The 55,096-nt window shown below is 72.4% G+C and carries 62 protein-coding genes and 1 tRNA gene (1 of these 63 cut by a window edge); 50 read left to right on the plus strand and 13 right to left on the minus strand.

Features of this window, described 5'->3' with window-relative positions:
• The 4 genes from HGCM_RS17510 to HGCM_RS07880 all read right to left on the minus strand — a co-directional run.
• Positions 1–1,141: sensor histidine kinase (locus HGCM_RS17510; protein WP_019136304.1), on the minus strand; the 1,141-nt coding region annotated here is incomplete at its 3' end.
• A gap of 50 nt (positions 1,142–1,191) precedes the next feature.
• Entirely contained in the window at positions 1,192–2,037 is an 846-nt protein-coding gene (locus HGCM_RS07870) for an ABC transporter permease (RefSeq protein WP_019136305.1), read from the minus strand.
• A complete protein-coding gene (locus tag HGCM_RS07875; RefSeq protein ID WP_019136306.1) occupies positions 2,034–2,933 on the minus strand; it encodes an ABC transporter ATP-binding protein in 900 nt (299 codons plus the stop codon). Before HGCM_RS07875 ends, HGCM_RS07870 begins: the two co-directional genes overlap by 4 nt.
• Positions 2,934–3,075: 142 nt before the next feature.
• Entirely contained in the window at positions 3,076–4,305 is a 1,230-nt protein-coding gene (locus tag HGCM_RS07880) for a pyridoxal phosphate-dependent aminotransferase (RefSeq protein WP_040399006.1), read from the minus strand.
• 224 nt (positions 4,306–4,529) lie between these two features.
• On the opposite strand from HGCM_RS07880, the gene HGCM_RS07885 reads away from it, so the two are divergent.
• From HGCM_RS07885 to rplA, 5 genes are all read left to right on the plus strand, one after another.
• A tRNA-Trp gene (locus tag HGCM_RS07885) sits at positions 4,530–4,602 on the plus strand.
• A gap of 119 nt (positions 4,603–4,721) precedes the next feature.
• Positions 4,722–5,000, plus strand: a complete 279-nt coding sequence (gene secE, locus HGCM_RS07890; protein ID WP_019136308.1) for a preprotein translocase subunit SecE — start codon at positions 4,722–4,724, stop codon at positions 4,998–5,000.
• 80 nt (positions 5,001–5,080) lie between these two features.
• A complete protein-coding gene (gene nusG / locus HGCM_RS07895; RefSeq protein ID WP_026075341.1) occupies positions 5,081–5,974 on the plus strand; it encodes a transcription termination/antitermination protein NusG in 894 nt (297 codons plus the stop codon).
• Between the two features lie 97 nt (positions 5,975–6,071).
• Complete coding sequence (rplK, locus tag HGCM_RS07900; RefSeq protein ID WP_019136310.1) at positions 6,072–6,503, plus strand: 50S ribosomal protein L11; 432 nt, start codon at positions 6,072–6,074, stop codon at positions 6,501–6,503.
• Between the two features lie 106 nt (positions 6,504–6,609).
• A complete protein-coding gene (rplA, locus tag HGCM_RS07905) occupies positions 6,610–7,329 on the plus strand; it encodes a 50S ribosomal protein L1 (protein WP_019136311.1) in 720 nt (239 codons plus the stop codon).
• 186 nt (positions 7,330–7,515) lie between these two features.
• Here rplA and HGCM_RS07910 read toward each other — a convergent pair whose 3' ends face one another.
• The 4 genes from HGCM_RS07910 to HGCM_RS18795 form a co-directional block, all read right to left on the minus strand.
• The gene (locus HGCM_RS07910; protein WP_019136312.1) at positions 7,516–8,352 is read right to left on the minus strand and encodes a hypothetical protein; all 837 of its coding nucleotides are present in this window, start codon (positions 8,350–8,352) and stop codon (positions 7,516–7,518) included.
• 248 nt (positions 8,353–8,600) lie between these two features.
• The gene (locus tag HGCM_RS07915) at positions 8,601–9,116 is read right to left on the minus strand and encodes a hypothetical protein (protein ID WP_019136313.1); all 516 of its coding nucleotides are present in this window, start codon (positions 9,114–9,116) and stop codon (positions 8,601–8,603) included.
• Positions 9,097–9,714, minus strand: a complete 618-nt coding sequence (locus tag HGCM_RS07920) for an RNA polymerase sigma factor (RefSeq protein ID WP_019136314.1) — start codon at positions 9,712–9,714, stop codon at positions 9,097–9,099. Before HGCM_RS07920 ends, HGCM_RS07915 begins: the two co-directional genes overlap by 20 nt.
• 99 nt (positions 9,715–9,813) lie before the next feature.
• Positions 9,814–11,220, minus strand: a complete 1,407-nt coding sequence (locus tag HGCM_RS18795) for a S8 family peptidase (RefSeq protein WP_051016054.1) — start codon at positions 11,218–11,220, stop codon at positions 9,814–9,816.
• Between the two features lie 64 nt (positions 11,221–11,284).
• Between HGCM_RS18795 and HGCM_RS17520 the strand changes: the two genes are divergently transcribed.
• The 40 genes from HGCM_RS17520 to rplQ all read left to right on the plus strand — a co-directional run bounded on the left by HGCM_RS17520 (position 11,285) and on the right by rplQ (position 45,248).
• The gene (locus HGCM_RS17520; RefSeq protein ID WP_147572755.1) at positions 11,285–13,915 is read left to right on the plus strand and encodes a CHAT domain-containing protein; all 2,631 of its coding nucleotides are present in this window, start codon (positions 11,285–11,287) and stop codon (positions 13,913–13,915) included.
• A gap of 252 nt (positions 13,916–14,167) precedes the next feature.
• Complete coding sequence (gene rplJ / locus HGCM_RS07935) at positions 14,168–14,695, plus strand: 50S ribosomal protein L10 (protein WP_019136316.1); 528 nt, start codon at positions 14,168–14,170, stop codon at positions 14,693–14,695.
• 75 nt (positions 14,696–14,770) lie between these two features.
• On the plus strand, positions 14,771–15,166 hold the full coding sequence (gene rplL / locus HGCM_RS07940) for a 50S ribosomal protein L7/L12 (protein ID WP_020424281.1): 396 nt from the start codon (positions 14,771–14,773) through the stop codon (positions 15,164–15,166).
• Between the two features lie 470 nt (positions 15,167–15,636).
• Positions 15,637–19,143, plus strand: coding sequence for a DNA-directed RNA polymerase subunit beta (gene rpoB / locus HGCM_RS07945; protein WP_019136319.1), 3,507 nt, complete (start codon positions 15,637–15,639; stop codon positions 19,141–19,143).
• 112 nt (positions 19,144–19,255) lie between these two features.
• A complete protein-coding gene (locus HGCM_RS07950; RefSeq protein ID WP_019136320.1) occupies positions 19,256–23,125 on the plus strand; it encodes a DNA-directed RNA polymerase subunit beta' in 3,870 nt (1,289 codons plus the stop codon).
• A 492-nt stretch (positions 23,126–23,617) separates the two neighbouring features.
• Positions 23,618–23,986, plus strand: coding sequence for a 30S ribosomal protein S12 (rpsL, locus tag HGCM_RS07955; protein WP_013117883.1), 369 nt, complete (start codon positions 23,618–23,620; stop codon positions 23,984–23,986).
• A 5-nt stretch (positions 23,987–23,991) separates the two neighbouring features.
• The gene (gene rpsG, locus HGCM_RS07960; RefSeq protein WP_019136321.1) at positions 23,992–24,462 is read left to right on the plus strand and encodes a 30S ribosomal protein S7; all 471 of its coding nucleotides are present in this window, start codon (positions 23,992–23,994) and stop codon (positions 24,460–24,462) included.
• 82 nt (positions 24,463–24,544) lie between these two features.
• The gene (gene fusA / locus HGCM_RS07965; protein WP_019136322.1) at positions 24,545–26,647 is read left to right on the plus strand and encodes an elongation factor G; all 2,103 of its coding nucleotides are present in this window, start codon (positions 24,545–24,547) and stop codon (positions 26,645–26,647) included.
• A 121-nt stretch (positions 26,648–26,768) separates the two neighbouring features.
• On the plus strand, positions 26,769–27,962 hold the full coding sequence (tuf, locus tag HGCM_RS07970) for an elongation factor Tu (RefSeq protein ID WP_019136323.1): 1,194 nt from the start codon (positions 26,769–26,771) through the stop codon (positions 27,960–27,962).
• A gap of 105 nt (positions 27,963–28,067) precedes the next feature.
• Entirely contained in the window at positions 28,068–28,565 is a 498-nt protein-coding gene (locus tag HGCM_RS07975) for a hypothetical protein (RefSeq protein ID WP_019136324.1), read from the plus strand.
• Positions 28,566–28,898: 333 nt separating this feature from the next.
• Positions 28,899–29,207, plus strand: coding sequence for a 30S ribosomal protein S10 (gene rpsJ, locus HGCM_RS07980; RefSeq protein ID WP_019136325.1), 309 nt, complete (start codon positions 28,899–28,901; stop codon positions 29,205–29,207).
• A 22-nt stretch (positions 29,208–29,229) separates the two neighbouring features.
• Entirely contained in the window at positions 29,230–29,886 is a 657-nt protein-coding gene (rplC, locus tag HGCM_RS07985; protein WP_019136326.1) for a 50S ribosomal protein L3, read from the plus strand.
• A gap of 5 nt (positions 29,887–29,891) precedes the next feature.
• Positions 29,892–30,584, plus strand: coding sequence for a 50S ribosomal protein L4 (gene rplD, locus HGCM_RS07990; RefSeq protein ID WP_026075342.1), 693 nt, complete (start codon positions 29,892–29,894; stop codon positions 30,582–30,584).
• Positions 30,581–30,883 (plus strand): 50S ribosomal protein L23, encoded by a 303-nt coding sequence (gene rplW, locus HGCM_RS07995; RefSeq protein ID WP_019136328.1) that lies wholly within the window; start codon positions 30,581–30,583, stop codon positions 30,881–30,883. The genes rplD and rplW overlap by 4 nt, the downstream gene beginning before the upstream one ends.
• 28 nt (positions 30,884–30,911) lie before the next feature.
• Positions 30,912–31,748: a 50S ribosomal protein L2 gene (rplB, locus tag HGCM_RS08000; protein WP_019136329.1), complete on the plus strand. Its 837-nt coding sequence runs from the start codon at positions 30,912–30,914 to the stop codon at positions 31,746–31,748.
• A gap of 12 nt (positions 31,749–31,760) precedes the next feature.
• A complete protein-coding gene (gene rpsS / locus HGCM_RS08005) occupies positions 31,761–32,042 on the plus strand; it encodes a 30S ribosomal protein S19 (protein ID WP_019136330.1) in 282 nt (93 codons plus the stop codon).
• 50 nt (positions 32,043–32,092) lie between these two features.
• Positions 32,093–32,473: a 50S ribosomal protein L22 gene (gene rplV / locus HGCM_RS08010; RefSeq protein WP_019136331.1), complete on the plus strand. Its 381-nt coding sequence runs from the start codon at positions 32,093–32,095 to the stop codon at positions 32,471–32,473.
• The gene (rpsC, locus tag HGCM_RS08015) at positions 32,473–33,303 is read left to right on the plus strand and encodes a 30S ribosomal protein S3 (protein ID WP_019136332.1); all 831 of its coding nucleotides are present in this window, start codon (positions 32,473–32,475) and stop codon (positions 33,301–33,303) included. Before rplV ends, rpsC begins: the two co-directional genes overlap by 1 nt.
• A 3-nt stretch (positions 33,304–33,306) precedes the next feature.
• Positions 33,307–33,723, plus strand: a complete 417-nt coding sequence (gene rplP / locus HGCM_RS08020; protein ID WP_019136333.1) for a 50S ribosomal protein L16 — start codon at positions 33,307–33,309, stop codon at positions 33,721–33,723.
• Complete coding sequence (gene rpmC / locus HGCM_RS08025) at positions 33,723–33,962, plus strand: 50S ribosomal protein L29 (protein WP_019136334.1); 240 nt, start codon at positions 33,723–33,725, stop codon at positions 33,960–33,962. The genes rplP and rpmC overlap by 1 nt, the downstream gene beginning before the upstream one ends.
• A gap of 7 nt (positions 33,963–33,969) precedes the next feature.
• Entirely contained in the window at positions 33,970–34,257 is a 288-nt protein-coding gene (rpsQ, locus tag HGCM_RS08030; RefSeq protein ID WP_019136335.1) for a 30S ribosomal protein S17, read from the plus strand.
• A 146-nt stretch (positions 34,258–34,403) separates the two neighbouring features.
• The gene (gene rplN, locus HGCM_RS08035; RefSeq protein WP_019136336.1) at positions 34,404–34,772 is read left to right on the plus strand and encodes a 50S ribosomal protein L14; all 369 of its coding nucleotides are present in this window, start codon (positions 34,404–34,406) and stop codon (positions 34,770–34,772) included.
• A gap of 2 nt (positions 34,773–34,774) precedes the next feature.
• Positions 34,775–35,116 carry a 50S ribosomal protein L24 gene (gene rplX, locus HGCM_RS08040; RefSeq protein WP_019136337.1) on the plus strand — a complete coding sequence of 114 codons (342 nt, stop codon included), beginning with the start codon at positions 34,775–34,777 and terminating at the stop codon, positions 35,114–35,116.
• Positions 35,116–35,685: a 50S ribosomal protein L5 gene (rplE, locus tag HGCM_RS08045; protein ID WP_019136338.1), complete on the plus strand. Its 570-nt coding sequence runs from the start codon at positions 35,116–35,118 to the stop codon at positions 35,683–35,685. The genes rplX and rplE overlap by 1 nt, the downstream gene beginning before the upstream one ends.
• A gap of 2 nt (positions 35,686–35,687) precedes the next feature.
• Positions 35,688–35,873, plus strand: a complete 186-nt coding sequence (locus HGCM_RS08050) for a type Z 30S ribosomal protein S14 (protein ID WP_019136339.1) — start codon at positions 35,688–35,690, stop codon at positions 35,871–35,873.
• 84 nt (positions 35,874–35,957) lie between these two features.
• Positions 35,958–36,356, plus strand: a complete 399-nt coding sequence (gene rpsH, locus HGCM_RS08055) for a 30S ribosomal protein S8 (protein WP_019136340.1) — start codon at positions 35,958–35,960, stop codon at positions 36,354–36,356.
• A gap of 25 nt (positions 36,357–36,381) precedes the next feature.
• On the plus strand, positions 36,382–36,921 hold the full coding sequence (rplF, locus tag HGCM_RS08060) for a 50S ribosomal protein L6 (protein ID WP_019136341.1): 540 nt from the start codon (positions 36,382–36,384) through the stop codon (positions 36,919–36,921).
• 3 nt (positions 36,922–36,924) lie between these two features.
• A complete protein-coding gene (rplR, locus tag HGCM_RS08065; protein ID WP_019136342.1) occupies positions 36,925–37,296 on the plus strand; it encodes a 50S ribosomal protein L18 in 372 nt (123 codons plus the stop codon).
• A gap of 34 nt (positions 37,297–37,330) precedes the next feature.
• Positions 37,331–37,975 (plus strand): 30S ribosomal protein S5, encoded by a 645-nt coding sequence (gene rpsE, locus HGCM_RS08070; protein WP_019136343.1) that lies wholly within the window; start codon positions 37,331–37,333, stop codon positions 37,973–37,975.
• Entirely contained in the window at positions 37,975–38,157 is a 183-nt protein-coding gene (gene rpmD, locus HGCM_RS08075; RefSeq protein ID WP_019136344.1) for a 50S ribosomal protein L30, read from the plus strand. Before rpsE ends, rpmD begins: the two co-directional genes overlap by 1 nt.
• Positions 38,158–38,159: 2 nt before the next feature.
• Positions 38,160–38,873 carry a 50S ribosomal protein L15 gene (gene rplO, locus HGCM_RS17525; protein ID WP_040399008.1) on the plus strand — a complete coding sequence of 238 codons (714 nt, stop codon included), beginning with the start codon at positions 38,160–38,162 and terminating at the stop codon, positions 38,871–38,873.
• Positions 38,874–39,032: 159 nt separating this feature from the next.
• Entirely contained in the window at positions 39,033–40,328 is a 1,296-nt protein-coding gene (gene secY / locus HGCM_RS08085; RefSeq protein WP_026075344.1) for a preprotein translocase subunit SecY, read from the plus strand.
• Positions 40,325–40,897, plus strand: a complete 573-nt coding sequence (locus HGCM_RS08090; RefSeq protein WP_019136347.1) for an adenylate kinase — start codon at positions 40,325–40,327, stop codon at positions 40,895–40,897. Before secY ends, HGCM_RS08090 begins: the two co-directional genes overlap by 4 nt.
• A gap of 52 nt (positions 40,898–40,949) precedes the next feature.
• A complete protein-coding gene (gene map, locus HGCM_RS08095) occupies positions 40,950–41,801 on the plus strand; it encodes a type I methionyl aminopeptidase (RefSeq protein WP_019136348.1) in 852 nt (283 codons plus the stop codon).
• A 242-nt stretch (positions 41,802–42,043) separates the two neighbouring features.
• Positions 42,044–42,265: a translation initiation factor IF-1 gene (gene infA, locus HGCM_RS08100; protein ID WP_013770189.1), complete on the plus strand. Its 222-nt coding sequence runs from the start codon at positions 42,044–42,046 to the stop codon at positions 42,263–42,265.
• A gap of 51 nt (positions 42,266–42,316) precedes the next feature.
• Positions 42,317–42,430, plus strand: coding sequence for a 50S ribosomal protein L36 (gene rpmJ / locus HGCM_RS08105; protein WP_013117849.1), 114 nt, complete (start codon positions 42,317–42,319; stop codon positions 42,428–42,430).
• Positions 42,431–42,623: 193 nt separating this feature from the next.
• Positions 42,624–43,004, plus strand: a complete 381-nt coding sequence (rpsM, locus tag HGCM_RS08110; RefSeq protein ID WP_019136349.1) for a 30S ribosomal protein S13 — start codon at positions 42,624–42,626, stop codon at positions 43,002–43,004.
• Positions 43,005–43,085: 81 nt separating this feature from the next.
• Positions 43,086–43,487 (plus strand): 30S ribosomal protein S11, encoded by a 402-nt coding sequence (gene rpsK, locus HGCM_RS08115; protein ID WP_019136350.1) that lies wholly within the window; start codon positions 43,086–43,088, stop codon positions 43,485–43,487.
• Positions 43,488–43,626: 139 nt separating this feature from the next.
• On the plus strand, positions 43,627–44,634 hold the full coding sequence (locus HGCM_RS08120) for a DNA-directed RNA polymerase subunit alpha (RefSeq protein WP_019136351.1): 1,008 nt from the start codon (positions 43,627–43,629) through the stop codon (positions 44,632–44,634).
• 62 nt (positions 44,635–44,696) lie between these two features.
• Positions 44,697–45,248, plus strand: coding sequence for a 50S ribosomal protein L17 (rplQ, locus tag HGCM_RS08125; RefSeq protein WP_019136352.1), 552 nt, complete (start codon positions 44,697–44,699; stop codon positions 45,246–45,248).
• A 95-nt stretch (positions 45,249–45,343) separates the two neighbouring features.
• Here rplQ and HGCM_RS08130 read toward each other — a convergent pair whose 3' ends face one another.
• Positions 45,344–45,565: a hypothetical protein gene (locus HGCM_RS08130; RefSeq protein ID WP_019136353.1), complete on the minus strand. Its 222-nt coding sequence runs from the start codon at positions 45,563–45,565 to the stop codon at positions 45,344–45,346.
• Between the two features lie 190 nt (positions 45,566–45,755).
• Between HGCM_RS08130 and HGCM_RS08135 the strand changes: the two genes are divergently transcribed.
• The gene (locus HGCM_RS08135) at positions 45,756–46,496 is read left to right on the plus strand and encodes an alpha/beta fold hydrolase (RefSeq protein ID WP_019136354.1); all 741 of its coding nucleotides are present in this window, start codon (positions 45,756–45,758) and stop codon (positions 46,494–46,496) included.
• Between the two features lie 100 nt (positions 46,497–46,596).
• Positions 46,597–49,287: a cation-translocating P-type ATPase gene (locus HGCM_RS08140; protein ID WP_019136355.1), complete on the plus strand. Its 2,691-nt coding sequence runs from the start codon at positions 46,597–46,599 to the stop codon at positions 49,285–49,287.
• A gap of 16 nt (positions 49,288–49,303) precedes the next feature.
• Here the strand turns inward: HGCM_RS08140 and HGCM_RS08145 are convergent, their stop codons facing one another.
• Positions 49,304–50,077: an ROK family protein gene (locus HGCM_RS08145; protein ID WP_019136356.1), complete on the minus strand. Its 774-nt coding sequence runs from the start codon at positions 50,075–50,077 to the stop codon at positions 49,304–49,306.
• 65 nt (positions 50,078–50,142) lie between these two features.
• Here HGCM_RS08145 and truA point away from each other — a divergent pair, with 65 nt between their 5' ends.
• Positions 50,143–51,087, plus strand: coding sequence for a tRNA pseudouridine(38-40) synthase TruA (truA, locus tag HGCM_RS08150; protein WP_019136357.1), 945 nt, complete (start codon positions 50,143–50,145; stop codon positions 51,085–51,087).
• Between the two features lie 42 nt (positions 51,088–51,129).
• Here the strand turns inward: truA and HGCM_RS08155 are convergent, their stop codons facing one another.
• Together HGCM_RS08155 and HGCM_RS08160 are read right to left on the minus strand one after the other, a co-directional pair.
• A complete protein-coding gene (locus HGCM_RS08155) occupies positions 51,130–51,570 on the minus strand; it encodes a DUF5709 domain-containing protein (protein WP_019136358.1) in 441 nt (146 codons plus the stop codon).
• Between the two features lie 61 nt (positions 51,571–51,631).
• Positions 51,632–51,949 (minus strand): excalibur calcium-binding domain-containing protein, encoded by a 318-nt coding sequence (locus HGCM_RS08160; RefSeq protein WP_019136359.1) that lies wholly within the window; start codon positions 51,947–51,949, stop codon positions 51,632–51,634.
• A 142-nt stretch (positions 51,950–52,091) separates the two neighbouring features.
• On the opposite strand from HGCM_RS08160, the gene HGCM_RS08165 reads away from it, so the two are divergent.
• Positions 52,092–53,768 (plus strand): ABC-F family ATP-binding cassette domain-containing protein, encoded by a 1,677-nt coding sequence (locus HGCM_RS08165; protein ID WP_019136360.1) that lies wholly within the window; start codon positions 52,092–52,094, stop codon positions 53,766–53,768.
• A 21-nt stretch (positions 53,769–53,789) separates the two neighbouring features.
• Here the strand turns inward: HGCM_RS08165 and HGCM_RS08170 are convergent, their stop codons facing one another.
• Positions 53,790–54,473 (minus strand): LysE/ArgO family amino acid transporter, encoded by a 684-nt coding sequence (locus HGCM_RS08170; protein WP_081596382.1) that lies wholly within the window; start codon positions 54,471–54,473, stop codon positions 53,790–53,792.
• 42 nt (positions 54,474–54,515) lie between these two features.
• Between HGCM_RS08170 and HGCM_RS08175 the strand changes: the two genes are divergently transcribed.
• Positions 54,516–55,096, plus strand: the 5' portion of a protein-coding gene (locus HGCM_RS08175; RefSeq protein ID WP_019136362.1) for a LysR family transcriptional regulator ArgP. It continues 310 nt past the right edge of the window; only the first 581 of its 891 coding nucleotides appear in the window; it begins with the start codon at positions 54,516–54,518; its stop codon lies off the right edge, out of view.

Consider the following 55,096-nt stretch of genomic DNA (forward strand, 5'->3'; position numbering starts at 1 on the left):
CCGGCGCGGCCGCGGCCACGAGGAGCGTGCCGCCGGCGGTGTCCGCCCGCTCGCGCATCCCGCGCAGCCCGAAGCCCTCCGGCGTGCCGTCGGGGATCCCGGTGCCGTCGTCGTCGACCGCGAGCTCGACCGCGCCGTCCCGTCGCGTCAGCGCCAGCACGACCCGGCTCGCGTGCGCGTGCCGGCGCACGTTGGCGAGCGCCTCCTGCGCCGCGCGCAGCACGACGACGGACGTCTCGGCCGGCAGCGCGAGGCCCTCGTCGAGGCGCACGTCGATCGCGAGCCCGGTCTCGCGGGCGAACCCCTGGGCGAGGCGGTCGAGGGCCTGGCGCACGTCCGCGTCCGCGAGCGGCGGGGGAGCGAACGCGGCGACGAGCGCGCGCGCCTCCGCGAGGTTGTCGCGCGCGACCTGCTCGATCGTCCCGAGCCGGGCGGCGGCCTCGGCGGCGCGGCCGCGCTCGAGCTCGGCGGACGCCGCCTGGCTGAGCATGACGACGCTGGTGAAGCCCTGGGCGAGCGTGTCGTGGATCTCCTGCGCCAGCCGGGCCCGCTCGGCGAGCACGCCGGCGTCGTGGTGGCTGCGCGCGAGCTCGTCCTGGGCCGCCCGCAGCCGGTCGAGCAGCTGGGCGCGCTCCTCGCTGCGCTCCGCGACCGACGTCACCCACAGCCCGAGCCCGACCGAGAAGACCAGGCCGGCGGCCAGCTGGACGGCCGCGTCGACGGGGTCCCCGCCGCGCTGCTCGAGCGTCGCGTAGGTGGCGAGGGCCATGCCGGCGGTCAGCAGCGCGGTCCACAGCACGCCCTCGGTCCGCGACCGCGTGAAGAACCAGATGTGCGAGTACGACACGAACAGCAGGTAGGCGCCCGAGGGCACGGCGAGCGTCGCGGCGGTCGTGGCGACGACGAGCACGACGAGGTACGCCGTCGTCAGGGTGCGCGTGCCGCTCTGCGCGCCGGGTCGGCCGAGCGTCACGTACCCGACGGCGATCGCGGCCACCGAGCCCAGGCTCACGAGTGCGGGGCCGGGCCACGGCGCGGTCGTCGCGAACGTCAGCGCGACGATGCCCGCGATGACGCCGAAGCCGATGTCCCAGCCGCGGATCGACCGCCGCCAGAAGTCCACCCGGTCCTGCGCCTCCATGGCCCCGAGCCTGCCACCTGCGGACGCCCCCGAGGAGGCGGCGCCACGCGTCACCCGTCGTCCCGGCGCCGCCACCGGAAGGTGCGCACCCCGACGACGAGCCCCACGACGAGCCAGGCCAGCAGGACGGCGGCCGTCGCACCGTGCTGCCACGACCCGGACACCTCGATCTGCAGCGCCTCGTCGGGCAGGAAGACCGAGCGCATGCCCTGGGCCATCCACTTGAGCGGGAACAGGCTCGCGACCGACTGCATCCACGAGGGCAGCTGGTCGAACCGGAAGAACACCCCCGAGATGAACTGGAGCACCAGCACCACGGGCGTCACCACCGCGCTCGCGGACCGCCCGGAGCGGGGCACGGACGAGAACGCGACGCCGCACACGGCGCCGGCGGCGGCCCCGAGGCCGAACACCCACGCGAACGTCGTCCACGCCTGCGCCGTCGTGGGCATCGGGACGTCGAACACCAGCGCGGCGACCGCGAGGAGCAGCGCGACCTGCAGCAGGCAGCCCACGAGCACCTGCCCGACCTTCCCGAGGAAGTACGCCGACGGGGGCAGCGGCGTCGCGCGCAGCCGCTTGAGCGCACCCTCGTCCCGCTCGACCGCGATGGAGATCGCCAGGCTCTGGAAGCTCGAGAGCATGACCCCGGTGGCCACCATGCCGGGCAGGAAGTACTGGGCGAACCCGATGGCGTCGGGCCCCTCGCCGATCTGGTCGCCGTCCCGGCCGAAGACGGTCGCGAAGATCGCCAGCATGATGACGGGGTAGGCGAAGATGAAGACGACGGCGTCGCGCTCGCGGAAGTACGAGCGCAGCTCGTAGCGCGTGCGGGCGACGCCGAGGCGCAGGGCGCCCGGGAGCGCGGCCGGGCGGGCGGCGGTCACGGCGGTCATCGCAGGGCCTCCTCGGGCTGCGGGTCGGTGCCGGCGGGCGCGGTGGCCGCGCCGGGCGAGGCCTCGGAGACGAGGGCGAGGTAGACATCCTCCAGCGTCGGCCGCAGCACCTGCAGCCCCGGGACCTCGCCCAGGCGCTGGGCGAGCCCGGCGACGACGGCGGTCGGGGTGTCGGTGCGCAGCTCGCGCGGCGCGCCGTCCTCCGTCCACCGCACCACGGCGCGGCGCGCCGTGCGGCCGCCGAGCTCGCCGGGCGTCCCCTCGGCGACGACCCGCCCGTCCGCGACGACGACCACCCGGTCGGCCAGGGCCTCGGCCTCGTCGAGGTAGTGCGTCGTCAGCAGGATCGTCGTGCCCTCGGCCCGGAGGCCGGAGACGAGGTCCCAGAACGACCGTCGCGCCTGCGGGTCGAAGCCCGTGGTGGGCTCGTCGAGGAAGACGAGCTCGGGTCGCCCGACGATGCCGAGGGCCACGTCCAGGCGGCGCCGCTGCCCGCCGGACAGCTGCCGGGCCCGGGTGCGCTCCTTCTCCCGCAGCCCGACCGCGTCGATGACCTGCTCCGGGTCGCGGGGCGAGGGGTAGAACAGCGCGAAGTGCCGCACCAGCTCGCCGACCGTCGCCTCGGCGAGGTCCTGACCGCTCTGGAGCACGACGCCGAAGCGCGAGCGCCACAGCCGCCCGCCCGAGCCGGGGTCCTCGCCCAGCACGCGGACCTCACCGGCGTCCCGCTCGCGGAACCCCTCAAGGATCTCCACCGTGGTGGTCTTCCCGGCGCCGTTCGGCCCGAGGACCGCGACGATCTCCCCCTGCGAGACCGTCAGGTCCAGGCCGTCGACGGCCTGCTTGTCGCCGTAGCGCTTGCGCAGGCCCCGGACGTGGACGGGTGTCGTCTCCATGCGGACCAGCCTGCCGCCGGCCCGGCCCGCCCCGCGACGGACCCCCGGTGGTCTCCCGTGTCCACCGATCGGTGGACACGGGCCGGTCCGCACGGACCGGTGGACCGGGCCGCCCGGCGCCCCGGCGCCGTGCCCGCTGGGCTCAGCGCGCCTCGGCGAGCAGCGCCTGCACCCGGCCCACGCCCTCGACGAGGTCGTCGTCGCCCAGCGCGTACGACAGGCGCAGGAAGCCGCTCGGGCCGAAGGCCTCGCCCGGCACGACCGCCACCTCGACCGCGTCGAGGATCAGGGCCGCGAGCTCCGCCGACGTCGTGGGCGTGACCCCGCGGATCGTCCGCCCAAGGACGCCCTCGACGGACGGGTACGCGTAGAACGCCCCCTGCGGCACCGGGATCCGCACGCCGTCGATCGCCGCGAGCATGTCGACCATCGTGCGGCGGCGGCGGTCGAACGCCGCGCGCATCTCCGCGACCGCGGACAGGTCACCGGTGAGCGCGGCGATCGCGGCGCGCTGCGAGACGTTCGCGACGTTGGAGGTCAGGTGGCTCTGGAAGTTCGTCGCCGCCTTGATGACGTCGGACGGGCCGATCATCCAGCCGACCCGCCAGCCCGTCATCGCGTAGGTCTTCGCCACGCCGTTGAGCACGACCGTCGTGTCCGCGAGCTCGGGCACCGCGCGAACGATCGGCGTGAACACCGCGTCGTCGTAGGTCAGGTGCTCGTAGATCTCGTCGGTGACCACCCAGATGCCGTGCTCCGCCGCCCAGCGCCCGATCGCCGCGGTCTGCTCGGGCGAGTACACGGCGCCGGTCGGGTTCGACGGCGAGCAGAACAGCAGCACCTTCGTGCGCGGCGTGCGCGCGGCCTCGAGCTGCTCGACCGTGACGAGGTAGCCCTGGTCCGCGCCGGCGAACACCTCGACCGGCACGCCGCCCGCCAGCCGGATCGCCTCGGGGTAGGTCGTCCAGTAGGGCGCCGGCAGCAGGGCCTCGTCGCCCGGGTCGAGCAGCGCCGCGAAGGCCTGGAACACCGCCTGCTTGCCGCCGTTGGTGACGAGCACCTGGCCCGGGGACACCTCGTACCCCGAGTCGCGCAGGGTCTTCGCGGCGATCGCCTCGCGCAGCGCGGGCAGGCCCGCGGCCGGCGTGTACCGGTGGTTGGCGGGCTCCCGGGCGGCGGCCACGGCCGCGTCGACGATGTAGCCCGGCGTGGGGAAGTCCGGCTCGCCGGCGCCGAACCCGATGACCGGCCGGCCCGCGGCCTTGAGGGCCTTGGCCTTCGCGTCGACCGCGAGCGTCGCCGACTCGGCGATCGCGGCCAGGCGGGCGGACACTCGGGCGGGGGAGGACGGCTGCGCGCTCACGGCGTCCATACTGGCAGAGCGCGCCCCGGCGGGCCGTGGGCTTTCGGGCCGCTTCTCACGCACCGGACCGGGCGGTTCGACCCACCGCGTGGCGTCGCGTACAGTGGTCCACCGGCGGTTGACCTCCGCCATGATGCGGCGTGCCCGGGTGGGTCACCCGGCGACCGCGGCCCCCAGTCTCTGGACGGCTCGCGGACGGGCGCGCGGTGTCGTGGCAGCGGACCGGCCGCCGTAGGGCAGTGGCGCAATTGGTAGCGCAGCGGTCTCCAAAACCGCAGGTTGCAGGTTCGAGTCCTGTCTGCCCTGCGCACGTGGTCCGGCTCCGGCCGGTCACGAGCAGGACCGCCGGACGGTCCGGCGCGACGCGTCGGGGCGTCCGTCCGTCGGGATCGACCCGGCGGCACGACGAGACGTAGGGGCCAGACGTGAGCGAAACCGCACCGGCCGCGGCGTCGGGCGCCGAGTCGGCTCCCCGGCCGCACGCGAGCAAGCAGGACGCCGGCAAGCGCCGTGGGCTGTTCGCACGCATCGCGCTGTTCGTCCGCCAGGTCGTCGCCGAGCTCAAGAAGGTCGTGTACCCCACGCGGCCGGACCTGATCACGTACACGACGGTCGTCCTGGTCTTCGTCGCCGTCGTCATGGCGTTCGTCACGGTGCTCGACCTGGGCATCGGCCGGCTGACGTTCTGGATCTTCGGCGGCTGACCCGCCGCCCGGCCCCCGGCCGGGCCCCGTCGACCGACGCCGGTCGTGATCGTCCCCCTCGCAGGAAGAAGGTTGTGCCCGTGTCGCAGGAGTCGCAGGAGCCCGTCGAGGCCGACCTCGCCGACGCTCTCGCCTCGGTCGAGGCCGTCGAGTCCGACGCCGTCGCCGACGAGCCCGCCGCCGACGCCGTCGAGCCGTCCGACGAGGCCGACGCGCCCGCGGACGACGAGGCCGCCGTGCCCACGGACGACGAGGCCGTCGTGCCCGGCGACGACGAGGTGGACCCCCTGACGGACGAGCAGGCCTTCGTCCCCGGCGACGACGAGGCGGACGCGCTCCCGCAGGACGAGGCCGCGGCCGAGCCCGACCCCGACGAGGACCCGGTCGAGGCGTTCAAGGCCCAGCTGCGCACGCAGCTCGGCGACTGGTACGTCATCCACTCCTACGCCGGCTACGAGAACCGCGTGAAGGCGAACCTCGAGAGCCGCACGCAGAGCCTCAACATGGAGGACTTCATCTACCAGGTGGAGGTCCCCATGGAGGAGGTCGTCGAGATCAAGAACGCGCAGCGCAAGGTCGTCAAGCGCGTCCGGATCCCCGGCTACGTCCTCGTCCGCATGGACCTCACCGACGAGTCGTGGGGCGCCGTGCGCCACACCCCGGGCGTCACCGGGTTCGTCGGCCACACGCACCAGCCCGTGCCGCTGACGCTCGACGAGGTCTTCTCGATGCTCGCGCCGTCGCTGCAGCCGAAGGCCCCGACCGCCGCGGCGGCGACCTCCAAGGCCGCCCCGCAGATCAAGGTCGACTTCTCGGTCGGCGAGTCGGTCACGGTCACCGACGGCCCGTTCGAGCGCCTGCCCGCGACGATCTCCGAGATCAACGCCGAGGCCCAGAAGCTCAAGGTGCTCGTCTCGATCTTCGGCCGGGAGACCCCGGTCGAGCTCTCGTTCAGCCAGGTCGCCAAGATCTGACGGCTCACCCGGCCGGACGAGGTCAGCCCCGCGCTGCGGGGACCTGCAACCGGGTCATCGCCCACGGCGTCGGCCCACGAACAGAACGGAAGGCGTCATGCCCCCGAAGAAGAAGGTCACCGGCCTGATCAAGCTCCAGATCAAGGCCGGCGCCGCCACCCCCGCGCCGCCGATCGGTCCGGCGCTGGGTCAGCACGGCGTCAACATCATGGAGTTCTGCAAGGCGTACAACGCGGCGACCGAGTCGCAGCGCGGCAACGTCATCCCCGTCGAGATCACGGTGTACGAGGACCGCTCGTTCACCTTCATCACGAAGACGCCGCCGGCCGCCGAGCTCATCAAGAAGGCCGCCGGTGTGGAGAAGGGCTCCCCGACCCCGCACACGGTGAAGGTCGCGACGCTGACCCGCGAGCAGGTGCGCGAGATCGCCACCACCAAGCTCCAGGACCTCAACGCGAACGACCTCGAGGCCGCCGAGAAGATCATCGCGGGCACCGCCCGCTCCATGGGGATCAAGGTCGCCGAGTAAGCACTCGGCGCCGCCGCCGGGCCCAGCGTCCGGCGGCGCCCCGCACCCCCAGTGGCAGGGCCATGTGCGGCCCGTCGACCACGACTGCTGACAGGAGAACAGGCAGATGCCGAAGCACAGCAAGGCGTACCGCGCCGCCATCGAGAAGCTCGAGCCGGGCAAGGTCTACAGCCCGCTCGAGGCCGTCCGGCTGGCGCAGGCCACGTCGACGACCAAGTACGACGCGACCGTCGAGGTGGCCTTCCGCCTCGGGGTCGACCCGCGCAAGGCGGACCAGATGGTCCGCGGCACGGTCAACCTGCCGAACGGCACGGGCAAGACCGCCCGCGTCATCGTCTTCGCCAACGGCGAGCGCGCCGAGCAGGCCCGCGCCGCGGGTGCCGACGAGGTCGGCGGCGACGAGCTGATCGACAAGGTCGCGAAGGGCTACACGGACTTCGACGCCGCCGTCGCGACGCCGGACCTCATGGGCAAGGTCGGCCGCCTGGGCAAGGTCCTCGGCCCGCGCGGTCTCATGCCGAACCCGAAGACCGGCACCGTCACGATGGACGTCGCCAAGGCCGTCGCCGACATCAAGGGCGGCAAGATCGAGTTCCGGGTCGACCGCCACGCGAACCTGCACTTCATCATCGGCAAGACGTCGTTCTCCGACGTGCAGCTGGTGGAGAACTACGCGGCCGCGCTGGAGGAGATCCTGCGTCTGAAGCCGTCGTCCTCGAAGGGCCGCTACATCACCAAGGCGACCGTCTCGACGACCAACGGCCCCGGCATCCCGCTGGACCAGAACAAGACGCGCAACCTCACGCAGGAGGACGACGCCGCCTGACGGCTCGTCGCTGCCGACGGCAGGCCCGGTCCCCTCGGGGGCCGGGCCTGCGGCGTCCCCGCGTGACGCGGCCCGGGCACGCCACGGGCCCGGTCCCCCCTGCGGACCGGGCCCGTGCGTCCGCCGGCGCCTCCCCTCCCAGGCGCCGGCGGACGGTCGTGGTCGTGCGGCGCGCGCACGACGGCTCTAGCGGCGGCGGCGCCGCGTCGCGAGACGGCCGTCGAGCAGCTCCAGCGGGCGCGTCCACAGCCCCGCGAGCCACGCGAGCGTCTCGTCGTCGGGCGGCTCCTGCCCCAGCCCGAGCTGGGCGGTCCACTCCACCGCGGTCGTGACGGTGCGCACCACGGCCCACGACCGGTCGGGCTCCGCCTGGCCGCCGAGGCGCCGGTAGTGCGTCAGGAGCTCGGCGACCGGGTCGAGCTGCCACTGCGGGTCGAGCACGGGGCCGAGCGCGACGGCCAGCCAGTCCAGCGCCGTCGCGACGTCCCACCGGGGGTCGCCGAGGCCGCCGGGGGAGGTGAGGAACGACGCGCTGACCACGCCGCGCTCGCGGTGGACGACGAGGTCGTCGCCCGCCGGCTCCCCGTGGACGAGGTGGTCGGCGGTCCACGCGTGGCGCACGTCCGTGAGCGCCGCGCGCGTCCCCGGGTGCGCGAGGACGGCCCACGCCGGGCCGGTCCGCGGCGAGAGCTCGGGGATCCAGGACGGCAGCCCCGCGACGAGCACCCAGGGCGCCGGCGCCTCGGGCGCGCCCGGCGCGACGCGGCTGCGGTGCACGCGCAGCAGCGCGGCGGCCCACGCCTCGAGCAGCGCGGACAGCTCGGCCCGCAGCGTCGCGGCCGGGCCCCGCAGCTCGAGCCGCGACGTGAGGTCCTCCAGCTCGCGGACGACCGACCGCGCGGCCGTGTGCTCGCCGACGACGCCGACGGGCCCCGACAGCGGGCCGCGCGGCACCGGAGGTGTGACGGCGCCCGGGCCGTCGGGCCGCACGACGCGCAGGTGCCCCGTCGTGGGCCCGCTCATCGCGTCGCTCCCGGGGTGCCGGCGCGGAGCGGCCGCGGGCCGCCGGGGCGGGGGCGCGGGGCCGGAGCGAGCGGTGCGTGCGGCATCGTGGCTCTCCTGTGGTGTCCGCGGTGGTGCGTGGCCGGTGGTCGGTGGCCGCGAGGGGCGGCCGTCGTGCGGGTCGGTCGTCGTGCTGCGGGCCGGGGCCCGTGGTGCCGGTGTCGCTGGTCAGGAGCGGTGCGCCGCCCCCGTGATACGCCGTGGGAGCCTCAGAAGGGCAGCCACTGGGTGACGCAGGTGCCGTCCGCGCTCGTGCACTCGAGGCGGAGCGTCCCGCCCGGGCGGACGTCGAAGCGGAAGTACCCCACCTCGTCCGTCTCGACCGTCGACACCACCTCGTCGGGCGTGCGCAGCGTCACCGAGCCGCGCCGCGGCGGGATCAGCTGCCCCTCGATCGACCCGTCGCCCACCTCGATCTCCACCCCGAGGCCCTCGCCCTCGAAGACGAGGGTCCGCGACGACCCGCCGGAGCGGTCGCGGACGCCGGCGAGCTCGCCCGCCTCGCGGGAGTCGTACACGAGCTCGAGCAGCAGCAGGTCGAGCTCCAGGCCGGCGCGGGCGTCGAGCATCGCCCGGTGCGCCGCGAACGCGCGGGTGCCCGCCGCGACGACGCGGTCGTGCAGCGGCCCGCCCGCGACGGCCGCGGCGAGGTCCGCGGCCAGCGCGTCGTCGTCGGCCCAGGAAGGAGCGTGCTCGGTCGGTCGGTCATCCGAGTGCCAGGACATCGTGGCCTCCCCCTGCGGCCGTGGCCGCGACGTAGTTCTTGATGGCGGCGGTCTGCCGCAGCTTCGCCAGCCCGCGGCCTCGGGTGGGGCCGATCGAGCCGACCGGGATGCCGAGCCGCTCGGAGATCTCCGTGTAGCTCAGCGGTGGGTCTACTGACAGGAGCAGCAGCAGGTCGCGTTGATGCGCCGGCAGCTCCGCGAGGCCGTCACGCAGCGCCTGCTCCCGCTCGGCGCGCAGCAGGTCCTGGTCGAGCTCGCCGTCCGTCGCGCCGTCCAGCCGCCCGCCCTGCGGGTCGACGGGGGTCGTGCGGCGGCCGGCGTTCGTGACGCGGATGCACTCGTGGCGCGCCGTGGTGGCGACCCAGCCGGGCAGCGCCTGCGGCTCGCGCAGGCGGTCCAGGTGCTCGACGAGGTTCAGCCAGACGGTCTGCGCCACGTCCTCGGCCTGGTCGGGGGAGAGGCGGAACTGGCGGACGCGTGCCAGGACGGCGGGCGTGTGGCGGCGCACGATCTCCGCCCAGGCGAGCGCGTCGCCGCCCAGCGCCCCGGCGACCAGGGCGGTCACGTCCTGGTCGCGGTAGGCGTCCTGGTTGTCCACGTCTGCATCCTTTCGTCCGGTGACGTGGATGCCATCATCCCGCGCGCGGCGGAGGATGCCCAGCACGTTCAGGCTCCCCGCCGGGCCGACGCCGCCACGTCACACCCCCGGCAGGATCTCGAGCGCGCGTCCGAAGCCCGGGACCTGCCGGCCGCCGGCGACGAGCTGCGCGTAGGCCTGCCGCGGCGGCAGCGACCGCTCGCGCGCGAGGCGTGCGACGGCGCCCGCGACCTGCGGCGCGGCGAACGAGGTCCCGCTCCAGTGGGCGAACGCGTCCGGCCCGAAGGTGTCGGGCTCGGCGGTGAACTCGTACGACTCGGTGCCCTCGACGAAGGTCGACAGCACGCCCTCGCCGACCGTCGAGCAGTCGACCCAGAAGCCGCGGCTGGACCAGGTGGTGGGCCGCAGGTCCGCGGTCAGGGCGCCGACGGCGACGACCCGCCGGAACGCGGCGGGCCACGTGGGGACCGAGTCGCCGTAGTTGCCGGCCGCCGCCACGACGAGCACCTCCTCGCCGCCCTGCTTCTCCAGCACGCCGATCTCGTCGAGCGCCGCCTCGAGCGCCAGCGAGGGCTGGTCGAACCGGGTCTGCCCGCCGAGCGACAGGTTCACGATCTGGGCGCCGTTCTTCACGGCGCGCACCAGCGCGCACGCCACCTCGAGCTCGCTGCCCGCCCCGCCGCCGCGCAGCGCGCGGTAGACCGCGACGTCCGCGGTCGGCGCCACCTGCGCCACGACGCCGGCGACGAACGTGCCGTGCCCGGCCGCGAAGTCGAGCAGCCCGTCGCGGGGCTGGATGTCGAGCAGGTCGACGTTCGCGTCGTTGCCGTGCGTGCTCGGGTCGTCGACGGGGACCCGGGCGACCGAGCCGAGCCAGCCGTCGCCGCGCTCGTGGCCGTCGATGCCCGTGTCGATCACGGCGACCCGGACCGGGTCGCCGTCGCCGTCGCCGAAGCGCGGGTAGTCGGCGAACGGCCCGAGGCTCTCGCCGAGCGCGGGGCCGCCGAGGTTCTTGATGACGGGGGACATGGGGGTCACGTGCGTGAGCGACGCGGCGAAGCCCCGGGCGCGCAGCTCGCCGACCGTGTCGTCGAGCGTCTGCACGTCCTGGTCGGAGGTGGTGACGAGGCGCGTGAGGCGGTGCTCGAGGTCGTCGCAGCCGAGCGGCGCCTCCGTCAGCCCGCGGCGCTGCAGGTACTGGCGCGCGCCGCGGTCGGCCCACGTGCGGTCGGTGACGAGGATCTCGCCGCCGACGAGCAGGACGTCACGCCCGCCGCGGCCCCGCAGGGTCGTGAGGGTGCGGCTGCGGCGCTCCTGGTACCGGCTGCTCACCGCGCGCACGAGCTGACGCTGCACGGCCGGGTCCGTGAGGTTGTTGCGCAGCTCGTCGACCTGCCGGCGCACCGAGTGCCGCAGCCGCTCGCCGACCCGGTCGTCGGGCCGCAGGGCCCGGTAGTCGTCGCCGAACGGCGCCTCGGGGCGCCCGCCCTCGTCGGTGGTGCTCACTCTCGCTCCTCGTCCCCAGCCCTAGAATCCGCAGGTGGTCGTGCACAGCCGTCCAGACCGCCCCGTGCAGGACCGGTCTGACTCTCAGGAGCAGCGGCACGCGGCTCTGATACGTGCGCGTTCGCTGTTCGACGTCGTCGCCGCCGATCCTCGCGCAGGAGCGCCCCGCGCGGCAGCCCTCGTCGAGGCGGCGAGGGCCGACGCCGACGCCGAGCTGGAGGCCTGGGCGCTGCGCGCGCTCGCCTGGTCGTACCGGGCGCGCTGGGACCACGCCGAGGCCGAGAGGCTGCTGTCGCGCGCGCTGCGCCTGGGCCGGCGCAACGGGTGGGGCGGGCTCGTCGCCCAGGTGCTCGTGGCGCGGCAGGCGGTGCGGCAGGAGACGGGCCGGGTCGCCGCCGCGCGGCGCGACCTGGACGCGGCGCTGGAGGCCGTCCTGCACGCGCAGGACGTGGCGGCGCCGGAGCGGCTCGCGGTCGAGATCCACATCCGCCTGCAGCGCGCGACCGCGGACGCGAACGCCGGGCGGCGGGACCGCGCCGAGGCCCGCTACCGGCAGCTGCTGCCGTACCGGGACCGGCTGACGGAGACGGACCGCTACAAGCTGCTCAACAACCTGGGCCTCATGGTGGCGCAGCGCGGCGCCTACGCGGCCGGGCTGCGACTGGTGAGCGAGGCCGCCGAGATCGCCGAGCGGCTGGGCCCGGCCGCCTGGGCGCCGGTGCTGCAGACGCGCGCGTGGATCCTCGTGCAGGCCGGCCGCCTCGTGCCCGGCATGCGGGAGTTCGAGCGCGCGGAGCGTGCCTACGAGGCGGGCGACGTGCCGCTCGCCGAGTACTACGCCGAGTACGCCGACACGCTCGCGGACCTGCGGCTGCTGCCCGAGGCCAGCCGGGCGGCCGACCGGGCGGTGGACGAGTGCGAGCGCGCGGGCGTGCCCTTCATCGGCGCGGAGGCCCGGCTGCGCGCGGCGCAGGTCCGGGTGCTCGACGGGGACCAGGCCGGCGCGCTGGCGCACGCGGAGGCGGCCGCGCGCGCGTTCGAGGCGCAGCGGCGCACGGGATGGCGGGACCGGGCGCTGCTCGTGGCGGCCGAGGCGCGCGCGCTCGACGCGTTCGCGGACGCGGACGAGGTCGAGGCGGCCCGCCGGGCGGCGGCGCGCCTGCAGCGGTCGGGGAACGTGCCGAGCGCGGTCCAGGCGCACCTCGTCGCCGGCCGGGTGGCCCTGCAGGCGGGGCTGCTCCCGGTCGCGGCGCGCGAGCTCGGTGCCGCCCGGCGGCTGTCGCAGCGCGGCTCGGTGCTCACGCGCATCCGCGGGCGGCTCGCGGGCGCGCTCGCGGGGAGGGCGGCCGGCGACCCCCGGGCGGCGCTCGCGGACTGCCGGGCGGGGCTGCGCGACCTCGCGGCCCACCGGTCGTCGCTGCCGACGATGGAGCTGCGGGCGCTCGCCTCCGGGCACGGCGCCGAGCTGGGCGAGATCGGTCTCGGCGTGCTGCTGCGCGACGGCCGTCCCGCCCGGGTGCTCGACTGGATGGAGCGGACGCGCGCCGCCGCGCTCCTCGGCGCGCCGGCCCCCGCCACGGGTCAGGACGACGAGGCGTCGACCGCCGAGGCCGTCCTCGAGGTGAGCGGCGTGCGGGCGGCCGAGCTCGCCCGCCCGGCGGCGCAGCCCCGCGACCAGCAGTGGCTCCACGAGGCGCCGGTCAGCGCCCCGACGCTCGTGCCGGCCCCGCCGACCTCCTCCGAGCTGCGGGCGGCGCTCGACGGCCGGGTGCTCGTCGAGTACGGGCGGTGCGAGGGGCGCCTGGTCGCGGTCGTGCTGGACCGCGCCCCGCGCCTCGTCGACGTGGGGCCGGAGCGGGTCGCCGTCGAGCACCTGCGGGCCCTGCTGTTCGCGCTGCGGCGGCTCGCGAACCCCCGGTCGACCGCGACCGCCGCCGCGGCACGGCTGAGCGCGGAGCAGCGGATCCGCGCGCTGCGCCGGGCGCTCGTCGAGCCGCTCGGCGTCGACCCGGGCCGCGAGCTCGTCGTCGTGCCGGCCGGGCCGCTGCACGGCGTGCCGTGGTCGGCGCTCGCGGACGCGCCCGTCGCCGTCGCCCCGTCGGCCGGGGCGTGGCTGCGGACCACGCGCGCGCCGGTGCGCGACGGCGTCGTGCTCGTCGCCGGGCCCGGGCTGGCGGGTGCGCACGAGGAGGTCGCGGCCCTGCGCGAGCTGCACCCGGGCGCGGTCGTGCTCGAGCCTCCCGAGAGCGCGGCGATGACGGTCGCCCGCGCGTCGGTGCGCGCCGACCTCACGCACCTGGCCGCGCACGGCTCGGCACGCGCGGACAACCCGATGTTCTCCTCCGTGCTGCTCGCCGACGGTCCGGTCACCGTCCAGGAGCTCCAGCAGACGACCGTCGCCCCCCGCCGGCTGGTGCTCGCGTCCTGCCACTCGGGCGCCGACGTGGCCTACGCGGGCGGGGAGACGCTGGGCTTCGTCTCGGCGATGCTCGCGCAGGGCACGGCGGGCGTGGTGGCGAGCATCGCGGCGGTCCCCGACGTGGAGGCCGTGGACCTCATGGTCGCGCTGCACACCCACCTGCGCCGGGGGCTGACGATGGCCCGGGCGCTGCACGCGGCACGCGCGCAGATCGACCGCGGGACGCCGGGAGGGTTCGTCAACTGGTGCACGTTCAGCGCGCACGGGGCGGCGTGACGCCCGGGGGAGCGGCGCCGGTGATTTGGTCCCCCGCCCCGGCGTGACGTACTCTTCTCGGGCCCAAGACCGCCGGTCGTCGTGCCCGGACCTCCTCGAGATCCCGGGTCGACCGAAGTCCCGCAGCAGCGGAGACCAGCGCAGGTGAGAGTTCCGAGCCGTCCCGGCCTTCCGGGCGGCTGCCGAGCCCCGCGCCTGCGCGGGGCTCTCGTCGTTCCGGGGACCGGTGGCACCACCACCGGAAGGATTGCCATGGCGAGGCCGGACAAGGCAGCCGCTGTCGCAGAGCTCGCGGACCGTTTCCGCGGGTCGAACGCGGCCGTGCTGACCGAGTACCGCGGGCTCACCGTCGCGCAGCTCAAGACGCTGCGCAAGGCGCTCAGCGGCAACGCAACCTACGCCGTGGTGAAGAACACGCTGACCGCGATCGCGGCCAAGGAAGCCGGCCTGGCGGGCCTCGACGACGCGCTCGCGGGCCCGTCGGCGATCGCCTTCGTCACCGGCGACCCGGTCGAGGCCGCAAAGGGTCTGCGTGACTTCGCCAAGGCGAACCCCGCGCTGGTCATCAAGGGCGGTGTCCTCGACGGACGCGCCCTGACCGCCGCGGAGGTCACCAAGCTCGCGGACCTCGAGTCCCGCGAGGTGCTCCTGGCCAAGGCGGCCGGTGCGATGAAGGCCAAGCTCTACCAGGCTGCCTACGTCTTCACCGCGAACACCGCCCAGGCCGCCCGTGTCATCGATGCCCTGCGCCAGAAGCAGGAGTCGGCCGACGCCGCCTGACGGCAGCGTCTCTCCACACCCCCCGCTTCGGACGGGACCCCACCCCGCCGGGCACAGACGAAAGGAACGCCGATCATGGCGACGAAGCTCAGCACCGAGGAGCTCATCGAGCAGTTCAAGGGCCTCACGCTCATCGAGCTCTCGGAGTTCGTGAAGCAGTTCGAGGAGGTCTTCGAGGTCACCGCCGCCGCGCCCGTCGCGGTCGCCGCCGCCCCCGCCGCCGGCGGTGCCGGTGCGGACGCCCCGGCCGAGGAGGAGAAGGACTCGTTCGACGTCGTCCTCGAGGCCGCCGGTGACAAGAAGATCCAGGTCATCAAGGAGGTGCGTGCCCTCACGAGCCTCGGCCTGAAGGAGGCCAAGGACCTCGTGGACGAGGCTCCCAAGCCCGTCATCGAGGGTGCGAACAAGGAGACCGCCGAGAAGGCCAAGGCCCAGCTCGAGGCCGCCGGCGCCACCGTCTCCCTCAAGTGATCGCGCACCCGGCGCTCCGCTGAGCGCCGGGTCGCCCGCGAAGGCCCGTCCCCTGCCCGGGGGCGGGCCTTCGCCGTGCGTGCGGCCGGCCGCGCGACGCCCGCCCGGGGGAGGCAGGTTCCGTCCGGCGGGTGCGGTGTGCCACCATGGCCGCGGCGACGACGAGGTCGCCACGCGGGTGGCAACGCCCGCGTCAGCACGGCACGAGCCGCCGCACCGGGTGCACGGGGCGCCGACGAGGACGTCGCAGCGCAGGCCCGATCGGGAAGCGTCGGCGGGCGTGCCTGGGCACGGTGGACTTTCGCGTGCGAGCCGAGTATGCTAGCGCTTTGCGCTGGCCTGTGCCCGCGATCTCAGATATCCCGAGCCGGAACCCGACGTACGTGCGCGTCGTGATCCGCCCTCGCGGCCGGGGGATCGCGCCTTGCCAGGCGGCGCAGCGTGCTCTCGACCGCAGGGAAGGACCCCTCTTGGCTGCCTCGCGCATCCCTTCTGCTCCGTCTGCCGACGCCATCGCGAACCGCACCGCATCCCGCCGCATCTCCTTCGCCAAGATCCACGAGCCGCTCGAGGTCCCCGACCTGCTCGGTCTGCAGACCGAGAGCTTCGACTGGCTGCTGGGCAACGAGCGCTGGCAGGCTCGTGTCGCCGCCGCCCTCGAGGCCGGCCGGACGGACGTCCCCGAGACCGCCGGTCTCGAGGAGATCTTCGAGGAGATCTCGCCGATCGAGGACTTCGGCGGCTCCATGTCCCTCTCGTTCCGCGAGCACCGCTTCGAGCCGCCGAAGTACACGGCCGAGGAGTGCAAGGAGAAGGACTTCACCTTCGCGGCGCCGCTGTTCGTCACGGCGGAGTTCGTCAACTACACGACCGGTGAGATCAAGAGCCAGACGGTCTTCATGGGCGACTTCCCGCTCATGACCGAGCGCGGCACCTTCATCATCAACGGCACCGAGCGCGTCGTCGTCTCCCAGCTCGTCCGCTCGCCGGGCGTCTACTTCGAGCGCGTGGCCGACAAGACGTCGGACAAGGACATCCTCACGGCGAAGGTCATCCCCAGCCGTGGCGCGTGGCTCGAGTTCGAGATCGACAAGCGCGACAACGTCGGCGTGCGCGTCGACCGCAAGCGCAAGCAGAACGCCACCGTCCTGCTCAAGGCGCTCGGCATGACCGAGGGCGAGATCCGCGAGGAGTTCGCGGCCTACCCGGCCGTCATCGACACGCTCGAGAAGGACCACGTCCAGACCCAGGACGAGGCGCTGCTCGACCTCTACCGCAAGATCCGCCCGGGCGAGCCGCCGACCGTCGAGGCCGGCCGCGCGCTGATCGAGAACTTCTACTTCAACCCGAAGCGCTACGACCTGGCGAAGGTCGGCCGCTACAAGCTGAACAAGAAGCTCGGCCAGGACGCCCCGCTCGGCGACTCGGTGCTCTCGGTCTCCGACGTCGTCGCGACGATCAAGTACCTCGCGGCGCTGCACGTGGACCAGGCGACCCTGCCCGGCCAGCGCGGCGGCGAGGCGGTCGAGATCCGCGTCGAGACGGACGACATCGACCACTTCGGCAACCGCCGCATCCGCGCGGTCGGCGAGCTCATCCAGAACCAGGTCCGCACGGGCCTGTCCCGGATGGAGCGCGTCGTGCGCGAGCGGATGACGACCCAGGACGTCGAGGCGATCACGCCGCAGACGCTGATCAACATCCGCCCCGTCGTGGCCTCCATCAAGGAGTTCTTCGGGACGAGCCAGCTGTCGCAGTTCATGGACCAGAACAACCCGCTCGCGGGCCTGACGCACAAGCGTCGTCTCTCGGCCCTCGGCCCGGGTGGTCTGTCGCGCGACCGCGCCGGCATGGAGGTCCGTGACGTCCACCCGTCGCACTACGGCCGCATGTGCCCGATCGAGACGCCCGAGGGCCCGAACATCGGCCTCATCGGCTCGCTCGCGAGCTACGGGCGGATCAACCCGTTCGGGTTCGTCGAGACGCCGTACCGCAAGGTCGTCAAGGGCAAGGTCACCGACGAGGTGCACTACCTGACCGCGGACGACGAGGACCGTCACGTCATCGCGCAGGCGAACGCGATGCTCCAGGCGGACGGCTCGTTCGCCGAGGACCGCGTCCTGGTGCGCGTCAAGGGCGGCGAGATCGAGTACGTCCCCGGCGAGACCGTGGACTACATGGACGTCTCCCCGCGCCAGATGGTGTCGGTCGCGACGGCCCTGATCCCGTTCCTCGAGCACGACGACGCGAACCGTGCCCTCATGGGCGCGAACATGCAGCGCCAGGCGGTGCCGCTGGTCCGCTCCGAGGCGCCGCTCGTCGGCACCGGCATGGAGCGCCGCGCGGCGGTCGACGCGGGCGACGTCATCGTCGCGACGAAGCCGGGTGTGGTCACCGAGGTGTCGGCCGACCTCATCACGGTCGCGAACGACGACGCGACGACGTCGACGTACCGCGTGGCGAAGTTCCGCCGCTCGAACCAGGGCACCAGCTACAACCAGCGGGTGCTGGTCGACACCGGCGCGCGCGTCGAGGTCGGCTCGGTGCTCGCCGACGGCCCGGCGACGGACGAGGGCGAGCTCGCGCTCGGCCGCAACCTGCTCGTCGCGTTCATGTCGTGGGAGGGCCACAACTACGAGGACGCGATCATCCTGTCGCAGCGCCTCGTGCAGGACGACGTCCTGTCCTCGATCCACATCGAGGAGCACGAGGTCGACGCGCGCGACACCAAGCTCGGCCCGGAGGAGATCACGCGGGACATCCCGAACGTCTCCGAGGAGGTCCTCGCGGACCTCGACGAGCGGGGCATCGTGCGCATCGGCGCCGAGGTCGGCGCGGGCGACGTGCTGGTCGGCAAGGTCACCCCGAAGGGCGAGACCGAGCTGACCCCGGAGGAGCGCCTGCTGCGCGCGATCTTCGGCGAGAAGGCGCGCGAGGTGCGCGACACGTCGCTCAAGGTGCCGCACGGCGAGTCCGGCACGGTCATCGAGGTCCGCACGTTCAACCGCGAGGACGGCGACGAGCTGCCCGCCGGCGTGAACGAGCTGGTCCGCGTGTACATCGCGCAGCGCCGCAAGATCACCGACGGTGACAAGCTCGCGGGCCGTCACGGCAACAAGGGCGTCATCTCGAAGATCCTGCCGGTCGAGGACATGCCGTTCCTCGCGGACGGCACGCCGGTCGACGTCGTGCTCAACCCGCTCGGCGTCCCCGGCCGCATGAACGTGGGCCAGGTCCTGGAGACCCACCTCGGGTGGGTCGCCAAGCAGGGCTGGGACGTGACGCTCGCCGAGGGCGACACGTCGTGGACCGCGGGCGTGCCGGAGATCGCGGCCTCGTCCGTCCCGGGCAACCCGGTCGCCACGCCGGTGTTCGACGGCGTGCCCGAGGAGACCCTCAGCGGTCTGCTCGGCACGACGCTGCCGAACCGCGACGGCGTGCGCACCGTCGGCCCCGACGGCAAGGCGCTGCTGTTCGACGGCCGCTCCGGCGAGCCGTTCCCGGACCCGGTGTCCGTCGGCTACATGTACATCCTCAAGCTGCACCACCTGGTCGACGACAAGATCCACGCGCGCTCGACCGGCCCGTACTCGATGATCACGCAGCAGCCGCTGGGTGGTAAGGCGCAGTTCGGCGGTCAGCGCTTCGGCGAGATGGAGGTGTGGGCGCTCGAGGCGTACGGCGCCGCCTACACGCTGCAGGAGCTGCTCACCATCAAGTCGGACGACGTCCCCGGCCGCGTGAAGGTCTACGAGGCGATCGTCAAGGGCGAGAACATCCCCGACTCGGGCATCCCGGAGTCGTTCAAGGTTCTGCTCAAGGAGATGCAGTCGCTCTGCCTGAACGTCGAGGTGCTGTCGTCCGACGGCGTCTCGATCGACATGAAGGAGAACGACGACGAGGTCTACCGCGCGGCGGAGGAGCTCGGCATCGACCTGTCCCGCCGCCCGAACGCCAGCAGCGTCGAGGAGATCTGACGCCGAGCCCCGGCGCCGGCCCACGTGGCCGGCGCCGGGCGCCCGCACCCCCTTGCACCATTCCGTCCGCCGGGACCCGTCCGGGACCGGCAAGCGAAGGAAGTAGGACCCCTTGCTCGACGTCAACGTCTTCGACGAGCTGCGCATCGGCCTGGCCACGGCCGACGACATCCGTGCCTGGTCGCACGGTGAGGTGAAGAAGCCCGAGACCATCAACTACCGCACCCTCAAGCCGGAGAAGGACGGGCTCTTCTGCGAGAAGATCTTCGGCCCCACCCGGGACTGGGAGTGCAACTGCGGCAAGTACAAGCGCGTGCGCTTCAAGGGCATCATCTGCGAGCGCTGCGGCGTCGAGGTGACCCGCTCGAAGGTCCGCCGTGAGCGCATGGGCCACATCGAGCTCGCCGCGCCCGTCACGCACATCTGGTTCTTCAAGGGCGTCCCGTCGCGCCTGGGCTACCTGCTCGACCTGGCGCCCAAGGACCTGGAGAAGGTCATCTACTTCGCGGCCTACATGATCACGTGGGTCGACGAGGAGGGCCGCCAGGAGGACCTGCCGAACCTCCAGAACGAGATCGACCTGGAGCGCAAGGAGATCGCGGACCGCCGCGACAACGACATCAACGCCCGCGCGCTCAAGCTCGAGCAGGACATCGCCGAGCTCGAGGCCGAGGGCGCCAAGTCCGACGCCAAGCGCAAGGTGCGCGACTCGGCCGAGCGCGAGATGGCGCAGCTGCGCAAGCGCGCCGACGCCGAGATCGAGCGCCTCGAGACGGTCTGGGACCGGTTCAAGAACCTCAAGGTCGCGGACCTCGAGGGCGACGAGATGCTCTACCGCGCGCTGCAGGACCGCTACGGCAACTACTTCGAGGGCTCGATGGGCGCCGCGGCGATCCAGAAGCGCCTCGAGGCCTTCGACCTGGAGGCGGAGTCGGAGTCCCTGCGCGAGACCATCCGGACGGGCAAGGGCCAGCGCAAGACGCGTGCCCTCAAGCGCCTCAAGGTCGTCAACGCGTTCCTCACGACGAGCAACTCGCCGACGGGCATGGTCCTGGACGCGGTCCCGGTCATCCCGCCGGACCTGCGCCCGATGGTCCAGCTCGACGGTGGCCGCTTCGCCACGTCGGACCTCAACGACCTGTACCGCCGCGTCATCAACCGGAACAACCGCCTCAAGCGGCTCCTGGACCTGGGCGCGCCGGAGATCATCGTCAACAACGAGAAGCGGATGCTCCAGGAGGCCGTCGACTCGCTGTTCGACAACGGCCGCCGCGGCCGCCCGGTCACGGGCCCCGGCAACCGCCCGCTGAAGTCGATCTCCGACATGCTCAAGGGCAAGCAGGGCCGGTTCCGCCAGAACCTGCTCGGCAAGCGCGTCGACTACTCCGGCCGTTCGGTCATCGTGGTCGGCCCGCAGCTCAAGCTGCACCAGTGCGGCCTGCCCAAGCAGATGGCGCTCGAGCTGTTCAAGCCGTTCGTCATGAAGCGGCTCGTGGAGCTCAACCACGCGCAGAACATCAAGTCGGCCAAGCGCATGGTCGAGCGCGCCCGCCCGGTCGTGTGGGACGTGCTCGAGGAGGTCATCACCGAGCACCCGGTGCTGCTCAACCGCGCGCCCACGCTGCACCGTCTGGGCATCCAGGCGTTCGAGCCCCAGCTCGTCGAGGGCAAGGCGATCCACCTGCACCCGCTCGTCTGCGCCGCGTTCAACGCGGACTTCGACGGCGACCAGATGGCCGTCCACCTGCCCCTGAGCGCCGAGGCGCAGGCCGAGGCCCGCATCCTCATGCTCTCGAGCAACAACATCCTCAAGCCGTCGGACGGCCGTCCGGTGACCATGCCCTCGCAGGACATGATCATCGGCCTCTTCCACCTCACCTCGGACAAGCCGGGTGCGGAGGGCGAGGGCCGTGCGTTCAGCTCGGTGTCCGAGGCGATCATGGCGTTCGACCAGGGCACCCTGGACCTCAACGCCGTCGTGAAGATCCGCTTCGACGACCTCGTCCTGACGGCCGAGCAGGCGCCCGAGGGCTGGGAGCCGGGTCAGTCGCTGCTGTGGGAGACCACGCTCGGCCGTGCCCTGTTCAACGAGCTGCTGCCGATCGACTACCCGTACGAGAACGGCGTCGTCGACAAGAAGCGTCTCTCCGCGATCGTCAACGACCTCGCCGAGCGCTACCCGAAGGTCGCCGTCGCGGCGTCCCTCGACGCGCTCAAGGAGGCCGGCTTCCGCTGGGCGACCCGCTCCGGCGTGACCATCGCGATCTCCGACGTCGCCACCCCGGCGGCGAAGGCGCAGATCCTCGAGGAGCACGAGGCGCGCGCGGCGAAGGTGCAGGGCCAGTACGACAAGGGCCTCATCACCGACGACGAGCGTCGCCAGGAGCTCATCGAGATCTGGACGCAGGCCACCGACAAGGTCGCCAAGGCGATGCAGGAGAACTTCCCTGCGCGCAACACGGTGTACCGGATGGTCGGCTCGGGCGCGCGCGGCAACTGGATGCAGGTCCGCCAGATCGCCGGCATGCGCGGCCTCGTGGCGAACCCGAAGGGCGAGATCATCCCCCGCCCGATCAAGTCCAACTACCGCGAGGGCCTGTCCGTCCTCGAGTACTTCATCGCGACGCACGGCGCCCGCAAGGGTCTGGCGGACACCGCTCTGCGGACCGCCGACTCCGGCTACCTCACGCGTCGTCTGGTGGACGTCTCGCAGGACGTCATCGTCCGCGAGGAGGACTGCGGCACCGAGCGCGGCCTGACGATGCCGATCGGCACCGCGACCGCGGACGGCACGCTGCGCCGCCACGACAAGGTCGAGACGAGCGTCTACTCGCGGACCCTGGCCACCGACGTCGAGATCGACGGCGAGGTCGTGGGCCGTGCGGGCGACGACGTGGGCGACGTGCTGCTCGACCGCCTGCTCGAGGCGGGCGTGGAGCAGCTCAAGGTGCGCTCCGTGCTCACCTGCGAGTCGCGCGTCGGCACGTGCGCGAAGTGCTACGGCCGCTCGCTGGCGACGGGCAAGCTCGTCGACATCGGCGAGGCCGTCGGCATCATCGCGGCGCAGTCGATCGGTGAGCCCGGCACCCAGCTGACGATGCGGACGTTCCACACCGGTGGTGTGGCCTCGGCCGACGACATCACGCAGGGTCTGCCGCGCGTCCAGGAGCTCTTCGAGGCCCGCACCCCCAAGGGTGAGGCGCCGATCGCGGAGTTCTCGGGCCGGGTCGAGATCGAGGAGGGCGACCGCACCCGTGCGATCGTCCTGACGCCGGACGACGGCTCCGAGCCGATCAAGTACCCGATCACCAAGCGCTCGCGCCTGCTGGTCGGCGACGGCGACCACGTCGGTGTCGGCACGCAGCTCGTCCAGGGCGCGGTCGACCCGAAGAAGGTGCTGCGCATCCTGGGTCCGCGCAAGACGCAGGAGCACCTGGTCGACGAGGTGCAGGAGGTCTACCGCTCGCAGGGCGTGGACATCCACGACAAGCACATCGAGGTCATCGTCCGCCAGATGCTGCGCCGCGTGACGGTGCTGGACTCCGGCACGACGGACCTGCTCCCGGGCGAGCTCGCCGAGTCGGGCCGCTTCCAGGACGCGAACCGTCGCGCCGTGGCGGAGGGTGGCCAGCCGGCCTCCGGCCGTCCGGAGCTGATGGGCATCACGAAGGCGTCGCTCGCGACGGACTCGTGGCTGTCGGCGGCGTCCTTCCAGGAGACGACCCGGGTGCTCACCGAGGCCGCGATGTCGGGCCGTTCCGACCCGCTGCTCGGCCTCAAGGAGAACGTCATCCTCGGCAAGCTCATCCCGGCCGGTACGGGCCTGCCCCGCTACCGCAACATCGAGGTGGAGCCGACCGAGGAGGCCAAGGCCGAGCTCTACCCGAGCTTCGGCTACGACGAGATCGACTTCCCCGCCCTGGGCCTCGGCTCGGGCGAGGCGATCCCGCTCGAGGACATCGACTTCGGCGACTACCGCTGACGTCAGGTCTCACCCCGCAGGGGCTCGCCGTTCGCGGCGGGCCCCTGCGGCCGTCCGGGCCCGGTGCCGTCCGGGCCGGCGCCGCACCGTTCGGACGGGAATGCGGGGGAGCCCGCAGCCGTTCCACTCGACGGAGCCTGCGCCCCGGGCCTGCTGCTTTGACCGAGCAGACCCGCGCAGGTACCGTTGGACACCGTGCCCGCGCCGTCGGGCCCTCGCGCGTGCACTCGCGCGGCACACCCCGTGGCAGGACAGGGCGGGGGCGCCGCACGAGGACGCCGGGTGGAGAAGCTCCATCGCGCGACGTCGACCCGACCAGAAGGCTCTGGCGGTCGCGTCGCGGCCGGACGGGGCGACACGCCCGGGCGCGGGGGTCGGTTCGGGACGACAGACCACCGGGGTAGCCGCGCGACGGGCGGCGAGCCGACACATGCCGGCCGTCCAGGGTGACGGGTCCGGTCGACCAGAGCTCATCTATCAGACGGAGACGTAGTGCCTACGATCCAGCAGCTGGTCCGCAAGGGCCGGCAGGCGAAGACGAACAAGTCGAAGACGCCTGCCCTCAAGGGCAGCCCGCAGCGCCGCGGTGTGTGCACGCGCGTGTACACCACGACCCCGAAGAAGCCGAACTCGGCCCTGCGCAAGGTGGCCCGTGTCCGCCTGTCCAGCGGCATCGAGGTCACGGCGTACATCCCGGGCGTCGGCCACAACCTGCAGGAGCACTCGATCGTGCTCGTGCGCGGCGGCCGTGTGAAGGACCTTCCCGGTGTCCGCTACAAGATCGTCCGTGGTGCCCTCGACACTCAGGGCGTGAAGAACCGTAAGCAGGCGCGCAGCCGCTACGGCGCGAAGAAGGGCTGACACCGATGCCTCGTAAGGGTCCCGCTCCGAAGCGGCCGCTCATCGTCGACCCCGTCTACGGGTCGCCGGTCGTCACGCAGCTCATCAACAAGATCCTCCTGGACGGCAAGAAGACCGTCGCGGAGTCGATCGTCTACGGCGCCCTCGAGGGCGTGCGCGACAAGACCCAGCAGGACCCGGTCGTCGTGCTCAAGCGCGCGCTCGACAACGTGCGTCCGTCGCTCGAGGTCAAGTCCCGCCGCGTCGGTGGTGCGACCTACCAGGTGCCGATCGAGGTGCGCCCCACGCGCTCCACGACGCTGGCGCTGCGCTGGCTGACCGACTACGCCCGCGCCCGTCGTGAGAAGACCATGACGGAGAAGCTCATGAACGAGATCCTCGACGCGTCCAACGGCCTCGGTGCCGCGGTGAAGCGCCGCGAGGACATGCACAAGATGGCCGAGTCGAACCGGGCGTTCGCGCACTACCGCTGGTAAGACTCGCCGGTCGCGGCCGGCCCGCACGAACCCGTGCGGGCGGGCCGCACCCCCACCAGCCAACCGACAAGGGGCGAAACACGTGGCACTGGACGTGCTGACGGACCTCACCAAGGTCCGCAACATCGGCATCATGGCGCACATCGATGCCGGCAAGACCACCACCACCGAGCGGATCCTGTTCTACACCGGGGTCAACTACAAGATCGGTGAGACGCACGACGGCGCGTCGACGATGGACTGGATGGAGCAGGAGCAGGAGCGCGGCATCACGATCACGTCGGCCGCGACGACCTGCTACTGGAAGAACAACCAGATCAACATCATCGACACCCCGGGCCACGTGGACTTCACGGTCGAGGTCGAGCGCTCGCTGCGCGTCCTCGACGGCGCGGTCGCCGTCTTCGACGGCAAGGAGGGCGTCGAGCCCCAGTCCGAGACGGTGTGGCGCCAGGCCGACAAGTACGACGTCCCGCGCATCTGCTTCGTCAACAAGATGGACAAGCTCGGCGCGGACTTCTACTTCACGGTGAAGACGATCGTCGACCGCCTCAAGGCCAAGCCGCTGGTCATCCAGCTGCCGATCGGCTCGGAGAGCGACTTCATCGGCGTCGTCGACCTGGTCGAGATGCGTGCCCTCGTGTGGCGCGGCGAGACCGCCCTGGGCGAGAAGTACGAGATCGAGGACATCCCGGCCGACCTGCAGGAGAAGGCGGAGCAGTACCGCGCCGAGCTCCTCGAGTCCGTCGCGGAGACCGACGACGAGCTGCTCGAGAAGTTCCTCGGCGGCGAGGAGCTGACGGTCGCCGAGATCAAGGCGGGCATCCGCTCGCTCACGACCTCGTCGCAGGCGTACCCCGTCCTGTGCGGCTCGGCCTTCAAGAACAAGGGCGTCCAGCCCATGCTCGACGCGGTCATCGACTACCTGCCGTCGCCGCTCGACGTGCCGGCCGTCCAGGGCCACGACGTCAAGGACGAGGCCGTCGAGGTGCTGCGCCACCCGGACGCCGCGGAGCCGTTCTCGGCCCTGGCGTTCAAGGTCGCGGCGCACCCGTTCTTCGGCAAGCTGACCTACGTCCGCGTGTACTCGGGCAAGGTCGAGCAGGGCGCCCAGGTGCTCAACTCGACCAAGGGGAAGAAGGAGCGCATCGGGAAGCTCTTCCAGATGCACTCCAACAAGGAGAACCCCGTCCCCGAGGCGCAGGCCGGGCACATCTACGCCTTCATCGGTCTCAAGGACGTCACCACCGGTGACACCCTGTCGGACCCGTCGGCGCCGGTCGTGCTGGAGTCCATGACCTTCCCGGAGCCCGTCATCGACGTGGCGATCGAGCCGAAGACGAAGGGTGACCAGGAGAAGCTCTCCACGGCCATCCAGAAGCTCGCCGAGGAGGACCCGACCTTCCGCGTCAAGCTCGACGAGGAGACCGGCCAGACCGTCATCGGCGGCATGGGCGAGCTCCACCTCGACATCCTCGTCGACCGCATGCGGCGCGAGTTCAAGGTCGAGGCGAACGTCGGCAAGCCGCAGGTCGCCTACCGCGAGACGATCCGTCGCTCGGTCGAGAAGATGGACTACGTCCACAAGAAGCAGACCGGTGGCTCGGGCCAGTACGCGAAGGTCCAGGTGACCTTCGAGCCGCTGGACCCGGCCGAGGGCGAGCTGTACGCGTTCGAGAACGCCGTCACCGGCGGTCGCATCCCGCGCGAGTACATCCCGTCGGTCGACGCGGGCATCCAGAGCGCGATGCAGCAGGGCGTGCTCGCGGGCTTCCCGATGGTCGGCGTCAAGGCGACGCTGGTCGACGGCGCGTACCACGACGTCGACTCGTCCGAGATGGCGTTCAAGATCGCGGGCTCGATGGTCCTCAAGGAGGCCGCACGCAAGGCCGACCCGGCTCTCCTGGAGCCGATCATGGCGGTCGAGGTGCGTACCCCCGAGGACTACATGGGTGACGTGATCGGCGACCTCAACTCGCGGCGCGGCATGATCCAGTCCATGGAGGACGCGACGGGCGTGAAGGTGATCCGCGCCCAGGTCCCGCTCTCCGAGATGTTCGGGTACGTCGGCGACCTGCGGTCCAAGACCCAGGGTCGTGCGGTGTACTCGATGCAGTTCGACAGCTACGCCGAGGTTCCTCGCAACGTGGCCGACGAGATCATCAAGAAGACCCGGGGCGAGTAGTCCCACAGGTCGACACCTGCAGTACCAAGATTCACAACCGACCAGTAGGACCGCACGCTCGGCGACTACCGTCAGGTGGTCGCAGACGGGCAATCTCTACCAAGTCCGAGGAGGACACCCAGTGGGCAAGGCGAAGTTCGAGCGGACGAAGCCGCACGTCAACATCGGGACCATCGGTCACGTCGACCACGGCAAGACGACGCTGACCGCCGCGATCTCGAAGGTGCTGCACGACAAGTACCCGGACCTGAACCCCTTCACGCCGTTCGACGAGATCGACAAGGCGCCGGAGGAGAAGCAGCGCGGTATCACGATCAACATCGCGCACGTCGAGTACCAGACGGAGAAGCGTCACTACGCGCACGTCGACGCGCCGGGTCACGCCGACTACATCAAGAACATGATCACGGGTGCCGCCCAGATGGACGGCGCGATCCTCGTGGTCGCCGCGACGGACGGCCCGATGGCCCAGACGCGTGAGCACGTCCTGCTCGCCCGTCAGGTCGGCGTCCCCTACCTGCTCGTGGCGCTCAACAAGTCCGACGTCGTCGACGACGAGGAGATCCTCGAGCTCGTCGAGGTCGAGGTCCGTGAGCTCCTCTCGTCGCAGGGCTTCCCCGGCGACGACGTGCCGGTCGTGCGCGTCTCGGGCCTCAAGGCGCTCGAGGGCGACCCGCAGTGGGTCAAGTCGGTCGAGGACCTGCTCGACGCCGTCGACGAGAACGTCCCGGACCCGGTCCGCGACATCGACAAGCCGTTCCTCATGCCGATCGAGGACGTGTTCACGATCACCGGTCGTGGCACCGTCGTCACCGGTCGTGTCGAGCGCGGTCAGCTCAAGGTGAACGAGGAGGTGGAGATCGTCGGCATCAAGGAGAAGGCGATCAAGACCACCGTCACCGGTGTCGAGATGTTCCGCAAGCTGCTCGACTACGCCGAGGCCGGCGAGAACGTCGGTCTGCTCCTGCGCGGCACCAAGCGCGAGGAGGTGGAGCGCGGCCAGGTCGTCGTGAAGCCGGGTTCGATCACGCCGCACACCGAGTTCGAGGGCCAGGTCTACATCCTCGCCAAGGACGAGGGTGGCCGTCACAACCCCTTCTACTCGAACTACCGTCCGCAGTTCTACTTCCGGACGACCGACGTCACCGGCGTCATCACGCTGCCCGAGGGCACCGAGATGGTCATGCCCGGCGACAACACCGAGATCCACGTCGACCTCATCCAGCCCATTGCGATGGAGGAGGGCCTCGGCTTCGCCATCCGTGAGGGTGGCCGCACCGTCGGCTCGGGCCGCGTGACCAAGATCCTCAAGTGATCTGATCCTCGCGACCGCCGCGCCCCGCGCGGCTCGCACCGACAGGGCCCGGATGCCTCGGCATCCGGGCCCTGTCGCGTCCCCGGCGCCGCTACGGTGTGGCGCATGCCGACGCCGACCGCCGTCCAGCCGTGGCCCGAGCTCGGGCGCGGTGGCCGCGCCCAGGCCGAGCTGCTCCTGCCGAACGTGCCGCGCACGCGGGTGCGGCACGACCTGGAGCGCGCGCTCGGCGGCCAGCGCCGGCTCGACCTGCGGTGGACCGACGAGAACGTGCTCGAGGTCCGGGGGCGCGGCCGGTTCCTGCTCAACCTGCTCGAGCTGTCGTTCTTCCAGGCGTTCATGCCCGAGCTCCAGCACCCGACCGTGCTGCGGGTCGAGGTGGGGGACGACGCGGCGGGCGGCACCGTGCTCGTGCTGACGGTGCTCACCCGCTCGGCGTCGGGTGCCCTCGGGCTCGACCGCCGTGCGCCGCGGGCGCTCGCGCGGTACGTCGACGACCTGCACGCCGAGGGCGAGTCCGTCGTGGTGGGCCCCTGGCAGGTCGTCGCGCAGGGCGAGCAGTTCGAGGGCGGCGGGGAGCCGGCGCCGCTGCCGCCCCAGTAGGGCGTCGCCGGACCCTCGACCGCGGGCCGTGTGCCGGACGTCACGGGGGTCGACGGCCGCCGGATCCCGCACAGGGATTGGAGTTTGCCCGGGTCGTCTGGCAGACTGTTCAAGTTGCCCGCTGGGGTGGTGCGTTCACGCGCGCCCGACCGGGAGGGCGAACAAGCGTGGTCGAGCATCCGGACCCCGGGGTCACCCGGCGGGGGAGGCTCGACAACAACCACCGACCTGGTACCGGAACGGTACGCAGCGCTGGGGCGCGTCGCGCGAAGCGACACGCCCGAGTGCGGGGGTCGGACGGACCGGTTCGAAGAGAGAGAAGTAGACGACGCCATGGCGGGACAGAAGATCCGCATCCGGCTCAAGTCCTACGACCACGAGGTCATCGACAGCTCGGCGCGCCGCATCGTCGACACGGTGACTCGCGCTGGTGCGTCGGTCGTGGGTCCGGTGCCTCTGCCGACGGAGAAGAACGTCTTCGTCGTCATCCGGTCGCCCCACAAGTACAAGGACAGCCGCGAGCACTTCGAGATGCGCACCCACAAGCGCCTCATCGACATCATCGACCCCACGCCGAAGGCCGTCGACTCGCTCATGCGACTCGACCTGCCGGCGGACGTGAACATCGAGATCAAGCTCTGATCGCTGGGAAGGACTGATTTCTATGACCACCCAGCTCACGCGCCCCGTGACGGCGGTGCTCGGTCGCAAGCTCGGCATGACCCAGGTGTGGGACGAGGCCGGTCGCCTCGTGCCCGTCACGGTCGTCGAGATCGGCACGAACGTCGTCACGCAGGTGCGCTCCGCTGAGGCCGACGGTTACGCCGCGGTGCAGCTGGCCTTCGGCCAGATCGACCCGCGCAAGGTGACCAAGCCGCTCAAGGGCCACTTCGAGAAGGCCGGGGTCACCCCGCGCCGGCACGTGGCCGAGATCAAGACGTCGAACGCCGCCGAGTTCTCGGTGGGCCAGGAGCTCGGTGCGGACGTGTTCGCCGCCGGCCAGCTGGTCGACGTCGTCGGGACGACCAAGGGCAAGGGCACCGCCGGTGTCATGAAGCGTCACGGCTTCGCCGGCGTCAGCGCCTCCCACGGCTCGCACCGCAACCACCGCAAGCCCGGCTCGATCGGTGGCGCCTCGACGCCGTCGCGCGTGTTCAAGGGCCTGCGGATGGCCGGTCGGATGGGCAACGTCCGTCAGACCACCCAGAACCTGACCGTCCACGCGGTCGACGCCGAGCGCGGTCTGCTCCTCGTCAAGGGTGCCGTCCCCGGCCCCAAGGGCGGCGTCGTCCTCGTGAAGAACGCTGTGAAGGGTGCGTGACCACGATGAGTGACACGCTGACCGTCGACGTCCTCGACGCCTCGGGCAAGAAGGCCGGCCAGGCCGAGCTGCCCGCGGACGTCTTCGACGTGCAGACGAACGTCCCGCTGATCCACCAGGTCGTCGTCGCGCAGCTCGCGGCGGCTCGCCAGGGCACGCACGCGACGAAGACGCGTGGCGAGGTCCGCGGTGGCGGCAAGAAGCCGTACAAGCAGAAGGGCACCGGCCGCGCCCGTCAGGGCTCGACCCGTGCGCCGCAGTTCGCCGGCGGTGGCACCGTCCACGGCCCGCAGCCGCGTGACTACTCGCAGCGGACCCCGAAGAAGATGAAGGCCGCGGCGCTCCGCGGTGCTCTCTCGGACCGCGCCCGTGCGGGTCGCGTGCACGTCGTCTCGGGCTTCGCCCCGGGCACGGCGCCGTCGACCAAGGCCGCTCTCGCCGTGCTCGAGAACCTCTCGGGTCGCAAGAACGTCCTCGTCGTCGTCGAGCGCTCGGACGAGATCACGTGGAAGTCGCTGCGGAACGTCGAGCGGGTGCACCTGCTCGTGGCGGACCAGCTCAACACGTACGACGTCCTGATCTCGGACGACGTGGTCTTCACGCAGGGTGCGCTCGACGCGTTCCTCGCGGGCCCCGCCAAGGGTGCCAAGGCCACCGCCACCTCGACCGAGGCCGAGGCGCAGGAGGAGACCAAGTGAGCACCGTCGGCAAGGACCCCCGCGACATCCTGATCGCGCCGGTCGTCTCCGAGAAGAGCTACGGCCTGCTGGACGAGGGGAAGTACACCTTCCTCGTCGACCCGCGCGCCAACAAGACCGAGATCAAGATCGCCGTCGAGCAGGTGTTCGGCGTGAAGGTCGACTCGGTCAACACCGCGAACCGGCAGGGCAAGGCCCGTCGGACCCGCTTCGGCACTGGTCGTCGCAAGGACACGAAGCGTGCGATCGTCACCCTCCGCGAGGGCACGATCGACATCTTCGGCGGTCCGGTCGGCTGAGCCAAGAGCAGAGTGAGGACAGCTCCCCATGGGAATCCGTAAGTACAAGCCGACGACCCCGGGCCGTCGTGGCTCGTCGGTCGCCGACTTCGTCGAGATCACGCGCTCCACGCCGGAGAAGTCGCTGGTCCGTCCGCTGAGCAAGTCGGGCGGCCGTAACTCGAGCGGTCGTGTGACCACGCGCCACCACGGTGGCGGTCACAAGCGCGCCTACCGTGTCATCGACTTCCGTCGTCACGACAAGGACGGCGTGCCGGCCAAGGTCGCGCACATCGAGTACGACCCGAACCGCACCGCGCGCATCGCGCTGCTGCACTACGCCGACGGCGAGAAGCGCTACATCATCGCGCCGAACAAGCTGCAGCAGGGCGACGTCGTCGAGAACGGCCCCGGCGCCGACATCAAGCCCGGCAACAACCTGCCGCTGCGCAACATCCCGACCGGTACGGTCATCCACGCCATCGAGCTGCGGCCCGGCGGCGGTGCGAAGATCGCGCGCTCGGCCGGCACGTCCGTGCAGCTCGTCGCGAAGGACGGCCCGTACGCGCAGCTGCGCATGCCGTCCGGCGAGATCCGCAACGTCGACCTGCGCTGCCGCGCGACGGTCGGCGAGGTCGGCAACGCCGAGCAGTCGAACATCAACTGGGGCAAGGCCGGCCGCATGCGCTGGAAGGGCAAGCGCCCGACCGTCCGCGGTGTCGCGATGAACCCGATCGACCACCCGCACGGTGGTGGTGAGGGCAAGACGTCCGGTGGTCGTCACCCGGTCAGCCCCTGGGGCCAGCCCGAGGGCCGCACCCGTCGTCCGAACAAGCCGAGCGACAAGCTCATCGTGCGCCGTCGGCGCACCGGCAAGAAGCGCTGATAGGAGCCTGAGATGCCTCGTTCCCTGAAGAAGGGCCCGTTCGTCGACGGCCACCTGCAGAAGAAGGTCGACGCGCAGAACACGGCCGGCACGAAGAACGTCATCAAGACGTGGTCGCGCCGTTCGGTCATCACGCCGGACTTCCTCGGCCACACGTTCGCCGTGCACGACGGCCGCAAGCACACCCCGGTGTTCGTGACGGAGGCGATGGTCGGGCACAAGCTCGGCGAGTTCGCCCCGACGCGGACGTTCCGCGGCCACGAGAAGGACGACCGGAAGGGCCGTCGCCGCTGACCTCGGGTCAGCCGGTGACGACTCCGACGGCAGAGACAGGAGCAGACACGATGGAAGCCAAGGCGAAGGCGCGGTTCGTCCGCGTCACGCCCCAGAAGGCTCGGCGCGTCGTCGACCTCATCCGTGGCAAGCAGGCGGCGGAGGCCGTGGCGGTGCTGAAGTTCGCGCCCCAGGCCGCCGCGGAGCCCGTCCTCAAGACGGTGCAGTCGGCGGTCGCGAACGCGGTCGAGGGTGCCAAGCGCAACAGCCAGCGGCTCGACGAGCAGGACCTCTACATCTCCGAGGTCTTCGTCGACGAGGGCCCGACGCTCAAGCGGTTCCGCCCGCGCGCGCAGGGTCGCGCCGGCCGGATCCTCAAGCGCACGAGCCACATCACGGTCGTCGTCTCCCAGCGGGAGAAGGCGGCGCAGTCCAAGGGAGGGACCCGCTAGTGGGACAGAAGGTCAACCCGCTCGGGTACCGCCTGGGCATCACCACCGACCACCGCTCGCGCTGGTTCGCCGACTCGACCAAGCAGGGTCAGCGGTACCGCGACTACGTCCGTGAGGACGTCCAGATCCGCAAGCTCATGAGCACGGGCCTGGAGCGCGCCGGCATCGCCAAGGTCGAGATCGAGCGCACGCGCGACCGCGTCCGCGTCGACATCCACACCGCCCGCCCGGGCATCGTCATCGGGCGTCGCGGTGCGGAGGCCGACCGCATCCGCGGCGAGCTCGAGAAGCTCACGGGCAAGCAGGTCCAGCTGAACATCCTCGAGGTGAAGAACGCCGAGATCGAGGCCCAGCTGGTCGCCCAGGGCATCGCCGAGCAGCTCGCGAGCCGCGTCTCGTTCCGTCGCGCCATGCGCAAGGGCATCCAGTCCGCGCAGCGCGCCGGCGCCAAGGGCATCCGCGTGCAGGTCTCCGGCCGCCTCGGCGGCGCGGAGATGAGCCGCACGGAGTTCTACCGCGAGGGCCGTGTGCCGCTGCACACGCTCCGCGCCAACATCGACTACGGGTTCTTCGAGGCCCGCACGACCTTCGGCCGCATCGGCGTGAAGGTGTGGGTCTACAAGGGCGACATGACGGAGAAGGAGTGGGCGCGCGAGCAGGCGTCGCAGGCTCCGCGTCCGTCGCGCGGCCCGCGTGGTGACCGGGGCGACCGCGGTGAGCGCGGTGGCCGTGGCCCCCGTCGCGAGCGCGCCGAGGCTCCCGCCGCCGAGAGCAGCGAGGCCGTCGAGGTCAACCCCGAGGCGACCCCTGAGACCGGAACGGAGGCCTGAGCCGTGCTGATCCCGCGCAGGCTGAAGCACCGCAAGCAGCACCACCCGAAGCGCTCCGGCGCCTCGACGGGTGGCACGACGATCTCGTTCGGCGACTACGGCATCCAGGCCCTCGAGCCCGCCTACGTCACGAACCGCCAGATCGAGGCTGCTCGTATCGCGATGACCCGCCACATCAAGCGTGGCGGCAAGGTCTGGATCAACATCTACCCGGACCGCCCGCTGACCAAGAAGCCCGCCGAGACCCGCATGGGCTCCGGCAAGGGCTCGCCGGAGTGGTGGGTCGCCAACGTCAAGCCGGGCCGAGTGATGTTCGAGCTCGCCGGCGTCCCGGAGCCGCTCGCGCGTGAGGCCATGCGCCGCGCGCAGCACAAGCTCCCGATGAAGACCCGTTTCGTGGTTCGCGAGGGTGGTAACTGATGGCGATCGGAACCAAGGACCTGGCTCCGGCCGAGCTGGACGGCTTCGACGACGAGAAGCTCGTCGCGGAGCTCAAGAAGGCCAAGGAGGAGCTGTTCAACCTCCGTTTCCAGTCGGCCACCGGCCAGCTCGAGAGCCACGGTCGACTCAAGGCCGTGCGTCGCGACATCGCGCGGATCTACACGATCCTGCGCGAGCGCGAGCTCGGCATCCGGACCGCTCCGACCGCGAGCGAGTGAGGCAGGCATGAGCACCAAGCAGCACACCACCGCCACGGCGGAGCACCGCGCGTACCGCAAGACGCGCCGCGGCTACGTCGTGAGCGACAAGATGGACAAGACCGTCGTGGTCGAGGTCGAGGACCGGGTCAAGCACCCGCTCTACGGCAAGGTCATGCGGCGTTCGAGCAAGGTCAAGGCGCACGACGAGCAGAACTCGGCGGGCATCGGCGACCTCGTGCTCATCATGGAGACCCGGCCGCTGTCCGCCACCAAGCGGTGGCGCGTGGTCGAGATCCTCGAGAAGGCCAAGTAAGCAGCACCACCCAAGTTGCCCACGGGCGGCGGGCGGTCACCCCGCCCGCCGCGACGTGTGCATCACGGCAACTATCCGTTCGGACAGGCTCGCCGGCCCCCTTCGGGGTGCGGGACGAGAACCCGCCAGACGTCAGGAGTAGGTAGATGATCCAGCAGGAGTCGCGACTGCGTGTCGCCGACAACACGGGTGCGAAGGAGATCCTCTGCATCCGTGTCCTCGGCGGCTCCGGCCGTCGCTACGCCGGCATCGGCGACGTCATCGTCGCCACCGTCAAGGACGCGATCCCCGGCGGCAACGTCAAGAAGGGCGACGTCGTCAAGGCGGTCGTCGTGCGCACCGTCAAGGAGCGCCGCCGGCCCGACGGCTCGTACATCAAGTTCGACGAGAACGCCGCGGTGATCCTCAAGAACGACGGCGAGCCGCGCGGCACCCGCATCTTCGGCCCCGTGGGCCGCGAGCTGCGCGACAAGAAGTTCATGAAGATCATCTCGCTGGCTCCGGAGGTGCTCTGACCATGGCGAAGATCAAGAAGGGCGACCTGGTGGTCGTCATCTCCGGCCGTGACAAGGGCCAGCAGGGCCGCGTGCTCGAGGTCCTCACCGAGTCGCAGCGCGTCGTCGTCGAGGGCGTCCAGCGCGTGCAGAAGCACGTGAAGGCCGGCCAGACCTCGCGCGGCACGCGCACCGGTGGCATCGAGACCGTCGAGGCGCCGATCCACATCAGCAACGTGATGCTCGTGGACCCGGAGACCAAGAAGGGCACCCGGGTCGGGTACCGCACCGAGCAGGTCGAGCGTGACGGCCGCGTCCGGACGGTTCGCGTCCGCGTCGCCAAGCGCTCGGGGAAGGACGTCTGATGACGACCACGATCGAGGCCCCGGCCACCCCCCGGCTCAAGGCCCGCTACAACGACGAGATCAAGCCGGCGCTCAACACGCAGTTCTCGTACGACAACATCAACCAGGTCCCGCGCCTGGTGAAGATCGTCGTGAACATGGGTGTCGGCGACGCCGCCAAGGACTCCAAGCTCATCGAGGGCGCGATCCGCGACCTGACCCAGATCACGGGCCAGAAGCCGCAGGTCACCAAGGCCCGCAAGTCGATCGCGCAGTTCAAGCTGCGCGAGGGCATGCCGATCGGCGCGCACGTCACGCTGCGCGGCGACCGGGCGTGGGAGTTCCTGGACCGCCTGCTGTCGACGGCCCTGCCGCGCATCCGCGACTTCCGCGGCCTGTCGGCGAACCAGTTCGACGGCCACGGCAACTACACCTTCGGCCTCACGGAGCAGTCGATGTTCCACGAGATCGACCAGGACAAGATCGACCGCGTCCGCGGCATGGACATCACGGTCGTGACCACCGCGACGACGGACGACGAGGGTCGCGCCTTCCTCAAGCTCCTCGGCTTCCCGTTCAAGGAGAACTGACAATGGCGAAGACCGCTCTGATCAACAAGGCCAACGAGAAGCCGAAGTTCGGCGTGCGTGGCTACACGCGCTGCCAGCGCTGCGGCCGGCCGCGCTCGGTGTACCGCAAGTTCGGCCTGTGCCGGATCTGCGTGCGGGAGATGGCCCACCGCGGCGAGCTCCCCGGCGTCACCAAGAGCAGCTGGTAACCCACTCAGGAACGAACGTCGGTAGGTCCCCGCTCGTCCACCGGACGAGCGGGGATACCCCGGCGAGAGAGGGCTGAAGCCCCCATGACCATGACCGACCCGATCGCGGACTTCCTCACGCGACTGCGCAACGCGAACTCGGCGCACCACGACACGGTGTCCATCCCGTTCTCGAAGCTGAAGTCGAACATCGCGGAGATCCTGCAGGCCGAGGGTTACATCAGCGGCTGGACCGTCGAGGACGCCCCCGTGGGCAAGAACCTCGTCGTCACGCTGAAGTACGGCCCCAACCGCGAGCGTGCGCTCGCCGGCGTCAAGCGCGTGTCCAAGCCGGGCCTGCGCGTGTACGCCAAGTCCACCAACCTGCCCAAGGTGCTCGGCGGCCTCGGCGTGGCGATCCTGTCCACGTCCTCCGGCCTCCTCACCGACAAGCAGGCAGCCACCAAGGGTGTGGGCGGGGAAGTCCTCGCCTACGTCTGGTAACCGAGACCCGGAAGGAGAGCAAGCCATGTCTCGTATCGGCAGAATCCCCGTCCCGGTCCCGGCCGGCGTGGACGTCACCATCGACGGCGCGCTCGTGACCGTGAAGGGCCCCAAGGGCACCCTCTCGCACACGATCGCCGCGCCGATCCAGGTCCAGCGGAACGACGAGGGCTCCCTCGTCGTCAGCCGCCCGGACGACGAGCGCCTCTCGCGCTCGCTGCACGGGCTCACCCGCACGCTCCTGGCGAACCTCGTCACCGGTGTGACCGAGGGCTACACCAAGAAGCTCGAGATCGTCGGCACCGGTTACCGCGTGACCGCCAAGGGCTCGGACCTCGAGTTCGCCCTCGGCTTCAGCCACCCGGTCGTCGTCACGCCGCCGGAGGGCATCACGTTCGTCGTCGAGGCGCCGACCCGCTTCTCGGTGCAGGGCATCGACAAGCAGCAGGTCGGCGAGGTCGCCGCGAACATCCGCAAGATCCGCAAGCCCGAGCCGTACAAGGGCAAGGGTGTGCGCTACGCGGGCGAGAACGTGCGCCGCAAGGTCGGAAAGGCTGGGAAGTAAGCCATGGCGATCAGCATCAAGGGCAAGGGCAAGGCGATCTCGCGCAAGCGTCGTCACCTCCGCCTGCGCAAGAAGGTCGTGGGCACCGCCGCGCGTCCTCGCCTGGTCGTGACCCGGTCCGCCCGGCACATCACGGCTCAGGTCGTCGACGACGGCATCGGCCAGACCGTCGCGTCCGCGTCGACCCTCGAGGCCGCGCTGCGCGGCGCCGAGGGCGACAAGACCGCGAAGGCGCGCAAGGTCGGCGAGCTCGTCGCCGAGCGCGCGAAGGCTGCGGGCATCGAGGCGGTCGTCTTCGACCGCGGCGGCAACAAGTACCACGGCCGCGTGGCCGCGGTGGCCGACGGTGCTCGCGAGAACGGCCTGGCGCTGTGACGACGACGGTTTCCGAGAAGAAGAGGACTTTCTGATGGCTGCTCCTGCACGCAGCAACACGGGTGCCCAGGGCACCGGCGGCGAGCGTCGTGACGGCGGTCGTCGAGACGGCGGTCGCCGCGGCGACCAGGCCGAGAAGAGCGCGTTCCTCGAGCGCGTCGTGACGATCAACCGCGTCGCCAAGGTCGTCAAGGGCGGTCGTCGCTTCAGCTTCACCGCGCTCGTCGTGGTGGGTGACGGCGACGGCACGGTCGGCGTCGGCTACGGCAAGGCCAAGGAGGTGCCCGCGGCGATCGCCAAGGGTGTCGAGGAGGCGAAGAAGAACTTCTTCCGCGTCCCCCGCATCCAGGGCACCATCCCGCACCCCGTCCAGGGTGAGGCCGCCGCCGGTGTCGTCTTCCTGCGTCCGGCGTCGCCGGGTACCGGTGTGATCGCCGGTGGTCCGGTGCGCGCCGTCCTGGAGTGCGCCGGCATCCACGACGTGCTGAGCAAGTCGCTCGGCTCGTCGAACGCGATCAACATCGTCCACGCGACGGTCCAGGCGCTGCGCAACCTCGAGCAGCCGGAGGCCGTGGCGGCTCGCCGTGGCCTGCCGCTCGAGCACGTCGTGCCGGCCGCCCTCCTGCGTGCGCAGGCGGCGGGTCGCGCGGCCAAGGACGAGCAGAAGGTGGGTGCGTGATGGCCCGTCTCAAGGTGACCCAGACGCGCTCCGGCATCGGAGGCAAGCAGAACCAGCGCGACACGCTGCGCACGCTGGGCCTGAAGCGGATCGGTGACGTCGTCGTCAAGGAGGACCGTCCCGAGATCCGCGGCATGGTCCGGACCGTGCAGCACCTGGTCGCGGTCGAGGAGGTCGAGTGACCATGGCCGACGAGAAGAAGGCCCCCGAGGGCGAGGAGACGGCTCCCAAGGCCGCCGCCAAGAAGGCCCCGGCGAAGAAGACGGACGACGCCGCCCCCAAGGCTGCCGCCAAGAAGGCTCCGGCGAAGGCCGCTGCCGAGAAGGCGGACAAGGCCGAGGCCGCGGCGAAGCCCGCTGCCAAGAAGGCGCCGGCGAAGGCCGACGCGAAGGCTGCGCCCGCGACGTCGGCCGCCGCCAAGAAGGCCGCGGACGAGGCTGCCCAGCCGGGCGCCGGCGGCACCCTCAAGGTCCACCACCTGCGCCCCGCGCCGGGTGCGAAGACCGCCAAGACCCGCGTGGGTCGTGGTGAGGGCTCCAAGGGCAAGACGGCGGGCCGCGGGACCAAGGGCACCAAGGCGCGCTACCAGGTCCCGGAGCGCTTCGAGGGTGGCCAGATGCCGCTGCACATGCGCCTGCCGAAGCTGCGTGGCTTCAAGAACCCGTTCCGCGTCGAGTACCAGGTCGTCAACCTGGACAAGCTCTCGGCGCTCTACCCGGACGGCGGCGACGTGACGGTCGCCGACCTGGTCGCGAAGGGCGCGGTCCGCAAGGGCCAGCCCGTCAAGGTGCTCGGCACCGGCGAGCTCACGGTCAAGGTCTCCGTGGCGGTGGACGCGTTCTCCGAGTCCGCCAAGGAGAAGATCGAGGCCGCCGGCGGGAGCGTCGCGCAGAGCTGAACCACGGTCGAGGCCGGTGGGCACCCTTGCCCACCGGCCTCGTTCCGTATCCGCCGGGGCATCGGTTAGGGTTCCCCGGGTGCCCGCGCGGACGCGGGCCCCACGCGGTCGTGAAGGTCCGACCGCGCTGAAGACCGCCACGGCGGTACAGGAGGACAGGTGCTAGGCGCATTCGTGCGGGCGTTCCGGACGCCCGACCTGCGGCGCAAGCTGCTCTTCACGATCGGGATCATGGTCGTGTTCCGCATCGGCTCCTTCCTGCCGACGCCGGGCGTGTCCTACCCGAACGTGCAGCAGTGCGTGGACTCGCAGGAGAACTCCACGCTGCTCGGCATCGTCAACCTGTTCAGCGGCGGCGCGCTGCTGCAGCTGTCGGTGTTCGCGCTCGGGATCATGCCGTACATCACGGCGAGCATCATCATCCAGCTGCTGCGGGTGGTCATCCCCCGGTTCGAGGAGCTGCACCGCGAGGGCCAGTCCGGCACCGCGAAGCTCACGCAGTACACGCGGTACCTGACGATCGGCCTCGCGATCCTGCAGTCCACCACCGTCATCACGGTGGCCCGCAGCGGTCAGCTGTTCCAGGGCTGCCCCGTCGACGTGATCCCCGACACCAGCTGGTACGTGCTGCTGATCATGGTGCTCACCATGACCGCCGGTACCGGCCTCATCATGTGGCTCGGCGAGCTCATCACCGAGCGCGGCGTCGGCAACGGCATGTCGCTGCTCATCTTCACGTCGATCACCGCGAGCTTCCCGGGTGCGATGCGCTCGATCCTCGGCGGCGTCGGCGGCGTCGGGAAGTTCGTCGTCATCATGGCGATCATCGTGCTCGTCATCGCGCTCGTGGTGTTCGTCGAGCAGTCGCAGCGCCGCGTCCCGGTGCAGTACGCGAAGCGGATGGTCGGCCGGCGCATGTACGGCGGCTCGTCCACCTACATCCCGATCAAGATCAACATGGCCGGCGTCATCCCGGTCATCTTCGCGTCGTCGCTGCTCGCGATCCCGTCGCTCATCGCCGGCTTCGCCGACCCGACGGCCGACTGGGTCCAGTGGGTCAGCCGCTACATCGCGAGCCCCTCGGCCCCGGCGCACCTGGCGCTGTACGTCGTCCTGATCATCTTCTTCTGCTACTTCTACACGGCGATCACGTTCAACCCGGACGAGGTCGCGGACAACATGAAGAAGTACGGCGGCTTCATCCCGGGCATCCGCGCCGGACGGCCCACCGCCGAGTACCTCGACTACGTGATCTCGCGGATCACCGCGCCCGGGTCGATCTACCTGGCGCTCGTCGCGCTCATCCCGACGATCGCGTTCATCGTCATGGGCGTGACGACGCAGATCCCGTTCGGCGGCTCGTCCATCCTCATCATCGTGGGCGTCGGCCTGGAGACGGTGAAGCAGATCGAGTCGCAGCTGCAGCAGCGGCACTACGAGGGGTTCCTGCGGTGAGCGCGCGGCTCGTGCTGCTCGGCCCGCCCGGGGCCGGCAAGGGGACCCAGGCCGCCCGCCTCGCGGAGCGGCTGCAGGTCCCGGCGATCTCGACCGGCGACATCTTCCGCGCCAACATCAAGGGCGGCACGGAGCTGGGCCGGACCGTCCAGGAGTACACCTCGCGCGGTGCCCTGGTGCCGGACTCGGTGACGAACGCGATGGTCCGCGACCGGCTCGCGCAGGCGGACGCCGCGGAGGGCTTCCTGCTGGACGGCTACCCCCGCAACACGGCGCAGGTCGACGAGCTCGAGCGGATCCTCGCCGACCTCGGCCACCCGCTCGACCGGGCGGTGGAGATCACGGCCGACCCCGACGTCGTGACGCAGCGGCTCCTGCGGCGCGCCGAGCTCGAGGGGCGCGAGGACGACACCGAGGACGTCATCCGTCACCGGCTCGACGTCTACGCCGAGCAGACGGCGCCGATCTCGGACGTCTACGCGCAGCGTGGCCTGCTGGTGCAGGTCGACGGCATCGGCGACGTGGACGAGGTCACCGAGCGGCTGCTCGCGGCGATCGACGCGCGCTGACCGGCGCTCGCCCGAGCGGCGGGCGGTCGGCGGCGCGGTGAGCGGAGGACGGATGTTCGGACGCGAGCGCATCGAGCTCAAGACGCCGGAGCAGGTGCTCGTCATGCGGCGGGCCGGGCTCGTGGTGGCCGAGGCGCTGCGCGCCACGGTGGCCGCGGCGGTGCCCGGGGCGACGACGGCCGACCTCGACGCGGTCGCGGCGGAGGTCATCCGCTCGCGCGGTGCGACGCCGTCGTTCCTGGGGTACCACGGGTACCCCGCGACGCTGTGCGTCTCCGTCGACGAGGAGGTCGTCCACGGCATCCCCGGCGGGCGGCGGCTCGTCGAGGGGGACGTCGTCTCGATCGACTGCGGTGCCGTCGTCGACGGCTGGCACGGCGACTCGGCCGTCTCCGTCGTCGTCGGGGCCGCGGACCCCCTCGACGCCGAGCTCGTCGAGACCACGCGGCAGGCGCTCTGGGCCGGCATCGCGGCGCTGCACGGCGAGCCCCGGCTCGGCGCGGTCGGCGAGGCCGTCGAGGACGCAGTGGAGCACGCTGTGGGGCAGGGTGCGAACGGAGGGGTGCCGTACGGCCTCGTCGAGGAGTACACGGGGCACGGCATCGGCACCGCCATGCACCAGCCGCCGGACGTCCTCAACTACCGCACGCGTGACCGCGGACCGCGGGTCAGGCCCGGGATGTGCCTCGCGGTCGAGCCGATGGTCGTGCGGGGGAGCGCCGCGGTGCACGAGCTGGCCGACGAGTGGACCGTCGTGACCGACGACGGCTCCCGTGCCGCCCACTGGGAGCACACGGTCGCGGTGCTGGACGACGGCCTGTGGGTGCTGACGGCGGCGGACGGCGGACGCGCGGAGCTCGAGGCGCGCGGCGTGCCCGTCTCGGCGCTGGCCGACCGCACCTGAGCGTGGCGCACGTCTCGGCGCCGGGGCCTGCGCAGGTTTCGTCCGTAGGCGTCCATGCCGTAAGATGACCCGTTGGGTGTGTGCGCCCTGGTGGCTGCTTGGTGGCTGCCGCGGCACGACCGCCGGCTCGTCCCGACGGGCAGCGTGCACGCTCTTCCTCGGAGGTCCGACCACTCGCCGTGCCGCGGCGCGTCGACGGCTGACGTGGAACGGACTCACCAGACCGACAGTTAGCGGAGGACATGGCGAAGAAGGACGGCGTCATCGAGATCGAGGGCAGCGTCGTCGAGGCGCTCCCCAACGCGATGTTCCGCGTGGAGCTCACCAACGGCCACAAGGTGCTCGCCCACATCTCGGGCAAGATGCGTCAGCACTACATCCGGATCCTCCCGGAGGACCGGGTCGTGGTCGAGCTGAGCCCGTACGACCTGTCCCGCGGCCGCATCGTCTACCGCTACAAGTAACCACTCGATCACGCCGTCGGGGCCCCGGCCCGCGCGGCGGCGGAGGAAACCATGAAGGTCAAGCCCAGCGTCAAGAAGATCTGCGACAAGTGCAAGGTCATCCGCCGGCACGGTCGCGTCCAGGTGATCTGCGAGAACCTGCGCCACAAGCAGCGCCAGGGCTGACGCGTCGCGCCCCCCGGTGACGGGTGGGCGACCGTCGAGCAGCACCCCAGCAGGACCGGCCCTCCGGGGCCAGCAAGCGCATCGCCACTCCGGCCCGCACGGGCCGGCGAACCCTCGGTCGGAGGCCGGGGCCCGCAGCACGCGGGAAGGCGGTGCGGCAGACCTCCGACGCAGTTCAGGAGCCACCAGGCACATGGCACGTCTCATCGGCGTCGACCTCCCCCGCGAGAAGCGGCTGGAGATCGCGCTCACCTACATCTACGGGGTCGGCCGCACCCGCGCCACCGAGACCCTCAAGGCGACCGGCATCAGCCCGGACCTGCGCGTGAAGGACCTCGGCGACGCCGAGCTCGTCGCGCTGCGCGACTACCTCGAGGGCAACTACAAGCTCGAGGGTGACCTCCGCCGCGAGGTCGCCGCCGACATCCGCCGCAAGGTCGAGATCGGCTGCTACGAGGGCCTGCGTCACCGCCGCGGTCTCCCGGTCCGCGGCCAGCGCACGAAGACCAACGCGCGCACCCGCAAGGGCCCGAAGCGCACCGTCGCCGGCAAGAAGAAGGCCGGGCGCAAGTAAGCCCTCCGGTCCGGAGCGCGGCTGCCTCACGCGCCGCTGCACCGGGACCGACCGCCGACCAGACCTCGAGAGAAGAAGAGAATGCCTCCCAAGTCCCGTACCGCCGTGCGCAAGCCGCGCCGCAAGGAGAAGAAGAACGTCTCCCACGGCCAGGCGCACATCAAGAGCACGTTCAACAACACGATCATCTCGATCACCGACCCCTCGGGCGCCGTGATCTCCTCGGCCTCGTCCGGCCAGGTCGGCTTCAAGGGCTCGCGCAAGTCGACGCCGTTCGCCGCGCAGCTCGCCGCCGAGGCCGCCGCCCGCCGCGCCCAGGAGCACGGCATGCGCAAGGTCGACGTCTTCGTCAAGGGCCCGGGCTCGGGCCGCGAGACGGCGATCCGCTCGCTGCAGGCCGCCGGCCTCGAGGTGGGCTCGATCCAGGACGTGACGCCGCAGGCGCACAACGGCTGCCGCCCGCCCAAGCGCCGCCGCGTCTGACCCTTCCCGACCCGGGGCGTCGCCGTTCGCGGCGCGCCCCGGGCTCGTGCCCGTCCCTGGCCATGCGGACCGAGGCATTGGCCGGCCGTCGTACCTGCGGAGCGTCATATGGCGGACGCCCGCTGAGAGGAACCCCACCGTGCTGATCGCACAGCGCCCCACCCTGACCGAAGAGGTCATCTCCGAGATCCGCTCGCGGTTCTCCATCGAGCCGCTCGAGCCGGGCTTCGGCTACACGCTCGGCAACTCGCTGCGCCGGACGCTGCTGTCCTCCATCCCCGGTGCCGCCGTCACGTCGATCCGCATCGACGGCGTGCTGCACGAGTTCTCGACCGTCCCGGGCGTCAAGGAGGACGTCACCGAGATCATCCTCAACATCAAGAACCTCGTCGTCTCCTCGGAGAACGACGAGCCGGTCGTGATGTACCTGCGCAAGCAGGGTGCCGGTGAGGTCACCGCGGCGGACATCGTCCCGCCCGCCGGTGTCGAGGTCCACAACACCGACCTCCACCTCGCGACGCTGAACGAGAAGGGCAAGCTCGAGATCGAGCTCACGGTCGAGCGTGGCCGCGGGTACGTCTCGGCGGCGCAGAACAAGCAGTTCGACGCCGAGATCGGCCGCATCCCGGTCGACTCGATCTACTCGCCGGTCCTCAAGGTCACCTACAAGGTCGAGGCCACGCGTGTCGAGCAGCGGACCGACTTCGACAAGCTCATCGTCGACGTCGAGACGAAGGCGGCCATCAGCCCGCGCGACGCGCTCGCGTCCGCCGGCAAGACGCTGGTCGAGCTGTTCGGCCTCGCCCGCGAGCTGAACGTCGAGGCCGAGGGCATCGAGATCGGCCCGTCGCCGACCGACGCGGCGCTCGCCGCCGACCTGGCGCTGCCGATCGAGGACCTGCAGCTGACGATCCGGTCGTACAACTGCCTCAAGCGCGAGGGCATCCACACGGTCGGCGAGCTCGTCGCCCGCTCGGAGGCCGACCTGCTCGACATCCGCAACTTCGGTGCGAAGTCCATCACCGAGGTCAAGGAGAAGCTCGCCGAGCTGGGTCTGACGCTCAAGGACAGCCCGCTCGACTTCGACCCGTCCGGCGCGTACTACGCCGCCGAGGACGACGGCGAGTTCGAGGACGAGACCTACTGACACCGGGGACCGCCCGGTGACGGGCGTGTCGCGACCCACTTCGTAACTCAAGGAGACTGACCATGCCTACGCCCACCAAGGGTCCCCGGCTCGGTGGCGGACCGGCGCACGAGCGGCTGATCCTCGCCAACCTGGCGACGCAGCTGTTCGAGCACAAGCGCATCACGACGACGGAGGCCAAGGCCAAGCGCCTGCGCCCCCTCGCGGAGCGGCTCGTGACGTTCGCCAAGCGGGGCGACCTGCACGCGCGCCGTCGGGTGATGACCGTCGTCAAGGACAAGGGCGTCGTGCACGTCCTGTTCACGGAGATCGCCCCGGCGATGGCCGAGCGCAACGGTGGTTACACGCGCATCACGAAGATCGGCCCGCGCAAGGGCGACAACGCCCCCATGGCGGTCATCGAGCTGGTGCTCGAGCCGGTCTCGCCGAAGCAGGCCGTCGTCAAGGAGGCCACGAAGGCGACCGCCAAGGCCGCCAAGAAGGACGCCCCCGTCGAGGACGCCCCGGTCGAGGACGCGCCCGTCGAGGACGCCCCGGTCGAGGACGCGCCCGTCGAGGACGCCCCGGTCGAGGACGCGCCCGCCGACGCGCCGAAGGACGACGAGAAGGCCTGACGCAGGCTGAGCTCGGACGAGGCCCGGCCCCTGGGGGGACCGGGCCTCGTCGCGTCCGTGCCGTCGGTCGCCGTCGCGCTCGGGCGGGCGCCGGATCAGGCGGTGCGCTCCGGGCTCCGGGCGGACCACGGCGGCGGCGACGCGCGCAGCGACCGCAGCCACCCCAGCGGTCGCGGCCGCGTGGCCGAGCGTCGGTGGGCGTGCGCCGGGCCGGCCGGGCCACGGGCGAGCTCCGCCGCGACGAGGGCGTCGCGCTCGGCCGCGGCCTGCTCCCGGAGCTCGGCGAGCTCCCACGTCTCCACGGGGCGCATCTCCATGGCTGTCCTCCTCGGGTCGTCGAGCCGTCCCCCTGCGACGGCTCGTCGTGTCCCCTCACGGTGCGCCCCCAGGCGTCCGCGCCGGATCGGCCGGTCGCCCGGTCCTCGCGGCCGGACCGGCGGCTGAGGCGCCCGGCCGCCGCCTGAGGACCCCTAGCCCGGGCGTCCGCACCCGCCTAGGGTCGGTCGCGTGGGCACGGCGGTGGTGCTGGTGCACGGGTTGCGGGCGTCGCGGACGATGTGGCGCGCGCAGCTCGAGGCGCTGGACCGCGCCGGCGTCCCGGCGACCGCGGTCGACCTGCCCGGGCACGGCACGCGCCGCGGCGAGCGGTTCACGCTCGAGGGCGCGGTGGCGGCGGTCGCGCAGGCCGCCGACGGCGTGGGCGGCCGGGTGCTCGTCGTGGGCATGTCGCTCGGCGGCTACGTGGGCATCGCGCACGCGGCCCGGCACCCGGGTCAGGTGGCGGGCCTCGTCGCGGCGGGGTGCTGCTCCGTGCCGCGCGCCTTGCCCGTGCAGGCGTGGGCGACGGCCGTCCGGGGGATCGAGAGGCTGCCCGACCGGGGCGCCTGGCTCAACGGCGCGAGCGTCCGCGCGGCCCTGCCGGCGCAGGCGGCGGCCGACGTGGCGGCGGGAGGGTTCGCGCTCGACGTCGTGCGGGACGTGCTCCGCGAGGTGGGGGGCGCGACGCCGCTGGCCGACCTGGCGAGCGTGGACGCGCCCGTGTGGCTCGTGAACGGTCGCTTCGACCACTTCCGCGGGGACGAGCGCCGGTTCCTCGCCGCGTGCCGGGACGGGCGGCTCGTCGTCGTCCCGCGCACGACGCACCTCGTGAGCCTGCTGGCGCCCGTGGCGTTCACCCGCGTGCTGCTGGAGGCGCTCGACGTCGTCGAGGCACGGGAGCGGCGGCGGGTCGGCGCCGGGGCGCCGTGAGGGCCGCGGCACCGCCGGCGCCGGGCCCGACGTCCCGGACCGGCTCGCGCGGCGCGGGGCAGGCTGGGGGACACGGGCGCACGCCGACGGGAGAGGGTCCATGACGACGACGGGTGAGCGCGAGCTGCTGGCGTTCGCGGAGCCGCCGCAGGCGGTGCTGGACGCGCTGGCGTCGACGCGCGGCGGCCTCTCCGAGGGCGAGGCGCGCCGCCGGCTGGCGGAGGTCGGGCCCAACCGGCTGCCGGACCCGCCGCGCCCGAACGTCGTCCTGCGCTTCCTCGGCCACTTCGACGACGTCCTCATCTACATCCTGCTGGCGGCCGCCGTGCTCAAGGCGCTGCTCGGCGACTGGGTCGACTTCACCGTGATCCTCGTCGTGGCGGTCGCCAACGCCGTGGTCGGCTTCGTGCAGGAGGGCCGTGCGGACAAGGCGCTCGCGGGGATCGCCACGATGCTGTCGCTCGAGGCGGACGTGCGGCGCGACGGCGAGTGGCACCGGGTGGCGGCGGACGACCTGGTGCCGGGCGACGTCGTGCGGGTGCGCAGCGGCGACCGGGTCCCGGCGGACGTGCGGCTCGTCACCGCGACGTCGCTGCAGGTCGAGGAGGCCGCGCTGACGGGCGAGTCGGTGCCGGCGTCGAAGGACGTGGACGCGGTGGGCACGGACGCCGGCGTGGGGGACCGGACGTCGATGCTCTTCTCCGGCACGATCGTCACCGCGGGGCGGGGGACCGGGGTCGTCACGGCGACCGGCGCCGCCACCGAGATCGGCCGGATCCAGACGCTCGTCGCCGAGGCCGACCACCTCGACACCCCGCTGACGCGGCAGCTCGCCCGGCTCGGCAAGCAGCTCTCGCTGCTGATCCTCCTCATGGCCGCCGCGATGCTCGTCATCGGCCGCGTGATCCACAGCTTCGCGCTCGACGAGCTGGTGTCGGCCGCGATCGGGTTCGCCGTGGCCGCCGTCCCCGAGGGTCTGCCGGCGCTGGTGACGATCACGCTGGCGCTCGGCGTCCAGCAGATGGCGCGCCGGCACGCGATCACGCGCCGCCTGACGGCGGTCGAGGGCCTGGGCTCGGTGACCACGATCTGCTCGGACAAGACCGGCACCCTGACGCGCAACGAGATGACGACCCGCACGGTCGTCACCGCGTCGGGCCGCTACGACGTCGAGGGCCTCGGGTACGAGCCGACGGGCGCGGTGCGTCGCGACGGCGCCCTCGCCTCGCTGGCGCAGGACCCGGGGCTCGCGGCCCTGGTGACGGCGGGTGCGCTGTGCACGGACGCGCGGGTCGCCGAGCAGGACGGCCGGTGGACGCTCGTCGGGCAGCCGACCGAGGGCGCCGTCGTGGTGCTCGCCGACAAGCTGGGGTTCGACCGCACGTCCGCCCGCCGGCTGGCCCAGGTGCCGTTCGAGTCGTCGACGAAGTTCTCCGCGACGCTCGACGAGCTCGCGGACGGCCGGCGACGCGTGCACGTGCTCGGGGCCCCGGACCGGCTGCTGGACCGCAGCCGCACCCAGCGGGGCGCGGCCGGGCCCGAGCCGCTCGACCCGGCCCTGTGGGAGCGAGCGGTCGACGGGCTCGCGGCGCAGGGGCTGCGGACGCTCGCGGTCGCGCGGCGCGCGGCCCCGGACGAGGACGGGCTGACGCTCGACGGGGTGGGGGACGACCTGGAGCTGCTGGGCGTCGTCGGCATCGTCGACCCGCCGCGGCCGGAGGCGGTGGCGGCGATCGCGGACTGCCACCGCGCGGGCATCCGCGTGAAGATGATCACGGGCGACCACGTGGGGACGGCGGTCGCCATCGCGCGCGAGCTGGGCATCGTCGGCGAGGGGGACGTGGACGCGCTCACGGGCGGCGAGCTCGAGGAGATGACGAACGAGCAGCTGCGCCGCCGCGTCCGGGCGGTCGACGTGTTCGCCCGCACGTCGCCGGAGCACAAGATCCGCATCGTGCGGGCCCTGCAGGCGCACGGCGAGGTCGTCGCGATGACGGGCGACGGCGTCAACGACGCGCCCGCCCTCACCCGCGCGGACGTGGGCGTCGCGATGGGCATCAAGGGCACCGAGGCGACGAAGGAGGCGGCGGACATCGTCCTGGCCGACGACAACTTCGCCACGATCGAGCGCGCCGTCGAGGAGGGGCGGCGGATCTACGACAACATCCGCAAGTCGGTGGCGTTCCTGCTCCCGACGAACGGCGCGCAGTCGCTCGTCATCCTCGTCGCGGTGCTGCTCGGGCTCTCGCTGCCGCTGGCCCCGGTGCAGATCCTCTGGGTCAACCTCGTCACGGCGGTGACGCTCTCGCTCGCGCTCGCCGGGGAGCCCGCCGAGCCCGGGATCATGACGAGGCCGCCCCGGCGGCCGGACGCGCACGTGCTCTCGCCCCGGATGATCGGGCTGGTCCTGTTCACGTCCGTCGTGATCGGCGGCGTCACCCTCGCGATCTACCTGGTCGAGAAGAGCCTCGGTGCCGGCGACGCCCGTGCGCAGACCGCGGCCGTCGCGATGCTCGCCCTCGGGCAGCTCGCCTACCTGCTCAACTGCCGGTTCCTCTCCTCGACGAGCCTGACGCCGCGCGTGCTGGCCGGCAACCGGCTCGTGTGGGTCGCGGCGGGCGCGCTGCTGGTCCTGCAGCTCGTCTTCACGTACGCGCCGTTCATGCACACGTGGTTCGAGTCGGCGCCGATGGAGCTGCGCGACTGGGGGCTGACGGTCGCGGCCGCCGTCGGTGTCTTCCTCGTCGTCGAGGTGGGCAAGGCGGGGGTGCGGCGCACCCTGCGGGACTGACCCGGGCTGACGTCGATCAGCCCCGGAGCGTCCACGCCCGGACGCCGCCGACGATCCCGGCCTCGTTCGGGACCACGACGACGTCCTCCCCGAGCCGCGCGAGCACCGCGGGCGTGATCCGGCGGGCGTTGCCGCCGCCGAGGTAGAGCCGGTCCCAGACGAACACCGGCCGCAGGCCGTCGACGACGCGGCGCACCCGGCGCGACCACAGCCCGTCGCCGAGCCGGTGCCGCTCGACGTCGCCCACGTACTCGTCGTACGGCAGCCCCCAGCGCACGGGGGCCTGGGAGAGCTCGAGGTGCGGGGCGAGCGCGCCGCCGTCGAACAGCGCCGCCCCGAGCCCCGTGCCGAGCGTCAGGACGAGCTCGACGCCCGCGCCCGAGACCACGCCGAAGCCGTGCACCTCCGCGTCGTTGAGCACCACGGTCGGCACGCCGAGGGCGTCCTCGAGCAGCGCCCGCACGTCGCAGCCGGACCACGCGCCGACGAGGGCGGGGTCGACCGCGGTGCGCGGGCCGGAGCGCGTCACGTAGTGCGGGGTCGTGACCACGACGCCGTGGCGGATCATCCCCGGCATGCCGACCGTGGCCCGCTGGGCCGGCGGCAGGTCCGCCGCGAGGGCGGCGATCGTCGCGACCAGGGTGGTGGGTGGCAGCGGGTACGGCGTCGGGACCCGGACGCGCGGTGCGTGCATCGTGCCGGCGGGGTCGAGCACGGACGCCTTGATGCCGCTGCCGCCGCAGTCGACGGCGAGCGTGAAGGGGGCCTGCGGGTCCGGCACGTCCTCCACGCTAGCGCTCGGGCGGTGGGGCCCGGTGCGACGGCGCGTGCCCGGCGGGCGGCTACCGTGACCCCGTGCCCGCCGCCGACCTGCCTGCCGCGCCCTCGTCCGGCCCCGCCGCCGAGGGCCTGGTCCGCGTCCGGCTGGACCTGGCGTACGACGGCTCGGACTTCGCCGGGTGGGCACGCCAGCCCGGGCTGCGCACGGTGCAGGGCGCGCTCGAGGACGGCCTCGCGACCGTCCTGCGCACGGCGGCGCACGGCGTGCCCGCGCCGCACGTCACGGTCGCGGGCCGGACGGACGCGGGGGTGCACGCCCGCGGTCAGGTCGCGCACGTGGACGTCCCGGACGAGGTGCTGGCGCTCGTGCGCGGGCGCTCGGACCGGGAGCCGCTGGACGCGCTCGTGACCCGCCTGTCAGGCGTGCTGCCCCCGGACCTCGTCGTGCACCGGGCGTCCCGGGCCCCCGAGGGGTTCGACGCGCGGTTCTCCGCGCTGCGCCGCCGGTACTCCTACCGCGTCTGCGACGACCCGGCGGCCCGCGACCCCCTCACCCGTGCGCACGTGCTGTGGCACCGCCGGCCGCTGGACGTGGACGCGATGCACGCCGCGGCGCGGGCGCTGCTCGGCCGTCACGACTTCGCGTCGTACTGCAAGCCGCGCGAGGGGGCGACGACCATCCGCACGCTCGAGGAGCTGTCCTGGTCGCGCCCGGCCGACGGTCCGGACGCGGGGCTCGTCGTCGCCCGGGTGCAGGCCGACGCGTTCTGCCACTCGATGGTGCGCGCGCTGGTCGGCGCCTCGCTCGCGGTGGGCGAGGGGCGCCGTCCGGTCGGGTGGCCGGCCCAGCTGCTCGTCGCCCGCCGCCGCGACCCCGCGGCCCACGTGGTCGCGGCGCACGGGCTGACCCTCGAGGAGGTCGGGTACCCGCCCGACGACGAGCTCGCCGAGCGGGCGCAGCGCACGCGCGCCCGCCGCGCCGAGCACGACGTCGACCCCGGGCCCGGCTGCTGCGGCTGACGGCCCTCGACGGGCGCCGGCCGCAGCAGGCCCGGGCTGGTGTCAGTCCTGGTCGTCGCGGTAGCGACGGTCGTCGACGTAGTCCTCCTCGACCAGGTGCACCGCGGCCTCCTCGGCGCTCGCGGCGCCGCCCGAGACGCCCGCGTCGATCGCGAACGCGTCGGTGCCGCCGGCCTCGACCGCGTCGTCGTCCTCCACGAGGCGGCCGGCGCGCAGCTCCTCGCGGTCGCCGCTCACGCGGGGGCGCTCCTCCCAGACCTCGGGCTCCTCCTGGCGCATCCGCTGGTCGATCGTCTCGCGGTGCTGCTCCTCCCACGGCGTCTCGCCGTAGTGGGTCGTGCGCGGGCGCTCGGGCGGGGAGTAGCCCTCGTCCAGGTACTCCGCGCCGCGCTCGATCAGCGTGTCCTCGTTCGGCAGCTGGTCGGTGTCGCCCTCGGCGCCGAGCTCGGGGTCGGGCGTGGTGGCGGGCGTGTCGTTGCTCATGCCTCGACCCTGGCACCGCCGCGCCGCTCCCGCCAGGGCAGGCGGTCGCCGCGGACGCGCGTCAGCGCTCGCAGGCGATGCCGTCCTTGTCGCGGTCGAGCTTGCGGTTCTGGGCGTACAGCGACGCGCTCACCTTCGGCGCGTAGCGCTGCTTGGCGCGCACCTTCTTGCCCTTGACCGTCTTCGTGTTCTTCACCTTCGCGTTCTTCGCGACCCCGCCCTTGTACGTCGCGTTGAGCTTCGCGCAGCTCGAGAAGGCCTTGCCGGGGACGGCGTGCACGACCGCGGCGGGGGCGGCCGCGGGGGCCGCCGCGGCGGGGGCCGCGAGGCCGGCGGCCAGGACGACCGCGGTGACGACGACGGTGAGCGGACGGCGCATGACGACCTCCGGACGGGGCGAACGGTTCCCTCCTGCATCGACGCGCACGACCCGCGACGTGAGCGCCTGGTGCGTGGTTCACCCGGGCCGCGGCGGGGGAATGACGTCGAACGCCACGACGCGCCTCCGTCAGACTGGCCGCATGGGCCATCTCGACATCGGCGGCATCGGCTACGTCCTGCCCGACGGCCGGCCGCTGCTCGACGACGTGTCGTTCCGCGTGCCGGAGGGTGCCCGCGTCGCGCTCGTCGGCCCGAACGGCACGGGCAAGTCGACGCTGCTGCGCATCGTGTCGGGGCAGGAGGAGCCGCACGCCGGCTCGGTCCTGCGCAGCGGCGGCCTCGGGGTGATGCGCCAGGAGGTGGGCCGCATCGACGACGACCGGTCGGTGCGCGACCTGCTCGCCGACCTCGCGTCGCCCGCGGTGCGCGACGCGGCGCGGGAGCTCGCGGCGGCCGAGCTCGGCATCATGGAGGTCGACGACGAGCCGGCCCAGCTGCGCTACGCGCAGGCCCTCGTCGACTGGGCGGACGTCGGCGGGTACGAGGCCGAGGCGGCCTGGGACCGGGTGACCGACGCGGTCCTGTCGATCCCCTTCGAGCGGGCGCAGGACCGCGAGGTGCGCACGCTGTCGGGCGGGGAGCAGAAGCGCCTCGTGCTCGAGGCCCTGCTGCGCGGCCCGGACGAGGTCCTGCTGCTCGACGAGCCGGACAACGCGCTCGACGTCCCGACGAAGCGCTGGCTGGAGGAGCGGCTCGTCGCGTCCGGACGCACGATCCTGTTCGTCAGCCACGACCGCGAGCTCCTCTCGCGGGTGGCCACGCACGTCGCGACGCTGGAGCCGACCGCGGTCGGCGCCCGGGCCTGGGTGCACGGGGGCGGGTTCGCGACCTACCACCAGGCCCGCGAGGACCGCCGGGCCCGCCACGAGGAGCTGCTGCGGCGCTGGGACGAGGAGCACGCCAAGCTGCGCGAGCTGATGCTCATGTACAAGGCGAAGGCCGCCTACAACGACGGCCTCGCGTCGCGCTACCAGGCCGCGCAGACGCGCCTGCGCAAGTTCGAGGAGGCCGGCCCGCCGGCCGTCCTCGAGCGCGAGCAGCGTGTGCGGGTGCGGCTGACCGGTGGCCGGACGGCCAAGCGCGCGGTCGTCGCGACGGACCTGGAGCTCACCGGGCTCATGCGCCCGTTCGACCTCGAGGTGTGGTTCGGCGAGCGCGTGGCGGTGCTCGGCTCGAACGGGTCCGGCAAGTCGCACTTCCTGCGGCTGCTCGCCGCGGGCGGGTCGGACCCCGAGCACGCGCCGGCCGGGGACGTGCCGGTCGAGCCCGTCCGGCACACCGGCTCGGTGGCGCTCGGGTCGCGCGTGCGGCCCGGGTGGTTCGCGCAGAACCACGCGCACCCGGAGCTGGTCGGCCGCACGCTGCTGGAGATCCTGCACCGGGGCGACGCGCACCGGTCCGGGATGGGGCGGGAGCAGGCGAGCCGGGCGCTCGACCGCTACGAGCTCGTCGCCGCGGCGGAGCAGCCGTACGAGACGCTCTCCGGCGGGCAGCAGGCGCGCCTGCAGATCCTGCTGCTCGAGCTGGGCGGCGCGACGCTCCTGCTCCTCGACGAGCCGACCGACAACCTCGACCTGCACTCGGCGGAGGCGCTCGAGGCCGGCCTCGCGGCGTTCGAGGGGACGGTGCTGGCCGTCACCCACGACCGCTGGTTCACGCGCACGTTCGACCGGTTCCTCGTCTTCGGGTCGGACGGCACGGTGCGCGAGACGCCGGAGCCGGTCTGGGACGAGGCGCGCGTCGACCGGGTGCGCTGAGCGGGCGACGCCCGACCCCGGTCAGCCGACGAGCAGGGTGACCGCCAGGGTGGCCATGACGACCGCGATCACGAGGTCCAGCACCTGCCACGCGCGGGGGCGGGCGAACAGGGGCCGCAGGCGCGTCGCCCCGAAGCCCAGGGTGCTGAACCACAGCGCGCTGCCCGCCGCCGCGCCGACGCCGAACATCCACGCCGACGGCTGCTGGTGCGCGAGCGAGCCGACGAGCACGACGGTGTCGAGGTACACGTGCGGGTTGAGGAACGTGAAGCCCAGGCACGCCGCGAGCACGGCGCGCAGCGTCGCGGGTCCCTCGGTCGCCGGGTCGAGCCGGGCGGGCCGCCGGGCCCGCAGCGCCGCGAGCAGCGCGTAGCCCAGGAGGAACGCGGCGCCGCCCCAGCGCGCGACGGCGAGAGCCGTGGGGTGGGCGGCGACGAGCGGACCGAGGCCGGCGATGCCCGCGCCCATGAGCAGCGCGTCGGCCCCGATGCAGACCAGCACGACCGGCACCACGTGCTCCCGCCGCACGCCCTGACGCAGCACGAACGCGTTCTGGGCTCCGATCGCCACGATGAGGCCGAGCGAGGTGAGCAGCCCGGCCAGCAGCGAGGTGACGGGGGCGGGGGTGGCGGCCGCGGGAGCGGCGAGGGGGAGCAGGAGCACGTCGTCGACGCTAGGCACTCGACGTCCTGCAGTCCAGCTCATGTTTCTGCAGCACCATTAGCAAGGCTGTTGTAGGCTCGCGATGTGCTCGACACCGACCAGCTCGCCGCTCTGGCCGCGGTCGTGGACGAGGGGTCGTTCGACGCGGCGGCGCGGCGGCTGCACGTGACGCCGTCGGCCGTGAGCCAGCGGATCCGGGCGCTGGAGCAGCACGTCGGCCGGGTCCTCGTGCTGCGGACGCGGCCCTGCCGCGCGACGGAGCCCGGCGCGGTGCTGCTGCGGCTCGCCGGGCAGGTGGACCTCCTGGAGCGCGACGCGCTGGCCGAGCTCGGCGGGCCCGACGGGGCCGGGTCGGGCGGGCAGCTGCGGCGGGTCGCCGTCGCGGTGAACGCCGACTCGCTGTCCAGCTGGTTCCCCCCGGCCCTCGTCGGGCTGCCGGAGGACGTCGTCGTCGAGGTCCGCCGCGAGGACCAGGACCTGTCGGCTCGGCTCCTGCGCGACGGGGAGGTGATGGCCGCCGTCACGGCCGACGGGCACGCCGTCCAGGGGTGCCGCGTCCGGCCGCTGGGGGCGATGCGCTACGTCGCGGTCGCCGCGCCCGCGTTCCGGGACCGCTGGTTCGCCGGCGGCCTCACCGCGGAGGCGCTCGACCGCGCGCCGATGCT

This window comes from Cellulomonas massiliensis JC225 (assembly GCF_000312005.1).
Lineage (GTDB): Bacteria > Actinomycetota > Actinomycetes > Actinomycetales > Cellulomonadaceae > Cellulomonas > Cellulomonas massiliensis.

What these genes read in the sequence shown, in the direction of transcription:
- rpmD (WP_019136344.1), top strand. Translation starts at nt 37,975, where the DNA reads ATGGCCCGTCTCAAGGTGACCCAGACGCGCTCCGGCATCGGAGGCAAG.
- rpmC (WP_019136334.1), top strand. Translation starts at nt 33,723, where the DNA reads ATGGCGATCGGAACCAAGGACCTGGCTCCGGCCGAGCTGGACGGCTTC.
- rpsS (WP_019136330.1), top strand. Translation starts at nt 31,761, where the DNA reads ATGCCTCGTTCCCTGAAGAAGGGCCCGTTCGTCGACGGCCACCTGCAG.
- rplB (WP_019136329.1), top strand. Translation starts at nt 30,912, where the DNA reads ATGGGAATCCGTAAGTACAAGCCGACGACCCCGGGCCGTCGTGGCTCG.
- rplO (WP_040399008.1), top strand. Translation starts at nt 38,160, where the DNA reads ATGGCCGACGAGAAGAAGGCCCCCGAGGGCGAGGAGACGGCTCCCAAG.
- rplJ (WP_019136316.1), top strand. Translation starts at nt 14,168, where the DNA reads ATGGCGAGGCCGGACAAGGCAGCCGCTGTCGCAGAGCTCGCGGACCGT.
- rpmJ (WP_013117849.1), top strand. Translation starts at nt 42,317, where the DNA reads ATGAAGGTCAAGCCCAGCGTCAAGAAGATCTGCGACAAGTGCAAGGTC.
- rpsM (WP_019136349.1), top strand. Translation starts at nt 42,624, where the DNA reads ATGGCACGTCTCATCGGCGTCGACCTCCCCCGCGAGAAGCGGCTGGAG.
- rpsE (WP_019136343.1), top strand. Translation starts at nt 37,331, where the DNA reads ATGGCTGCTCCTGCACGCAGCAACACGGGTGCCCAGGGCACCGGCGGC.
- HGCM_RS07910 (WP_019136312.1), bottom strand. Translation starts at nt 8,352, where the DNA reads ATGAGCGGGCCCACGACGGGGCACCTGCGCGTCGTGCGGCCCGACGGC.
- rpsH (WP_019136340.1), top strand. Translation starts at nt 35,958, where the DNA reads ATGACCATGACCGACCCGATCGCGGACTTCCTCACGCGACTGCGCAAC.
- rplN (WP_019136336.1), top strand. Translation starts at nt 34,404, where the DNA reads ATGATCCAGCAGGAGTCGCGACTGCGTGTCGCCGACAACACGGGTGCG.
- HGCM_RS08160 (WP_019136359.1), bottom strand. Translation starts at nt 51,949, where the DNA reads ATGCGCCGTCCGCTCACCGTCGTCGTCACCGCGGTCGTCCTGGCCGCC.
- rplQ (WP_019136352.1), top strand. Translation starts at nt 44,697, where the DNA reads ATGCCTACGCCCACCAAGGGTCCCCGGCTCGGTGGCGGACCGGCGCAC.
- rplK (WP_019136310.1), top strand. Translation starts at nt 6,072, where the DNA reads ATGCCCCCGAAGAAGAAGGTCACCGGCCTGATCAAGCTCCAGATCAAG.
- HGCM_RS08130 (WP_019136353.1), bottom strand. Translation starts at nt 45,565, where the DNA reads ATGGAGATGCGCCCCGTGGAGACGTGGGAGCTCGCCGAGCTCCGGGAG.
- rplC (WP_019136326.1), top strand. Translation starts at nt 29,230, where the DNA reads ATGACCACCCAGCTCACGCGCCCCGTGACGGCGGTGCTCGGTCGCAAG.
- rplL (WP_020424281.1), top strand. Translation starts at nt 14,771, where the DNA reads ATGGCGACGAAGCTCAGCACCGAGGAGCTCATCGAGCAGTTCAAGGGC.
- HGCM_RS07975 (WP_019136324.1), top strand. Translation starts at nt 28,068, where the DNA reads ATGCCGACGCCGACCGCCGTCCAGCCGTGGCCCGAGCTCGGGCGCGGT.
- rplF (WP_019136341.1), top strand. Translation starts at nt 36,382, where the DNA reads ATGTCTCGTATCGGCAGAATCCCCGTCCCGGTCCCGGCCGGCGTGGAC.
- HGCM_RS07880 (WP_040399006.1), bottom strand. Translation starts at nt 4,305, where the DNA reads ATGGACGCCGTGAGCGCGCAGCCGTCCTCCCCCGCCCGAGTGTCCGCC.
- rpsG (WP_019136321.1), top strand. Translation starts at nt 23,992, where the DNA reads ATGCCTCGTAAGGGTCCCGCTCCGAAGCGGCCGCTCATCGTCGACCCC.
- rpsQ (WP_019136335.1), top strand. Translation starts at nt 33,970, where the DNA reads ATGAGCACCAAGCAGCACACCACCGCCACGGCGGAGCACCGCGCGTAC.
- HGCM_RS08170 (WP_081596382.1), bottom strand. Translation starts at nt 54,473, where the DNA reads ATGAGCTGGACTGCAGGACGTCGAGTGCCTAGCGTCGACGACGTGCTC.
- rpsJ (WP_019136325.1), top strand. Translation starts at nt 28,899, where the DNA reads ATGGCGGGACAGAAGATCCGCATCCGGCTCAAGTCCTACGACCACGAG.
- rplV (WP_019136331.1), top strand. Translation starts at nt 32,093, where the DNA reads ATGGAAGCCAAGGCGAAGGCGCGGTTCGTCCGCGTCACGCCCCAGAAG.
- HGCM_RS08155 (WP_019136358.1), bottom strand. Translation starts at nt 51,570, where the DNA reads ATGAGCAACGACACGCCCGCCACCACGCCCGACCCCGAGCTCGGCGCC.
- HGCM_RS08050 (WP_019136339.1), top strand. Translation starts at nt 35,688, where the DNA reads ATGGCGAAGACCGCTCTGATCAACAAGGCCAACGAGAAGCCGAAGTTC.
- HGCM_RS07915 (WP_019136313.1), bottom strand. Translation starts at nt 9,116, where the DNA reads ATGTCCTGGCACTCGGATGACCGACCGACCGAGCACGCTCCTTCCTGG.
- infA (WP_013770189.1), top strand. Translation starts at nt 42,044, where the DNA reads ATGGCGAAGAAGGACGGCGTCATCGAGATCGAGGGCAGCGTCGTCGAG.
- rplE (WP_019136338.1), top strand. Translation starts at nt 35,116, where the DNA reads ATGACGACCACGATCGAGGCCCCGGCCACCCCCCGGCTCAAGGCCCGC.
- rplD (WP_026075342.1), top strand. Translation starts at nt 29,892, where the DNA reads ATGAGTGACACGCTGACCGTCGACGTCCTCGACGCCTCGGGCAAGAAG.
- HGCM_RS07870 (WP_019136305.1), bottom strand. Translation starts at nt 2,037, where the DNA reads ATGACCGCCGTGACCGCCGCCCGCCCGGCCGCGCTCCCGGGCGCCCTG.
- rplA (WP_019136311.1), top strand. Translation starts at nt 6,610, where the DNA reads ATGCCGAAGCACAGCAAGGCGTACCGCGCCGCCATCGAGAAGCTCGAG.
- rplX (WP_019136337.1), top strand. Translation starts at nt 34,775, where the DNA reads ATGGCGAAGATCAAGAAGGGCGACCTGGTGGTCGTCATCTCCGGCCGT.
- rplR (WP_019136342.1), top strand. Translation starts at nt 36,925, where the DNA reads ATGGCGATCAGCATCAAGGGCAAGGGCAAGGCGATCTCGCGCAAGCGT.
- map (WP_019136348.1), top strand. Translation starts at nt 40,950, where the DNA reads ATGTTCGGACGCGAGCGCATCGAGCTCAAGACGCCGGAGCAGGTGCTC.
- rpsK (WP_019136350.1), top strand. Translation starts at nt 43,086, where the DNA reads ATGCCTCCCAAGTCCCGTACCGCCGTGCGCAAGCCGCGCCGCAAGGAG.
- HGCM_RS08140 (WP_019136355.1), top strand. Translation starts at nt 46,597, where the DNA reads ATGACGACGACGGGTGAGCGCGAGCTGCTGGCGTTCGCGGAGCCGCCG.
- HGCM_RS07875 (WP_019136306.1), bottom strand. Translation starts at nt 2,933, where the DNA reads ATGGAGACGACACCCGTCCACGTCCGGGGCCTGCGCAAGCGCTACGGC.
- HGCM_RS08165 (WP_019136360.1), top strand. Translation starts at nt 52,092, where the DNA reads ATGGGCCATCTCGACATCGGCGGCATCGGCTACGTCCTGCCCGACGGC.